Origin of the sequence: Streptomyces sp. NPDC096323, from assembly GCF_040302845.1 — a bacterium.
Lineage (GTDB): Bacteria > Actinomycetota > Actinomycetes > Streptomycetales > Streptomycetaceae > Streptomyces.
This window is the reverse complement of the sequence record NZ_JBEOSI010000011.1, coordinates 202,430-258,175: the sequence shown is the minus strand read 5'-3', so window position 1 is coordinate 258,175 and position 55,746 is coordinate 202,430. Positions and strand designations below refer to the sequence as shown.

Genomic DNA, 55,746 nt, shown 5'->3' with positions numbered 1-55,746 from the left:
CGCGGCCCGGCGGGCAGCACGACGAGCGACGGGCGGGTCCGGTGGCCGGCGCTCACCGGGGGATCGGCAGGGGCAGGGCCGGTACCGCGCCCCGCGTTCACCGGAGGCTCGGCGTGCGGCGGGCCGACGCGGCGTCCCCTGCTCACGCGAAGGCCCGCACCGCGACGCCCGCCTCTTCCAGGGCCGCCCGCACCCGTCGGGCGAGTGCGGCAGCCCCCGGGGTGTCGCCGTGGACGCACAGGGACCGGGCGACGACGGGTATCCGGCCCCCGTCGGTTCCGGTCACGCTCCGGTCCACGGCGAAGCCCACCCCTCGTCGTACGACCTCGTCCGCGTCGTGCACCACCGCACCCGGCTCCCCGCGCGGCACGAGCGTCCCCTGCGGGGTGTACGCCCGGTCCGCGAAGGCCTCCTCGACGGCGGTCAGGCCGGACTCCCGGGCCCGTACGAGCAGCCGGGACCCGGGCAGCCCGAGGACGGCCATACCCCCGCCCGCCAGCCGGACGCCCTCGATCACGGCGGCGGCCTGCTCGTCGTCCCGGACGGTGCGGTTGTAGAGGGCGCCGTGCGGTTTGACGTACGCGACCGACGCACCGGCCGCCTCCGCGAACACCCGCAACGCGCCGATCTGGTAAGCGACTTCCGCGGCCAGCTCGGCGGAAGGCACATCCATGGCGCGGCGCCCGAAGCCCGCCAGGTCGCGGTACGAGACCTGCGCGCCGATCCGCACGCCCCGGGCGGCCGCCGCGTCGCACACCCGCCGCATCACCGAGGCGTCCCCCGCGTGGAAGCCGCACGCCACATTGGCGCTGGTCACACACCCGAGGAGCGCGTCGTCGTCGGTGAGCGTCCAGCGCCCGAAACCCTCACCCAGGTCCGCGTTGAGGTCCATGACCGCGACCGGCTCACCCGACGGGTCCGGACCGTGCGCCCTGCCGGGCAGGTTCGTCAGATTCGTCACGGGCGGCACGGTAGCGCCCATGCCCTCATACCCGCCCCGCCGTCTCAGTCGAAGAGGCAGAGCTCGCGCTCCCGGACGCCCTCCAGCTCGTACCGCGTCCCCACCAGCGGGCGGCCCGCGCACAGCCGGATCAGCGTCGCCCCGTCGCCCCGGTACCGGCCTGGTGCCCGGCCCTCCTGCTCCGTACCGATGACGAGTTCCTGGCCGCTGTCCGTGAGCTCAGCGGTGAACAGCGGCGCCTCGCGGCGCAGGGCGCGCGGGACGAGGAGCCTGAGCGCATGCGGGAGCCCCGCGCCCTCGTACGCCCCGGGCAGCCCCCAGGCCGCCCGCACATCACCCGCGTGCACCCACTCCCCCAGGGCCACCGCGTCCAGCACCCCGCCCGCCGCGGCGATCACCGGACCCGCGTCGGTCATCCCCCGCTCCCGCTCGTCCACCACCTCCGTGTGCGACCAGCCGGCCCGCTCCGCGATGTCCCGGTCATTGGATTCGGGGCCGAACACATCCGGACCGAACCGGCTCTCGACCACACGGTTCAGCACGGACCCGCAGTGCGCGACCACGTCCCGCACCGTCCAGCCGGGACACGCGGTGCGCAGGGCGAAGGCGTCGTCCTCGGCGGCCCGCAGCACAGGGATCAGGGCATCCCGCTCGGTGCGCAGGAGGAGTCCGGGCAGCTCGGGGTCACGCTTTTCGTCAGCCATGATCACAGCCAACCACCCCGGCCGCGCGCGGACTTGGGTTTCGGTGCTCACGGTGAACAAGGACACAGGCCGCCGGACGCTCTAACCTCGGGGACATGGACGACCACGACCGGGCCCCGCGCAGTGCCGAAGCCGACGCCCTCCGCGGCCGCTGGCACGAGTGCCTCGTCGCCGCCCGGGGCGGGGGCGAGGGCCCCGACCCGTTGCCGTACGCCGACAACCTCCTGGCCCGGTGGGCCGAGCCCCAGCGGCGCTACCACACCACCGTCCACCTGGCGGCGGTCCTCGACCACGTGGACACGCTCGCCGGGCACGCGGCGGACCCGGACGCGGTACGGCTGGCGGCATGGTTCCACGACGCGGTCTACCGGCCCGACCGCTCCGAGAACGAGGAGCGCAGCGCCGTCCTCGCCGAGCGCGCGCTGCCCGAGGCGGGGGTCCCGGCCGCGACCACCGCCGAGGTCGCCCGCCTGGTCCGGCTGACCGTCTCGCACGACCCGGCCGACGGCGACAGCAATGGCGAGACCCTGTGCGACGCCGACCTCGCGATCCTCGCGGCGCCGCCCAAGGAGTACGCGGAGTACGCGGCCCGGGTGCGCGAGGAGTACGGCTTCGTCCCCGACGAGGCGTTCCGCGAGGGCCGGGCAGCGGTGCTGCGGCAGCTCCTGGAGCTGCCGCGCCTGTTCCGTACGCCGCACGGGGCGGCCGAGTGGGAGGCCAGGGCCCGGCACAACCTGAGCACGGAGCTGGAGCTGCTCACGCACTGATTGCCATCCGTGGCGGAGCAGTGCGGGGGAATGCCACGGGCCATCGCTCTGTTGGCACCTGTCATGCCCGACTCTGCCGCTCGCCGCTCCCGTATGCCTCTGGCCGTGTACATCTTGGGGCTCTCGGTTTTCGCCCTTGGCACGAGCGAGTTCATGCTCTCCGGGCTGCTGCCGCCCATCGCTGATGACATGAACGTGTCGATCCCGCGCGCCGGGCTCCTCATATCCGCCTTCGCGATCGGCATGGTCGTCGGCGCCCCGCTGCTCGCCGTGGCCACGCTCCGGCTGCCGCGCCGGACCACGCTCATCGCGCTGATCTCCGTCTTCGGCCTCGGCCAGGTCGCGGGTGCGCTCGCGCCGACGTACGAGGTGCTCTTCGCGTCCCGGGTGGTCAGCGCGTTCGCGTGCGCCGGGTTCTGGGCGGTCGGGGCTGCCGTCGCCATCGCGATGGTGCCGGTGAACTCACGGGCCCGCGCGATGGCCGTGATGATCGGCGGACTCTCCATCGCCAACGTACTGGGGGTGCCGCTGGGGGCCTTCCTGGGCGAGAACCTGGGATGGCGGTCGGCGTTCTGGGCGGTCGGGGCCGCGTCCGCCGTGGCCCTGGCCGGGGTGACCACGATGATTCCGCGGATCCCGCTGCCGGACGAGAAGCCGCAGCTCAAGCGGGAGCTGGGGATCTACCGCGACCGCCAGGTGTGGCTCTCCATCGTGCTGACCGCGCTCGCGGCGGGCGGGGTGTTCTGCGCGTTCAGTTACCTCGCGCCGCTGCTGACGGACGTCGCCGGTCTGAACTCGGGCTGGGTGCCGACCGTTCTCGCGCTGTTCGGGATCGGCGCGCTGGTCGGCACGATGATCGGCGGCCGGGTCGCGGACGCGCACCTCTTCGGGGTGCTGCTGAGCGGCATCGCGGCGTCGACCGTCTTCCTGGCCGCGCTGGCGCTGTTCGCGTCGAACCAGGCCGCCGTGATCGTGCTCTCGTTCCTGCTCGGCCTGTCGGCGTTCTATACGGCTCCGGCGCTGAACGCCCGGATGTTCAACGTGGCCGGTGCCGCCCCGACGCTTGCGGGGGCGACGACGACCGCCGCGTTCAACCTGGGCAACACGGGCGGGCCCTGGCTGGGCGGCACGGTGATCGATCTGGACTTCGGTTTCGAGGCCACCGCGTGGGCGGGGGCGGCGATGACCGTGCTGGCGCTGGTGACGGTGGTCTTCTCGCTGCGGTTGCAGCGCAGCCGCACCGCCTCGTCCCGGCTGGTGGCGGGCGCCCCGGCCGTGGCGGCGCGCGAGGCGGCGCCCGACGCCGCGCAGGTGTGCGCCCCCTCGTCGACCGCCTGAGCGGCGCCCGCCGCGGCACAGGCCTGCGTTCCCTCGTCGACTGCCTGAGCGCGCTCAGCCGGCCGCCGGCCGGCCCTTGGGGCGGCGCAGGCCGGCCTTGGTGATCCGGCGGACCAGTTCCTTGGAGCCGATCTGCCGGGCTCCGGCCCGTACGGCGTCCTCGTACCGCTCTTTCGGTACGTCGTAGTGGTCCCGCTCGAAGGCGCGGGGCGGGCAGCCGATGGAAGCCGCGAAGGTGTGCAGTTCGTCGAAGGACACGTCGCTGACCAGGTGCGACCAGAACCGCCCGTGACCCGGCCAGTCCGGCGGGTCGATGTACACGGTCATCGCCGCAGTATCCCGCCGAGCGCGCCGACCGGGGCGACGGAGACCGTCGCCTTCGTGCAGACCCAGTGCGGGTCCGGGCCCAGCTCCGGCTCGACGTCCAGCGCGTGCGGCTCGCCCTCGACGCAGACGGGACACACCGGCCAGCGGCCGTGCCGCTCCAGCAGTGCGTCCTGTACGTCCTGGGCGACGAGTCCGATGACGAACTCCACCCCCTCCGGCCACTGCTCGACCCACCAGCGCCGGTGCGTCACCGCGTCCTCGACCAGCGAGACGATCTGCGCCTCGGCGACGTCTCCGGCGGCGAGATCGGCCATGACCAGTGCGCGGGCCGTGTGCAGTGCCTGCTCCAGGGGGTTCAGCTCCATGCAGCCATTGTCCACCTGCGGGCCGGACCTCCCGCCCTCCTTCCGCCAAAGATGGGGATCAAAGGGGGGTTGACGGGCACTCGTCTTGAAAATATCTTTCAAAGGTGATCCATGACCTGAAGGAAAGTTTCAGCGCCGGTTCGCCGCCCGCCCCGGCGGCCCTCGCGGCGAAGGTGCGGACGCTCGCGCCCTCCATGACCCGCTCCATGCAGCGGGTCGCCGAGGCCGTCGCCGGCGACCCGGCGGGCTGCGCCGCCCTGACGGTCACCGGTCTCGCCGAGCTCACCGGCACCAGTGAGGCGACCGTGGTCCGCACCGCCCGCCTCCTCGGCTACCCCGGCTACCGGGACCTGCGCCTCGCGCTGGCCGGTCTCGCCGCTCACCAGGAGTCCGGCCGGGCGCCCGCCGTCACCGCGGACATAGCGGTCGACGACCCGATCGCCGACGTGGTCGCCAAGCTGGCCTACGACGAGCAGCAGACCCTCGCCGACACCGCCGCCGGCCTCGACACCGTGCAGCTCGGGGCTGCCGTGGCCGCGGCCGCGACCGCCCGCCGCATCGACATCTACGGCGTGGGCGCCTCATCCCTCGTCGGCCAGGACCTGGCCCAGAAGCTGTCCCGTATCGGCCTGATCGCGCACTCCCACATGGACCCGCACCTCGCGGTGACCAACGCGGTGCAGTTGCGCTCCGGCGACGTGGCCATCGCGATCACCCACTCCGGTTCCACGGGCGACGTCATCGAGCCGCTGCGGGTCGCCTTCGACCGGGGCGCCACGACGGTCGCGATCACCGGCCGCCCCGACGGCCCGGTCACGCAGTACGCCGACCACGTACTGACCACGTCCACGGCCCGCGAGAGCGAGCTGCGCCCGGCCGCCATGTCGAGCCGTACCAGCCAGCTCCTGGTCGTCGACTGCCTGTTCATAGGGGTCGCGCAGCGGACGTACGAGACGGCGGCTCCGGCCCTCGCCGCCTCCTACGAGGCGCTGGCCCACCGCCACAACCCCCGCACACGCTGACGCGATGACGCGAATGCCGACACCGACACCGACGCCGACGCCGTAACGAAGCACCCGCACCCGCACCCGCACCCGCACCCGCAGAACCGTACGAGTTCGAGAAAGCAGAGCCGCTCTCCATGACCTCCCACACCGAAGCCGACACCGACGCCACCACGTCCGGCGAATACGGCGAACTGCGCGCCCAGCTCGCCACGCTCACCACCGAGGCGTTCCGCCCCGAGCTCGCCGAGATCGATCAGCTGGCCACCGCGGAGATCGCCCGGATCATGAACGGCGAGGACCGGACCGTCCCGGACTCCGTCGCCGAGCGGCTCCCCGAGATCGCCGCCGCGATCGACGCCACGGCGGCGCGCATGGCCCGCGGTGGCCGGCTGATCTACGCGGGCGCGGGCACCGCGGGCCGGCTCGGCGTGCTGGACGCCAGCGAGTGCCCGCCCACCTTCAACACCGACCCGGCCGACGTGATCGGCCTGATCGCGGGCGGCCCGTCCGCCATGGTCACCGCCGTCGAGGGCGCCGAGGACAGCAAGGAGCTGGCCGCCGCCGACCTCGACGGACTGGGCCTCACCGCGGAAGACACGGTGGTCGGCATCTCCGCCTCCGGCCGTACGCCGTACGCGATCGGGGCCGTCGAGCACGCCCGCGCCAAGGGCGCCCTGACCCTCGGCCTCTCCTGCAACGCGGACTCCGCGCTGGGCGCTGCGGCCGAGCACCCCCTGGAGGTCGTCGTCGGCCCCGAGCTGCTCACCGGCTCCACCCGGCTGAAGGCGGGCACGGCGCAGAAGCTCGTCCTCAACATGATCTCGACGATCACGATGATCCGGCTCGGCAAGACGTACGGGAACCTCATGGTCGACGTGCGCGCGTCCAACGAGAAGCTGCGCGCCCGTTCCCGGCGGATCGTCTCGCTGGCCACCGGTGCGTCCGACGCCGAGATCGAGGCCGCGCTCACCGCCACCGACGGCGAGGTGAAGAACGCCATCCTGACCATCCTCGGCCAGGTCGACGGCCCCACCGCCGCCACCCTGCTCTCCGCCTCGGACGGCCACCTCCGCGCCGCGCTCGCAGCCGCCCCCCGTACGACCTGACCCTCCTCTCCCCCGCACAGCAAGGCACCACGCACATGGCTACTGAAGACAAGAACCGCGCCACTGCCGCCGCGATCCTTCCGCTCGTCGGTGGCGCCGCGAACGTCAGCTCCATCGCCCACTGCATGACCCGGCTCCGGCTCGGTCTGCACGATCGCCTCCTCGTCCAGGACGAGGCACTGAAGGCCGTGCCCGCCGTCATGGGTGTGGTGGAGGACGACACGTACCAGATCGTTCTCGGTCCCGGCACGGTCGCCCGCGTCACCCCGGAGTTCGAGAAGCTCGTCGAGGAGGGCAGGGCCTCGGCCCCGGCCTCCGTACCTCTCACCGCAGAGGAACTGGCCGCGCAGGGCGCCGAGATGAAGGCGGCCCGGAAGGCGAGGAACGCCACGCCGTTCAAGCTGTTGCTGCGCAGGATCGCCAACATCTTCGTGCCGCTGATCCCGGCCCTGATCGGCTGCGGCATCATCGCGGGCCTCAACGGCCTGCTGGTCAACCTCGGCCGGCTGACGTCGGTGACCCCGGCCCTCGCGGCGATGGCGTCCGGCTTCATGGCGCTGATCGCGGTCTTCGTCGGCTACAACACGGCGAAGGAGTTCGGCGGCACGCCGATCCTCGGCGGCGCGGTCGCGGCCATCATCGTCTTCCCGGGCGTCGCGAACATCGAGGCGTTCGGCCAGAAGCTCTCCCCCGGACAGGGCGGTGTCCTCGGCGCGCTGGGCGCGGCGGTGCTCGCGGTGTACGTGGAGAAGTGGTGCCGGCGCTGGGTGCCGGAGGCGCTGGACGTCCTGGTCACCCCGACGCTGACGGTCCTGGTCTCCGGTCTGGTGACGATCTTCGGCCTGATGTACGTGGCGGGCGAGGTCTCCACCGCGATCGGCACGTTCGCCGACTGGCTGCTGTCCAACGGCGGCGCGGGCGCGGGCCTCGTCCTCGGCGGCTTCTTCCTTCCGCTGGTCATGCTGGGCCTGCACCAGGCGCTGATCCCGATCCACACGACGCTGATCGAGCAGCAGGGCTACACGGTTCTGCTCCCGATCCTCGCGATGGCCGGTGCCGGCCAGGTCGGCGCGGCGATCGCGGTCTTCTTCCGCCTCCCGCGCAACGAGTCGATCCGCCGGACCATCAAGTCGGCCCTGCCGGCGGGCTTCCTGGGCGTCGGTGAGCCGCTGATCTACGGCGTCTCACTGCCGCTGGGCCGCCCGTTCATCACGGCGTGCGTGGGCGGTGCGTTCGGCGGCGCGTTCGTCGGGTTCTTCAACCAGCTCGGCGACGCGGTGGGCTCCACGGCGATCGGCCCGTCCGGCTGGGCGCTGTTCCCGCTGCTGGACGGCAACCACGGCCTGGGCGCGACGGTCGCGATCTACGCGGGCGGCCTGGTCGTCGGCTACCTGGCGGGCTTCGTCGCCACGTACTTCTTCGGCTTCAGCAAGGAGCTGCTGGCGGAGTTCAACATCTCCCAGGAACCGGCGGCCTCCCCGGTCACGGCGACGGGCCCGGCCACCGGCCCGGCGACTCCCGCGAAGGAACCTGCGGGGGTCTGACGGAACCAGGAGAACAACCAGGAGAGCGGCGGCACCCCGTGGGGGTGGCCGCCGTTCTCGCTGTCGGTCTCAGACCGGAAAGGCGTCCGTGGCCAACGTGACGTCGAAGGGCGCCGGCAGCGCGAGCGGCTTACCGAACGGCACCGGGTCGGAACGCTTGTACGTACCGTCCTCGTTGGGCTCCGTGAACAGCGTGGCCATGGCCCCGCGCGTGTCGAACCGGTCGATCAGCAGGTACATCGGCACACCGGCGCGGGCGTAGGCGCGGTACTTCTTCGTCCGGTCCTCGCGCGCGTTCCCCTTCGACGTGATCTCGACGATGAGGAGGGCCTCTGACGCGTCCAATGGATCGCTGGCCTCGGTGTCGGCAGTGACGATCAACTCGGTCGGCATGACCACGAGATCAGGCACGAACAGCTTTTCGAGAGGTGCCACATGCACGCCCAGGGTCTGGTAGATCCCCAGCTCGTCGGGCAGGTTCACGTAGAGGCGGCGCTGCACCATGTCGGCGATGCCGTTGTGATGCGCGTGCGGCGGCGGTACCAAGACGATCTGCCCTTCGTCGATCTCGGCGCGCCACCCCTCGGGCACGTCCAGTTCCTGCCAGGTGCGCAGCAGGTAGTCCCACGGGCGGCCTTCAGAGTCCTGCTGGTGCTCGACCATCGCGGCGGTCATCGCGGGTCCCTTCTCCTGAAGCCTGTCCGGGGAGCGTAGATCGACGGTGCGGCGGGGTGAGGCCGCTCCCCTCAGCGTCCCACGATCGTGTGACAGACGCACCGAACACGCTGCGTTCCAGGGCGAACCACTCAGCGCGTCGCGCGCTCGCACAGAGTGTTGCATGCGCTACTTTGCGTGACGAGACGACCATGATGATCATGGTCTCCCCCGTATCCCTGGAGACATCCCGTGCGACACCTCTTCACGAAGGCCGCGAGCCTCGCGGCCGTGGCCATGCTCGCCTTCACTGCCGCCCAGCCCGCCCAGGCCACCCAGGCCACCCAGAGCCGGGAGGGGGCGCGCGCCGCGGCGGTCGCGCCCGCGTACTTCGAGATGACCGACATCACGCGGAGCACGTTCATCGTGAAGCTGGTCGAGGAGGACCAGATCAACCACGCGCGGGACCTCGTGAGCGGTGCCACGACGAGCGAGCCGCACGTCGTCGGCCGCATTCTGAAGCGCCAGGCCGACTACAACCCGCGGTGGAGCTACCACCTCGACCCGCAGACGGTCCGGTTCTTCGACGTCGCCATCGAGGTCTGCGACGCGACGATTCCGTACGTCGAGGACCACCTCGACGAAGCGGGCGGCGCCTTCCTGCCCGGAGCCTACTTCTGCCCCTGGACCTCGACGCTCGTGAAGGAAGTCCCGGCCCCGTAAGGCCGGTCGCGCGACGGAAGGGCGGGCACCCTGGGAGGGTGGCCGCCCTTCCGTCGCGCGTCACCCTCCCGGAGAACTCATCAGCCGGCCGGAGCCTGGGCCCTCACCATCCCCAGCAGCGCCGCATGCGTCTCCCGGTCGGCCGCCGCGATCAGTCCGCCCCGCCCGGTGTGCGGCGGCAGGCCGCGCAGGTCCGTCACCACACAGCCGGCGGCTTCGCACAGCGCGATCCCGGCCGCGAAGTGCACGCTGTCGCGCAGGTCGCCGTCGGTGACGTACGCGGCCCTGCGCCCGGCGGCGACCCAGGCCACGGCCAGCGTGGTGGAGACGACGCGCGGTCGGAACCGCTCGCTGAACTCGGGGGCGGCGAGGAGGTGTACGGCCCGGAAGTCCGGTGCGTTCGGGAACGGTGCGTCAAGGTTGACGTCGACCAGGCAGGAGCCGGGCGACGGCGACAACTCCTCGTCCACGCCGTCCTTCCGGACGAAGGCGCCTACCCCGTCGGTCCAGAACACCTCGCCGCTGAACGGGTCGGCGGATGCGGCCGCCGTGACGCCGGACCCCACCCGCAGGGCGACGTTCACCGCGACCAGCATGTTCTGCACGGCGTAGTTCAACGTGCCGCACAACGGATCAACCAGCCACCTGCGCTCCGCACCGCCCGCGCCGGTCTCCCCGCTCTCCTCGCCCGTGACAGCGTCATCGGGCCGGGCCGTGCGCAGCACGCCGAGGATGGCGTCCTCGGCAGCGACGTCCGCGTCCGTCGCGAAGTCACCGCCGGCCTTCTCCGTACGCGACAGCACGGTCCCGTACATGCCACGAACCACCGCCGCTCCCGCCTGCGCCGCTTCGACGGCCAGTTGCACATCGCTTGCCATGCTCACGCTCACCATGCCCTGTAGGCGCCGCACGGCGGCGGCCCGCTCCCCGGAGCGCACTCGCAGCAGAGCAGCACACACCGCCCGGCCCGTACGCCCCCCTACCTAGCGGGCGCAGAGGCCATGAGCTTGAGAGCGCCCCCCACCGAACGGGCGCAGAGACCAAGGGCTCGAGGCCCCGTACCGAACGGGCGGAGGAACCCGGGGCTTGAGCCCCGGGCCCCTCCGCCGCCACTACCGCGCGGTGTCAGCCGCCCACGTACGCCGCCAAGTGCTCGCCCGTAAGGGTGGAGCGGGCTTCGACCAGGTCCGCGGGCGTGCCCTCGAAGACGACCTTGCCGCCGTCGTGACCGGCCCCGGGGCCCAGGTCGATGATCCAGTCGGCGTGCGCCATCACGGCCTGGTGGTGCTCGACGACGATGACGGACTTGCCGGAGTCCACGAGCCGGTCGAGCAGGCCGAGCAACTGCTCGACGTCGGCGAGGTGCAGTCCGGTGGTCGGCTCGTCGAGGACGTAGACGCCGCCCTTGTCGCCCATGTGCGTGGCCAGCTTGAGGCGTTGCCGCTCGCCGCCGGACAGCGTGGTGAGCGGCTGGCCGAGGCTGAGGTAGCCGAGGCCGACGTCGGCGAGCCGGTCGAGGATGCGGTGCGCGGCCGGCAGGGCCGCCTCGCCCGCGCCGAAGAACTCCTCCGCCTCGGCGACCGACATCGCGAGCACCTCGCTGATGTCCCGCCCGCCGAGCTTGTACTCCAGCACCGCCGGCTGGAACCGCTTGCCCTCGCAGTCCTCGCACGGGGTGGCGACCCCGGCCATCATCGCCAGGTCCATGTAGATGACGCCGGCCCCGTTGCAGGTGGGGCAGGCGCCCTCGGAGTTGGCGCTGAACAGCGCCGGCTTCACGCCGTTCGCCTTGGCGAACGCCTTGCGGATCGGCTCGAGCAGCCCGGTGTACGTCGCCGGGTTGCTGCGCCGCGAACCGCGGATCGGGCTCTGGTCGATCGACACCACGCCCTCGCCCGCCGGGATCGAGCCGTGTACGAGCGAGCTCTTGCCGGAACCGGCGACTCCGGTGACGACGACGAGGACCCCGAGAGGGACGTCGACGTCGACCTTCCGCAGGTTGTTCGCCGTGGCGCCGCGGATCTCCAGCGCGCCGGTGGGCTCGCGCACCGCGTCCTTGGCGGCGGCCCGGTCGTCGAAGTGGCGGCCGGTGATCGTGTCGCTCGCCCGCAGCCCGTCGACCGTGCCCTCGAAGCAGACGGTGCCGCCGCCCGAGCCCGCGCCGGGGCCGAGGTCGACGACATGGTCGGCGATCACGATCGTCTCCGGCTTGTGCTCGACGACGAGCACCGTGTTGCCCTTGTCGCGCAGCCGCAGCAGCAGGTTGTTCATCCGCTCGATGTCGTGCGGGTGCAGCCCGATAGTGGGCTCGTCGAAGACGTACGTGACGTCGGTGAGCGAGGAGCCGAGGTGGCGGATCATCTTCACGCGCTGCGCCTCGCCGCCGGACAGCGTGCCCGCGGGCCGCTCCAGCGAGAGGTAGCCGAGGCCGATCTCCACGAACGAGTCCAGGGTCTGCTGCAGCGCGTCGAGCAGCGGCGCCACCGACGGCTCCTCGATGCCGCGCACCCATTCGGCCAGGTCCCTGATCTCCATCGCACAGGCGTCGGCGATGCTGATCCGCTTGATCTTCGAGGACCGGGCGCCCTCGCTCAGGCGCGTACCGTCGCACTCCGGGCAGGTGGTGAAGGTGACCGCACGCTCCACGAACGCCCGGATGTGGGGCTGCATCGCCTCCTTGTCCTTGGACAGGAACGACTTCTGGATCTTGGGGATCAGACCCTCGTACGTGAGGTTGACGCCGTTGACCTTGACCTTGACCGGCTCCCCGTACAGGAAGTCCCGCAGTTCCTTCTTGGTGTACTTCGCGATCGGCTTGTCCGGGTCGACGAAGCCGGACTGGGCGTAGACCTGCACGGTCCACTGGCTGTCCGACTTCCAGCCGGGGATGGTGAACGCACCCTCGGAGAGCGACTTGGAGTCGTCGTAGAGCTGGGTGAGGTCGATGTCGGAGACCGAGCCCCGGCCCTCGCAGCGCACACACATCCCGCCGGTGCGCTGGAAGGTCGCCTTCTCCGCCTTGGTCCTGCCGCCGCGCTCGACCGTGATCGCGCCGCTCGCCCGGACCGACGCGGTGTTGAAGGAGTACGCGCTGGGCGGGCCGATGTGCGGCTTGGCGAGGCGGCTGAACAGGATGCGCAGCATCGCGTTGGCGTCGGTGGCGGTGCCGACCGTGGAGCGGGGGTCGGCGCCCATCCGCTGCTGGTCGACGCTGATCGCGGTGGTCAGCCCTTCGAGTACGTCGACCTCGGGCCGGGCGAGGGTGGGCATGAAGCCCTGGACGAACGCGCTGTAGGTCTCGTTGATCAGCCGCTGCGACTCCGCGGCGATCGTGCCGAACACCAGTGAGCTCTTGCCGGAGCCGGAGACGCCGGTGAACACGGTCAGCCGGCGCTTCGGGATGTCGACGCTGACGTCCTTGAGGTTGTTCACGCGCGCGCCGTGCACCCGGATCAGGTCGTGGCTGTCGCCCGCGTGCGGCGCGGACGACGCCGAGTCCGCCCTCTTGGCCCTGGTCATCGTGTCTCCATCCGTTGGCGGGACCGCCCGCGCGGTCCCGTCGGCTTGCTTCGTACGGCTTGCGGCTGTGGTCGTTTCCCGGGTCGGGTCAGTGCCGTTCCTGGACGCGGATCAGGTTGCCCGCGGGGTCCCGGACGGCGAAGTCGCGGACGCCGTAGGGCTGCTCGGTCGGCTCCTGGACGATCTCGCCGGTAGCGGCCTGCACCTTCTCGAACGTGCCGTCGAGGTCGGGCGTGGCCAGCAGGACGCGGGCGAACGTGCCCTTCTCCATCATCCCGACGACGGTGGCACGCTCCTCGTCGGTGACGGACGGATCGGCGTACGGCGGCTCCAGAACGATCGACGTGCCGGGCTGCCCGACGGGTCCGACCGTGATCCAGCGCATCGCGCCCTGGCCGACGTCGCCCCGTACCTCGAAGCCGAGGACGTCGCGGTAGAAGGCGACGGAGGCGTCCGGGTCGTTGTGCGGAAGGAACGTGGAGTGAATGTTGATGTCCATGTCCGTCACGCTATTCCGGCTTCCTGGCGGGCGCTTCTCGATTCCTGACCGGTCGTGTCACCTGCTTCTCCAGGCACGACGGCACCCCCGCGCCACCCTGCTCGGCCTGCTGCGCCTCCGTCTGACGCCGGTAGACGCTGGGCGGAACCCCGACCAGTTCGGTGAAGCGGGTGCTGAACGTCCCCAGGGACGAGCAGCCGACCTCGAAGCAGATCTCGGTGACGCTGAGGTCGCCGCGGCGCAGCAGCGCCATCGCCCGTTCGATGCGCCGGGTCATGAGGTAGCCGTACGGGGGCTCGCCGTAGGCCCGCCGGAACTCCCGGCTGAGATGCCCCGCAGACATGTGCACGCCACGGGCGAGCGCTTCGACGTCCAGCGGCTGCGCGTACTGCCTGTCGATGCGGTCCCGGACGCGGCGGAGCCGCGCGAGGTCGCTCAGGTGCTGTGCCGGATCGGTTCTGCTGGTCACCGTGGAATCGTGCCACGCCGGGTCGGGCGATACCCGGTGTTGGCGCAATACCGGCACCGGACCGGCTGGCCATTACGGGCTCTCCCGCCACGTTTCTCCTGGTGAGCGAGGTTTGCCGACTGCTATCTTCCTCAAGATCTCGGACACGGATGCCATGGGGTGGGGAATCCTGGCCTGCCGTCCGCGAGGGAGGCGCCGCTCGCAACGGGTGGCCCGTCAGAGGGAGGGCGAGCTTGATCCACTCACGCATGTCAAAGGTACTGTCTTCGGCGGCCGGCATTGCCGCGATGATCGCGTTCGCGGCCCCCGTGACAGGCGTGGCTGCCGCGGCTCCCGCCGCTGCCCTGGAGCCTCGGTACGACACCGACGGAGATGGAATCACCGACCGCGTCGAGCTCAGGACGGACGGCACGACCACCATCGCGCTCAGCGGGGGTACAACCGGCTCGGCCTTCACCATCGGGACAAGGGCCGACGCCGAGAATCGCCCCAAGGACATCATTCCGGTGGGAAACATCTACGGAACAGCGGCGCCCGACCTGCTGGCTCTGTGGCCGAACGGTGAACTGGCCGCCTACGAGGCCGCGGGCACGAACGGCACCACCTACCGCACGGTCATCGGTTACGGCTGGCAGATGTTCAACAAGATCCTCTCGCCGGGCGATGTGACCCGCGACGGCCAGTCGGATCTCCTCGGCCGTACGCCCTCGGGCGACCTCTACCTCTACCGGAGCACCCCCGGCGCGCCTGCGCCGTTCGCCACCCGTATCCGTGTGGGCGGCGGGTGGCAGGTGTACGACCAACTCGTGGGGACCGGCGATGTGGACGGCGATCGCATCGGCGACATCATCGCCAGGACGCCCATGGGAGAGCTCTACTTCTACAAGGGCACCGGTGCTTCAACCGGTGCTCCGTTCAAGGCACGGGTCAAAGTCGGTCATGGCTATCAGATGTACAACCAACTGATAGCCGCGGACGACCTGAACGCTGACGGCCGTGCAGACTTCGTCGCACGCACGCCGGACGGCACCATGTACCGGTACCTGGCCTCCGGCGGAGGTGGCTTCGCCGCACGCCAGAAATCCGGCGCCGGCGGGCAGCACATCTCGCTGTACGCCGGAGGCGGCGGCCTACCGCTGTACGGCAAGGGCGAGCTCCTGACGATCGACCGCTCGTACGACCACTATCTGCGGCCCGCTCTGGCCAACGGGCGGTTCGGCGCTCCCGTACTGAACGACTCGTTCTTCCAAGATTCCTTCGAAGGCACGCTCAGCTCCGCACTCGACGCGAGCGGCAGGGCCCAGAAGGTCGAAGTGGAACCGGGCTATCTGTACGCCGATGGGCCGGGATGGATCAGCGATAGCCCGGTGTGGGCCGGTTACACGTCCATCGTCGGCCCTGGTGACCTCACCGGTGACGGCAAGGGCGACCTGCTGGGTCTCGGATTCGACGGCGTCCTGTATCTGCACCGGAACAGGAGCGACGAAGTCGTGGGGACCTCTGCCCTGAGCACCCGGGTCCGGGTCGGCGGTGGCTGGAACGTGTACAGCAAACTGGTCAGTGGCGGCGACCACAGCGGCGACGGCCGCCCCGACCTGATCGCGCGGAGGTACGACGGCAACCTGTACCTCTACATGGGCACCGGATCCGTGTCCTCGCCCTTCACGGCGCCCGTCCTGATAGGCGGCGGCTGGAAGTCATACACGCAACTGGCCTCGCCCGGCGACCTGACTGGCGACGGCCGCGCCGACCTCGTCGCTGTCGACGCGACCGGAGCGGTCTACCGGTACGACGCCACGGGTCGCACCGGCACACAGGCCTTCGCCCCTCGCGTGAAGATCGCCTCCGGCTGGCAGAACTACACGCTCATCTACTGACTCCCCGGCGACGGGACTGCGCGGACGGCATGGGGCCGGGGGGCTCCCCTCGGCCCCCGGACAGCGCCGACCGGTGAGTGTCGACTGCCCCGTCCCCGGGCCGCGCCCTTCCGCGACCGAAGACGGGGACCGTCAGGCCGCGATCACCACGCCCCCGGCGCCGGCGGCGGGACGACCGGCGGCCGGTCGTCGCAGGTGATCGTGTTGGGCAGCAGCCAGGGGGCGAGCCAGTCGCCGTCGTTGCCGCCCAGGTCCGCGAGGGAGAACTCCGAACCGGTCGCCGCGAAGTGGAAGGACCCGCAGTTGTTGACGCCGACCGCGCCGACGTGGCGCGCGTCCACGTTCTCGAAGCTCGCCCCGCCCGCCGCGCGGGCGCTCAGCACCGAGGTGCCGGTGCCGTCGACCCGGATGTCCTTGAAGTGGACGCCCTCGATGTCGTACTGGTCCTTCACCGCCCAGTCGGAGACGAGCATGATCGCGTTGTACGTGCTGTCGAGGTAGTGGTCGCCGGTGACCCGGATGTCGGCCGCGTCGATGCTCTTGTCCAGGGCGAAGACCCACAGCGCGCCGAGCCCGATCTTCCAGTTCAGCTCGTACGTACCGGCGCGCACCGTCGTGTTGTCGCGAAGGGTCAGCTTTCCGGTGAACGGCTCGGCGCCGAAGCGGGCGCCGATGTGCAGGGCGCTGCCCTCGCGGACCGGGTCGGCGACCAGGTTGTCCGACACGGTGTTGTCGGTGCCGCCGTAGACGGCGATGCCGTTGGCGAGGACCGGCGTCTGGACGGTGTTGTGGTCGAAGGTGTTGCGGGCGTTCGCCGTCTTCTCGGACCACATCGCGAGGCCGTCGTCGCCCGAGTTGCGTACGAAGGTGTGCGACACCCGTGAATCGGTCACGCCGGTGTGGAAGTTGATGGCGTCGGCGATCTGGTCGACGATCGTGTTGCCGCTGATCCGCAGGTTCCTCATCGGCCCGTCGAACCACATGCCGACCTTGGTGTGGCTGATGTGCAGCCCCTCGACGGTCGAGTCGCTCAGTGCGCCACCGATCGCGTTGACCTGGTCGGTGTCGATCCGTTCCCGTACGTCGCCCTCGATGGCGAAGCCGGACAGATGGACGTTGCGACTGCCGCCGTCGGCCGCGGACTTCCCGTAGAAACCGACTCCGGTGTGGGTCGAGCCGTCTGTGGCGGGCTCGTCGAGCGCGACCTCCCGCCCCTTGATCTTCGTGTACCAGTTGCCCGCTCCGGTGATCGTGACGTCGTCGACGACGATGTGCCGGTCGACCCGGTACGTGCCCGGCGGGACGTACACCTTGAGGTGCGCGCGCCGTGCGAAGGCGATGGCCTTCTCGATGGCGCCCGCCGCATCGCGCCGGCCGGTCGGATCGGCCCCGAAGGCGAGGGCGTTGGCGGCGAGGAGTTCGACGTGCGGACGGCCGACGAGCTCCGAGTCCAGCAGGTCGACGACCGTCCACGCGGCCCGGCTCCCGGCGGGGACGGTGAGCCGTACGGTGTCGCCCGCGCGGTACGTCCGGCCGAGCAGCAGGCGCTGTTCGTCGTAGAAGTGGCTGGGCCGGAAGGGCTTCGCGATCTCCGGTACGGGGGTGGTCGCGGCCGGCACGCAGGAGCACTCGGTGATCCACCAGTCGGGGTGGAGCAGCCCCGCGCCCGGGTCGTTGGAGAACGGGTACTGGTTGTACAGCCACGAGTACTGCGAGGTCAGCGTCATCGTGGAACGCTTCTTGCCGTTCACCGCGACGTCCAGCGGCGCCGTCATCCCGCCGCCGCCCGGCGCGTCCGGGATGCTGTAGCGGACGGTGATCGCGTTGGCCGCGCTCGGCAGCGTGAACTCGACGTGCTCCCCCGCCTCCAGGCGGACCGCCTGCCGGCCGGACGCCTCGGACGGGAGCGTGTACGCGGTGCGGTCGGGGCCGATGACCGTGCCGTCGGTGACCGCGTTCTCGGCCTCCTGCTCGGCGAACGCCACCTTCGCGCCCCGGCCGGTGACGAGCGCCGGGTCGAGGGCGGCCCGGGTGACGACGGGGGCCGGGGCGGCGGGTGCCGGGGCGGCGGCAGGTCGGGCGCCCGCGGGCGTACCGGCCAGCACCCCGAGGCCGACGGCGGCCGCGGTCATCGAGGCGACGGCGGCGGCGTACAGCCCTGCCCGCCGCGGTCTTCGCGTGCTCGTCGCTCCGTAACCGCTGATCTTCCGTGACATCGCAGGCCCGTTTCTCTGAGGCGGTCTGAAGAAATCCGTGGAGCTCTGGGGAGAGGTGAACGACCCGGGCGCCGGGTGGGGCGGCGGCCGAGAAGGTGAGCCGACAGTAGGACCCGCACGACCCGGCCCACAAGACTCCTGCGAGCAGATTTCGAGAGCTTGACGATTAACTGCGTTGACTTATCGTCTTTTTGCGCACGGCGGCAGCATCATTGCGGGAGCCCACACGGAGGCACCGCATGGAACGGCGTGATGTGGACAGGGATCTGCCAGCGAGGGACTTGCCGGGCGCGATCGACTACCGCTGAACCGGGGCCGGCCCCGAAGCGCCCTCGCCGGCCGGGGCGTCGCGCAGGCCGAGTCGCAGGTGTTCGACGTGGAAGAGGGCCTGCCCCAGAAGCTCGGCGACGTGGTTGTCGTAGAGGGCGTAGACGATGGAGCGGCCCCGGCGTTCCCCCGTGACAAGCCCGAGGTTGCGCAGCAGGCGGAGCTGGTGGGAGCAGGCCGAGGCCTCCATGCCCACGGCCTCGGCGAGGTCGCCGACCGCGCAGGGGCCTTCCTGGAGCCGGGCCAGGATGTACAGCCGCGAAGGGGTGGCCAGGGCCTGAAGGGTGGCGGCGACATCGCTCGCGCCCGCCGCGTCCAGGCGCTCGCGGGGCGTGGCGTGGTTCCTGTCGTCGACTTTGTGACCCATAGAGCCCATCCTACCGGCGACACCTGAAAACCTGTTCAGGTATTCCTGTACGGTGGACGCGTTGCCGCCCTCCGCCCCGAAGAGGTTGTCCCGCCATGCCTTCCGACCTGCTCCAGCGGCCCGAAAGGGCTGCTCCGGCCACCGCGCATACGGCCCCGAGGCGGCGCACCCGGGTATTCGCCCTCCCCGAGACCCGCTGGGCCGCCGCCGCGCTGGTGCTGTTCCTGCTCGCGCTGCCGCTCCAGCCGGCCGGCGCACCCGCATGGGTCTGGGGCCCGCTCTACGCCGCCGCCTACGTCACCGGCGGGTGGGAGCCCGCCTGGGCAGGGCTCGGGGCGCTGCGGAAGAAGACCCTGGATGTGGACCTGCTGATGATCGTGGCCGCGCTCGGGGCGGCCTCGATCGGGCAGGTGATGGACGGCGCGCTGCTGATCGTCATCTTCGCCACCTCCGGAGCCCTGGAGGCGCTGGCCACCGCCCGCACCCAGGACGCGGTACGCGGTCTGCTCGACCTCGCTCCCGCCACGGCCACCCTGGTGGCCGACGACGGGAGCGAGTCGACGGTGCCCACCGAGGACCTGACGGTCGGCGACACCGTCCTTGTCCGCCCCGGCGAGCGGATCGGCGCGGACGGCCACGTCCTCTCCGGAGCCGGCGAGGTGGACCAGGCCACCATCACCGGGGAGCCGCTGCCGGTCGCGAAGGAGACCGGGGACGCGGTCTTCGCCGGCACGCTCAACGGCACGGGCGCGCTGCGGGTGAAAGTCGGGCGGGACCCCTCCGACTCGGTGATCGCCCGGATCGTGGCCATGGTCGAGGAGGCTTCAGAAACGAAGGCGCCCACCCAGCTGTTCATCGAGAAGGTCGAGCAGCGGTACAGCCTGGGCATGGTCGTCGCGACCCTGGCGGTCTTCCTGGTCCCCCTCGCGTACGGCGCCGACCTGACCGGTTCGCTGCTGCGGGCGATGACCTTCATGATCGTGGCCTCGCCGTGCGCGGTGGTCCTGGCGACCATGCCGCCGCTGCTCTCGGCGATCGCCAACGCCGGACGGCACGGCGTCCTGGTGAAGTCGGCCGTGGTCATGGAGCGGCTCGGGCAGGTCGACGCGGTCGCCCTGGACAAGACGGGCACCCTGACCGAGGGCACCCCGCGCGTCACGGACATCCGCCCCCTGGACAGCGACGGCTCCGGGCCGACCGCGGACGCGTTGCTGGCACTGGCCGCCGGTGCCGAGCACCCCAGCGAACACCCGTTGGCGCGTGCCGTCGTGGAGGCCGCCCGCGCCCGGGGCCTCGCCATCGCCGACGCGCTCGACTTCACCTCCGCCCCCGGCGTCGGCGTCACCGCGACGGTCGACGGCCACCGGGTAGCGGTCGGCGCCCCCTCCCGCCTGCTCGTCGGCGGGGAAACGAACGGCACCCCCGCCGCCCGCATCGCGGCGGAGCTGGAGGACGGCGGCCGCACGGCCGTCCTGGTCCTGCGCGACGGCGCCCCCGTCGGCGTCCTCGGCATCGCCGACCGGCTGCGGCCCGACGCCGCCGCGACCACCGCCGCCCTGACCACCCTCACCGGCAGCACCCCGATCCTGGTGACAGGCGACAACCCCCGCGCCGCCGCCCGCCTGGCCGCCGAGGCCGGCATCACCGGCGAGAACGTCCACGCCGGCCTGCTGCCCGAGGACAAGGTCGACGCCGTACGCCGCCTGGAGGCCCGAGGACGCAAAGTGCTGTTCATCGGTGACGGCGTCAACGACGCCCCCGCCCTGGCCGCCGCCCACACCGGCATCGCTCTGGGCAGGGCCGGCTCCGACCTCGCCCTGGAGACCGCGGACGCCGTCATCGTCCGCGACGAACTCGCCACCGTCCCCACCGTGATCGCCCTCTCGCGGGCGGCCCGCCGCCTGGTGGTGCAGAACCTGGTCATCGCCGCGGTCTTCATCTCCGGCCTGGTCGTCTGGGACCTGGTGGGCCACCTGCCGCTGCCCCTCGGCGTGCTCGGCCACGAGGGCTCGACCGTCATCGTCGGCCTCAACGGGCTGCGCCTGTTGCGGGACGCCGCCTGGAACCGCGCCGCGCAGGACATCCGATGAGCCGCCGCACCAGGAAGGCCGCGCCCGGGAAGACAGCCGGCCGCAAGGCCGCCCCCACGCCGGAAGCCACCCGGCCCACCGTCACCGTCTGCCGCGGCTGCTGCTGCGGCACCCCGGAGAAGGTGCCGCATCTGGACCACGAAGCCCAGCTCAGCGACCTGCGCACCCAGTTGGCCGCAGTCGCGATGGTCCGGCGGACCGACTGCCTGGACGCGTGCGAGCGCGCCAACGTCATCGTCATCCAGCCATCCGCCGAAGGCCGCAGGGCCGGTGGCCGCCCGGTCTGGCTCGGGCAGGTCAACGACCCCGGCGCCGCCGCCGACATCGCCGCCTGGGTCCGCGAAGGCGGCCCCGGCCTTGCCGAGCCACCCGACATCCTCGACCTGTACACCTTCGCCCCCTCCCGCCGCGTCCGCCACGAACTCGAAGACTGACCGCGCCCTCACCGAGTCACCGAGGCAGCTGCCCCTCCCGGTTGACCTCCGTCACCCGCGCCCGCAGCACGAGCCCCGGCGGCGCCGGCCGGACCCGGTCGGGCGGGCAGTCCCACTCCGCGCCGCCCCCGGGCGGCCGCAGCTGCACATACGGGCCGACCCGCCCCATCACCCGTCCCACCCGCCCGTCCCGCTCATCGACCGCGAAGGACCCGGGCTCCGGCGTACACGCCTCCAGCCCATCGGCGTCAGCCGCCATGACCCGCGCCCTTGCCCTCCAGCACCTGCGACAGCCGCAACGCCGTATCGAGGTTGCAGCGGCCCAGGTCAAGGAGCACCACGGGATCGTCGCCCGCGAAGGAGACCGGGTCGATCCGCAGCGAGGGCAGCACGACCCCCACCCCCGCGAACCCTCCCCGCAACCGCGCCACCAGCTCCTCGGCCTCCCGCACTCTGCCCGCTGCCGCTTTGCGCCGCTCCGTAGTCGTCATGATCCATTCCTTCCACTCTGCGTAGTGTCAATGCATACCCAGCGTGGCCAATCTCTCGTTAGCCTGGAAGAGGTGCCGTTCCAACAACCGCACATGTGCCACAGGGAGTTGTCATGCCAGGTCCCAGAAAGCTCGACCCCTCCTCCTCGCCGCGCGCCCTTCTCGGCGCGGAACTGCGCCACAGAAGAGAGGACGCGGGCCTCTCCCAGGCCGAACTCGGCGCCCCGCTCTTCGTCAGCGGCTCGTTCATCGGACAGCTGGAATCCGGAGTCCGGCGGATGCAGATGGACCAGGCGGAGAAGTTCGACGAGGTGCTGGGCGCGGACGGCTTCTTCGTACGGAACTGCACGGCGCTGAAGACGTCGAAGTACCCGGAACACTTCGCGGAGGCAGCGGAGGCGGAGGCCCGCGCGACGGCGATCCGGGAGTACGCACCTCAGCTCATCCCGGGGCTGTTGCAGACGGAGGCGTATGCGCGGGCAGTGTTCCGGGAGGGACTCCCTACCGCCACCGAGAGCGCGATCGACGAGTTGGTGGCGGCGAGGCTGGAGCGCGCGCAGATCCTCACCGATCCAACACTCCCCATGTTGTGGGTCGTACTGGATGAGGCAGTGCTGCGGCGAAAGGTCGGCGGCCCCGGGACCATGGCACAGGAGCTAAGACACCTCGCCACTCTGGCCAGGGCGCACCGCATCATTCTTCAAGTGCTGCCCTTCTCCGAAGGCGGCCACGCCGCAATGGGTGGCGGCCTCAAACTGATGGCCTTCTCTGATGCGCCACCACTCGCCTACCTGGACAGTCTGGGCTCCGGTCAACTTCTCGATGAGCCGTCAAAGGTCAGAAGATACGAACTGACCTACGATCTACTGGTAGCCAGCGCGTGCTCCCCGGCAGCATCCCTGGCCTTGATCGAATCGGTGGCGGAGGATTACGACCATGAAGCTGAGCGATCCTGACTACGACCTGTCCACGGTGATCTGGCGCAAGTCCTCCTACAGCGACGCAAGCGGCGGCAACTGCCTGGAGATGGGCACCTGGCGCAAGTCCACGTACAGCGGCGGAGACGGCGGCAACTGCCTCGAAGTGCTCGACGGTGTCCCCGAGATCGTCCCCGTCCGCGACTCCAAGATGACGGACGGCCCGGCGCTGGTGTTCCGGGCGGCGGCCTGGTCGACGTTCGTAGCCGGGCTGAAGAGGTCGTAGACGCGCGCCAACCCCGGAGCGCAAGCGCCAACACCCTCGGGTGTTCAATCAGCGGATGACCGAAACCGATGTCGACCTAGGCACTGTCACCGCGCCCTCAGGGATGCTCGTGCTGGGCATGGCGGGCTGGATCGACTACTGGCCGCAACTGGGAAGCCCTCTGTCCGAGCGGGCCCGTACCGCGATAGCCACGGGTGCCGGCCACCTCTACGGTCCCGAGGCCACCGAGCCGTCTGCATGGATGTGTGAGGCGATCGCTGTCGCAGCCGCCGCAGACCGGCCTCTTCCGGTGCGGGCACGGACATCGGCCTCGCCCTTCGACGGGGAACCGGCCATCGCGGTTCTCGAGGTCGGCCTCGGGCTGCCCTGGCCCGGCCCCGAAGACGGCGAACCCGTGCAGCTCGGGGACCTGCCGGTCGACCGGTGCGGCATGGTTCTGGGCGACGCCCAGGCGCTGGACGGCTTCATCGGCCTGGGCGGCGAGTCCACCGACGGCCTGGCGGACGTCACGTACTGGGGGAAGTACGAAGACGCCGTCCATGCCCAGTTCGGCGGCGACCGAATCCCGCAGGAGCCCGGCGGGCACGGCCCGCGTGGATGGCTCGACCTCCCCATGGCCGAGGCCGAAGCGGTCGCCGAACGGCTCGAAACCTGGGCCCGCGAAGGACCCGGCAACGGCCTGATGGTCTCCGTCGACGCACACACCGACTTCCACCGGTTCACCCGGGCCGGATGGAATCACCCCCTGCTGGCCGGCACCATCGACCTCGACGCCTGCCAAGTCCTCGGTCTCGGCTGGGACCCCGGAGATCACTCCATGCGCCACCGCGGGGAGCGGGCCTACGAGCAGGTCTATCCCGCCACCCTCGAACCCCGCGCCGGCGAAGCGGTCCTGCGCTGGACGATCCCGCCGTACGACCCTGACCGGTGAACCGCCCCCGCAGCACGCAGCCGGGCTGCGGGGATGGGCCGGTCGGGTACCGCAAATCCCGCTCCCGGCGGCCGCAGGTGCGCGGGCTCGGGCTCACCTTTCGTGCAGGCGGACTGAGTGTGATGTCAGAGGCGTGTGGTGGGGTGGCCGGATTCTGCCGTCGCGATCCGCTGGGAGACCGCCTTCATGCCCGTGTACTCGTCGCTCACCCAAGCCCTGGCCGAGGCCTTGGTCGATGTCCTGTGGTTCATCGACAGCAGTGAGGACGAGCAGATGGATCCGGACGACGCCGTCAAGCTCCTGGAGGGTGTCGCCCACGTGGTCAGCAAGCTGTCGATCCATCAACGGACCGAGTTGTCCGACCTGCTCGCGACGATGGCCGAAGCCGAGAACGACCCCGCGCGACGGAAGTTCCTGGAGGAAATCCCGGAAGACTTCGGGCTCCTTGAGCCGGCCAACGGCCCAGTCGGCCCGCTCCTCAAAAGTTGAGATCGAAGTAGGCGATAGCGACCGCCCCTGAGATGGCGTTTCATCCATGCCCGAGCGCCCACATCTATCTCAACTTCGCGTTGCGCGAGGGTCCGTCCTGACCGAGTGCGGAACGGCCTGGCCGCCGGACTGTGCGGGCAAGCTGGTCGACGTCCGTGGCCGGACGTGAAGAGCGGAGTCGCCCCTGCCGTGCCCGCGAAAGGCAGAGTCGAACTTCCATGTCCCAGCGGCAAGCCCGGCATACTGAGCGTCATCCAACGGCCGGAAGCAGACGCTCTAATCCTGGCCTCAGGTTGACCGGCGACAATGAGCGGCAAAAGCATCGACGGGAAGGGGACGGGCCAGCGTGCGGATCATGATCGCGGATGATGAAGCGGCCATCCGTGAGTCGCTGGAGCGGGTCCTCCAGGTCGAGGGTTACGACACCAGCACCGTCGCCAACGGTCTCGCCGTACTCGACGGGGTCGGTGGGGCCGGCGGTGACACACTGGATCTGCTGATCCTCGACGTGATGATGCCCCGCCTCGGCGGGTTGGAGACCTGCCGGCGGTTGCGGGCCGCGGGTCGTGATTTGCCGGTGCTGATGCTGACCGCCCGTGACCAGGTCTCCGACCGGGTCACGGGGCTGGACGCGGGCGCCGATGACTACCTGCCCAAGCCGTTCGCCACCGAGGAGTTGCTGGCCCGGGTGCGGGCCCTGCTGCGCCGGCGCACGCCGACCGACGAGGAGTCGCAGATCCTGGCGTTCGCCGATGTCCGGCTCGATCCCGACAGGTTCGAGGCGTGGCGGGGCGGGCGGCCGCTGCGCCTGACCCGGACCGAGTTCTCCCTCCTGCAGGTCCTCCTGCGCAACGCGACCCGGGTCTTGACCCGCGACGCGCTGTTCGAGGCGATCTGGGGCTTCGACATGAGCGCCACCGCCAACAACCTCCAGGTTTACGTGAGCTACCTGCGCCGCAAGATGGAGGCCGAGGGAGAGCCGCGATTGATCTACACGCTGCGCGGCCTGGGATACACGTTGCGGGAGACTCCTCCGTGAACAGGCCCGCCGGCCGGGAACCACGTCGGCTGACCCGATGGTGGCGCCGGCGGTCCCTGCGGACCAGGCTGACGGTGATCGCGGCGACGGCCATCGCGGTCAGCGTGTTCGCGGCCTTCCAGGTGGCCAGCGAGCTACTGGACCGGGAGCTGCAGGACACCGCCGAGAATCAGCTACGCGCCGACTCCCGCGTCCTGGCGACGAACGCGGAGCGCGCCGGTCTGGCGCAGGTCCAGCTACCGCCGTATCCCGGATCCGGTCGGCTGGTGCGGGTCATCCTGCCCGACGGCTCGATCCGGACGCCGGTCGGCCAACCCGCGCTGCCCCCCGTCAGCGAGCACGCCGGGCGCGTGGCGCAGGGCGCGTCGGCCGACCTGATGGAGTCGGACGACAGCGACGACGACGGCTACCTCATCTACACGCTGCGGGCCGGCGACGGCGCGGTCCAGGTGGCCCGCGTCACCGACGACAGCCCGGTCAACCGGTTCGGGTTGGGCATGCTGCTGATCGGGCTGCTCTGCGTGGTCGGCGGCGCCCTTGTCGGGCGGACCGTGGCGCGGACCGGGCTGGCACCGATCGACCGGCTGACCGCCGCCGCGGTACGTGTCGCGCACACCCGGGATCTCGACGCCGACATCCCGGATGAGGGCGGTGGGGAGATCCGGCGGCTGATCCAGTCGATCAACGACATGCTCGCCGCGCTCCGGGACTCCCGTCGGGCCCAGCGGTTGCTCGCCGAGGACGCCGCCCACGAGCTCAAGACCCCGCTCACCAGCCTGCGCCTCAACGCCGAGCTGCTGATCCGGCTCGATCGGCGCGGTGCGCTGGACAGCGCGTTGCCGGCGGAGAGCCGGACCCGGCTGCTCAATGATCTCGGCGCCCAGGTGGCCGAGTTGAGCACGCTTGCCGCCGAGCTGACCGACCTGGCGCGCGGTGACGTCAGCGACGAGAGCACCGAGGTGCTCGACCTCGCCGACGTGGTGGTGGCCGCCGCGACCCGGGCGCGTTCCCGCATGCCCGACATCGAGGTCGCGCTCGACGTGACTTCTGTGTGGGTGAGCGGGCGTCCCGCTGCGCTCCAGCGGGCGGTGCTCAATCTCATCGACAACGCCGGCAAGTGGTCCCCCTCGGACCAACCGGTCCAGGTCCGGCTCCGTGCCGAGGGCGCGTCGGCGGTGTTCGAAGTCGACGACGCCGGGCCGGGCATCGACGCCGCCGACGTACCGCGGGTGTTCGACCGCTTCTACCGTGCCGACAGCGCCCGGGCGTTGCCGGGATCCGGTCTGGGGCTGTCGATCGTGCAGCGGGTCGTCGACGCCCACGGCGGCCGGGCCACCGTCGCCCGCTCCGCACGCGGTGGCGCGCTGCTTCGGGTCGGCCTTCCAGCCGCTGCCCCGCCCGCCCCTGTCGCGCGGCTCACCGTCGGGGAGGACACCGCGGCGCGCTGACCCGCCCCGGCGGCGCAGGACAAGGCACGGCGGCCCTCGGACATGGCCCCGCGCGGCTCACCGTCGGGGCAGGCCACCGCGATGCGCCGACCCCGGCCCCGGCGCGTGGCGCAGGACCAAAGGGCGGCGACCGTCGGGCCCGTGAAGAAATGATCCGGGACGGGGCCTGGGTCCCCGTCCCGGATCTCGTCCGTGCCGCCGCGCTCACCGCCGCAGCGCGGGCTCCTCGTCGTCAGCGAGCGACCGTTGACCGTCCGGCAGCTCCGCCGCTGGACGGGACAGCCGGCTCGGCCACCAGATCCGCCGGCCGATCAGCAAGGTCAGGGCGGGCACCAGGACCGACCGCACCAGCAGGGCGTCGAGCAGCACGCCGAAGGCGACCAGGAACCCGACCTCGATCAGCATCACCAGCGGAAGTGTGGCGAGGACCGCGAACGTGGCCGCCAGGACCATGCCCGCCGAGGTGATGACGCCCCCGGTGGCCGAGAGGGCTTTGAGCATGCCTTCTCCGGTGCCGAGACGCACGGTCTCCTCCCGGGCCCTGCTGGCCAGGAAGATGTTGTAGTCGACGCCGAGCGCCACCAGGAACAGGAATGCCAGCAGCGGCACCGAATAGTCGATCCCCTTGAACCCGAGGATCGTGTCGAAGACGAACACGCTGCCGCCGAAGGCCGCGGCGAACGAGACGATCACGGTGGCCATCAGGACCAGCGGGGCCAGGATCGCGCGCAGCAGCAGCCCGAGGACGATCAGGACGACGGCGAGCACCAGCGGGATCACCAGCTTCTCGTCGCGCTTGGTGGTCACTTCGGTGTCGAGGTTCTCCGCACTCGGCCCGCCGACGATCGCCTCCGCCCCGCTCACCGCGTGCACGGCGGTGCGCAGCCGCTTGATCGTGTCGTACTCTGCGACGGTGTCCGGCGCGTCCTTCGGGAACACGGAGATGTTGGCCCAGCCACCGCTGGTCTGCTCCGGAATGGCCAGAGCCACACCGCGAGTGTCCTTGACGATGTCGAGCACCCGCTCCTGGTGCGCCGGCCGCGTGAAGATCGTCATCGGCTGGCCGCCGAGCTCCGGGAAGTGCTGGCGGAGAACGGTGAAGCCGGTGACCGACTCCGGCGCGGACAGGAACTGGTCCTGCTCCCGCAGGGCGCCGGTGTTGCCCGCCAGCCCGAGGGCGAGCACGCCGAGAACTCCGAGCGAGCCGAGCGTCGCCACCCACCGGCGGCGGCTGATGGCGGCGCCAAGCCGTCCCCACAGCCCCGGCTTCTCCTCAACGGCCGTACTGAACCGCGGGATGGCCGGCCAGAAGATCCGCCTGCCGAGCACCACGAGCACCGCCGGGAACAGCGTCAGCATGGCCACCAGCGCGCACAGGATGCCGACCGCACCGATCGGGCCCAACCCGCTGGTGCTGTTCAGGTCGGCGACGAGCAGGCAGAGCAGGCCGGCGACCACGGTGGCCGCGGACGCGACGATGGCCGGCGCCGCGCCGCGTAGCGCGTGGACCATCGCGACCCGGACGTTCTCATGGTGGTGCAGTGCCTCCCGATATCGAGCGATGAGCAACAGCGCGTAGTCCGTGCCGACGCCGAATACCAGGATCGTCAGCAGCGCCGAGTTCTGGTCGTTGACCACGATGCCGAAGCCCTTGACGAGCAGGTAGACCGTCCCCATCGAGGTCAGTGCGGCCGCCCCGACGGCTACCAGCGGGATGATCCACAACACCGGGCTGCGGTAGGTGAGGATGAGCAGGAGCGTGACGACGACGATGGTCGTGAGGAGGACCTGCACGTCGATGCCGTCGAAGACGGCATCCATGTCGCCGTCGATCGCGCCCGGGCCGGTCACGTCGAGTTCCAGGCCGGAGGGGCGGTCCTTCGCGGCGTCACGCAACGGGCCGACGATGTCCTCCGGTGCGCCGTAGGTCGTGCTCACCTCGAGGGTGAACATCATCGCCTTGCGGTCGGCGGAGGGGCTCGTCGGTGAGCCCTCGTCGTCCTCGCCGGCCGCCGCCTTCGACTTCGGCGGGTACCGCTTGGCGAGGGTGTCGTAGTGGCGCTCGACCGTCGCGCGGTCGGCGTCGGTCATGCCGTCGGCGCGGTGGTACACGAAGACGAACGTGTTGTCGTCACCGCCGGGGAGACTGTCGTCCAGCACCGCCACCTTGGTGGACTCGGCACTGGCCGGCAGGGTGTCTACGGCGCTGTCGGTGGTGACCGAGCTCAACTTTCCGCTCAGCGGCACCATGCCCGCCGCCAGCACCAGCCACAAGCCAATCACCAACCATGGCACCCACCGGCCTGCCAACCGACCGGCCGGCGCTTCCCCGGACGGCGCTGCGTTGACTGCCATCACTAGCCTCCTACATACGGGTTGCATCGCTTATCTGGATGCCTACTTCGTACGGAGCGAACCTGAGACGACTGTTAATACGGTGCTCAGGCCGGTTGGCCGAACCCTGTGCCCAGCGACCGCGCCGGCGTGGTGGCGTCGAGGTCCTGCCCGGTAGGCAAGGCCCGGGCAGCCGTCGGGCCGGATGAGCGACGCGTCGACGTCCACCCGGTCCGTGCGGGCGGTGACGGCGTTGACCCGTCCGTCCACGCGGCCACGGCGTCGCGGGCCTCCGCTCGGTCGACGAGGTCGAGCAGGAGCCCACGCCTCTCACGCAGCAGACCCGCCGACCGGGTCACCGCGGTGATGACGTCCGGGTCGCGCCGCTCCAGCGTCAACTTCATGTCCGGGCACAGGGTGCCGACGAACCGGTGGTCGTCGCCCAGGTCGTACCGGACGTCCATGCCGGCGAGCCAGTCGGCGACGTACCGGTGGGCGTCGTCGAGGGCGCGGGCGCAAGGTCCCCTCTCCGTGGCGCCGGCTGCCGGTCGTCGCACTGCCCCAGCCCTTACCCTCCCCGCCCCGGACCTGGCGGGAGTGAAGATCCGATGCAGGATGAGTGCCTGGGCATATCGGCACCGGCGGCGGGCCACTACCCTCAATCACCTTCCACCAGCGCCCACTTCAGCCTGGGCGCTCACACTCCCTGGGGGACCGGGATGGCTTCCGTACTTCCGACGATCATCGTCGTGTTCTTCCTTGTCGTGCTCGTCGCCTGGATAGTCTCAGCGTTCACCGGCGGGCGGAGGGGTGGCGGCGGCAACCGTCGATGAGGGTGCGAATGCGCCCACCCCCGTGACGCCGCCATCGCCGCGTCCATCACGGGCTGTGCGACGGCGCCGAGATGTCACGCCCCGCACCGCTGCCCACCGTCCGTCCGTGAACCCGCCCCCTGTCGACCCTCAGTCCCCCACGGGTTGACCGCCACGATGCCGCCAGCGCCGACCTCGAGCCGGACCCTGAGAATCGCCCACCAGAAGAACAACGCCACGGCCATCCATGCCCCCATGGTGAGCCACACAGCTTGCCCCCACAGATAGGGGCGACGCCTCCAGAAAGTTGAGATCGAAGTAGGCAATAGCGACCGCCCATGACGTGGCCTTTCTCCGCACTCGAGCGCCCACATCGATCTCAACTTTCCTCGGGGTCCGGATGACGAGCCAAGTCGTCGACGAGACACAGCTGTTGCCCGCATGACGCCAACCGGGAGAGACTGGACGCGAGCCGAAAGCAGGTGCGCCCGTGCCAGCAGCCGAACCGGAGAACGTCGCCTGGTTGACCGAGAGGAAGCTGGCCCGAGCCTGGCCGACCATCCGGTCGACCTGCCTGCAGGCCACCGCGAACGCCAACGGAGTCCGCAGCAGCCACCACGTGTCGCACTCCACGTGGGGCCAGACCAGTTGGAGCGCCTACCACCCCGCAGACGTTGCCCGGGTGGCCGCTGCCATCACCGACGGCACCGCAGTGCTCCAGCCGCACTGGCGGAACGACACCCCCGAGGCGAAGGAACTCGATCGGCGCCTCCGTCGGAAGAACCTGCCCGGTGCCATCGGGTGCGCCCTGCTCATCGCGATCGGGGTGGCGATCGTCGTCGCCTTCCTGGTTCTCACCTGGAACGCCTCCGGATCTGGATCATCTTCGCCCTCCTACTGGCACTGACCGGCACAGAGCCCACCGGCCCCCGAAATCCCTCGGAGCTCAAGCCCCGAGATCCGAGCGCTCTTTCAGCGGAATGGGTGGCGGGATTGATTCCCACCCGCCCTCCCTGCCCGCCGGGTTGACTTTTCGCGACCGACTTGCGACGGAGGGTAATGACGCTCTAGCGTCAGCCTCGACACGACGGCCCCCGCCGGTGCGCAAACACCGAGCAGGGGCCTGACCAGGACGATCGTGAAAGGCGATCCCATGGCTGCCAGTCAGTTTAGTGGTGCCCCTGTTCCCGCACCCTGCCCCGCGCCCACGCTCGACCATCCGATGGCCAATCCCGGATACGGCAAGCGTTCGGCCCCGGGCCAACGGCCCGTTACGGGCCACGATTTCGCGCACCTTCTGCCCCGCGACGCCGCCATCGCCTCGTACATCGACGGGCTGTGCGAGGGTGCCGACATCTCCGTGAAGACCCTCGCCAAGGTGCTGCCGTACGGGCAGTGCGCGCTGCGGACCTCGCTGAACCGGCTCCAGGAGGAGGGGCATCTGCGGCGGGGCAGTGAGTGCGTAGCGACCGAGGAGGCACTGATCTGGGTCACCCGCACGTTCTTCTCCCGCACCACGCGCGACGACGAGTGGTGGGCGGCGTACACCCGGGGCGACGTACCGCAGGAGCAGCAGCAACGGGCCACCCGCTCGCGGTCGTTCATCCTGCTGGCCGCGCTGGGAAGGACCGCGCCCTCCTTGTCGCTGTCGGAGGCGCACTGCGTGCGGCTGGAACCGCAGGTCAGCGAGTGGTTCGAGCGGGGGGCGACCGAGGCGGAGATCATGTGCGCGCTGACGCAGGGGCTCCCGGCCCAGGTATACAGCCCTGTCGCGTTCGTCGGCCGCAGGCTGCTCGACAAACTGCCGCCCGCGCGCATCACCCCCGTACGCGAGGTCGTCCTGCGGACCCTGGAATGCAGTGAGTGCCGGGCCCCCGGCAGCCCCGAGGCGATGCGGGGCGGCGTGTGCGGAGCCTGCCGCGGCAAGCCCGGCGACGCACCCCGGGGCCCGGCGGGTGCCGTGCCCGTGGAGGGCGTACGGGCCCGGATGAGCGCGGTCCGGGCGGGGCTGGCGTCCCGGGAGGCGGCGGGGAACACGGCTGTCCCCCGCACCCGGACCTACTGAGGAACGGGGGCGGGGGACAGGACAGCGTCCGCGCGGGAAGGGTCAGCTGCCCGCGGTCCTCCTGCGTCGCATCCACCACGTCAGCGCGCCGCCCACGACGGCGAGCGCCGCAGCGGCCGCGATGATCGGGCCGACCGGCAGGTCGCTGCCGGTGTGGGCGAGGTCGCCGCTCGGGTCCTTGGCCGGCGGGGTGGTGTGGTCCCCACCGGGCGCGGAGTGGGTGGGCGTCGGCGACGACGGAGTGTCCGTCGGCTTCGGACCGCCCGTACCGGTCGGCGTGGGCGTCGGCTTCGGCGTCGGCTTCGGATTCTCCGGACTCGTCGGCTGATCGGCCGTGCTCCCGCCGAGATAGGCGGTCTCACTGTCCTGGTAGGTCACCTGGGCCTGCACGGACGTCTTGGTGGTCTTGTCCAGGCCCTTGTGCTCGGTGTTGAACTGGACACGGGTGATGTTCTTCTTCGGCGCCTTGGAGAAGTCGACCCCGCCCATGGACAGGATCCACACCTTGCCGTCGTAGACGCGCTCGAACTTGTAGTCACCGTTCCGGAACGAGTCGACGTAACTGTCGTAGACGGTCTTCTTGTCCCAGTCCTTGTTCTCGCCCCTGAGCGGCCACCGCTTGACGTCATTGCTGTCGATGATCTTGCGGAAGTCGGTCGCCTGCACGGCGTCCTTGCGGCGGATGTACTCCGCGGCCACCCGCGAGGAGTAGACACGACGCAGGTCGCCGTAGGACTTGTCCTCGTTCACCCGGCGCTCGAGCTCCGGCCGGATCATGGTGCGGATCAGGGTCTCGGCCTGCTTGGTCTGCGCCTCGGTGAGCTTGCACCCGCCCTGCGGCACGTCGGGACCGGTGGGAACCTCCATGTTGACCTGCAGCGGCGCGTCGAGGATGTAGATCCCGCCGTCCTGCTCGCGGACCTTCGCGGGCTTCGGGGTGATCCACTGGCGGATGACGGGCAGGCAGGGCATGCCCTCCGGGGTACGGGGCGCCGCCTTCCAGAAGGCCTCCCCGCGCTCGTACTTGTCCGGGTTCATCGCGTCCGCGTAGTCGTGCTTGAGCGTCAGGTCGGACTCCAGCAGGACCCGGCCGGCATCCGTCTTCGCGAACTCCTTGTCCATGATCACGTCGGGGCGGATCGGGTTGAGGTTGACCCAGAACTTGTCCGGGGTCAGGGCGAGCCAGGTGAAGAAGGCGTCCGACGCGAGCTGGAGCTTGGCGTCACCGCCGTATCCCGGCTCCGTGTCCGGGTCCTTCACGTAGTCGGCCTTCATCGAGTAGTCGAGACCCTTGCCCTTGACCGGCGTACCGACGTAGTTGATCTCCATGGTGGAGAAGTCGATGCCGCCCGGCCCCCGGCCGAAGTAGCCGCCACGGTTGTTCTGGTTGTACTGCGCCTGGAGCCGGCGCGCCTCCTCGACCGTCTTGCCCGAGCGCAGGGCCTCGTCGATGATCGGCCCCCTGCCGCCCTTGAGCGGATCGGGGTTGAAGCGCTTGTCGTAGTTCGTGTACACGTTCGGCTTCTGGGTGCGCTCGATCGCGTTGGACCGGCGCTCGTTGACCCCGGCCTGGGTGCGGCTGGTGCCACGGTCACGCTTGAGGTCGTCGTCGAACTGCTTGATCAGGTCCTTCGTCGATCCCTCGGTCTTCGCGCCGGTCAGATACCGGAACGTCGACTTCGGCCGCTCCTTGGCGATCTGCCGGTCGGCGACCAGCTGGTCCTTCTCGATCTTGCCGTTGGACTTGGCCTCGACCTTGACCTCGGTACGCCGCTGGTGCATGTCGACGACACGGGTGCGCTTCTCCCCGGTGACGGGGTCCTTGTACTCGATGGGGTCCTGGCACCACCAGTCCGGGCCGACCATGTTGTACTTCTTCACCATGCGGGACTCGAACGCCTCGCCCCGGCGCGGGTTGCCGTGGTTGCCGATGTAGCGCACGTCGAGGAAGCGGGCGAAGTCCTTGTAGCCCTTGGCCGAGTCGTACTGCTTGTTGTAGCGGGCGTAGATCTCCATGACCTTGTCCGCGGGGTTCTTCGACTTGTTGTACGCGCGCTGCCACTTGCGGTAGTTCTTCCCCGCCTTGTCGCGCTGGGCCTGGGTCGGCGGCTGCACCCCGTCGTACGCCTTGGCCGGGTTGTCGTACGTGTAGTTCTCGTCGTTCGGCCACGCGTCGTACGGGAGGTTCGCGGGCGGCCCCGAGTCGGCCGGGGTGGACGGGAACTTCTTGCCGAGATACTTCTCGTCACACCTCACGGCCTTGACGTTGGGCGCCTTCGCAGCCTCGGCCTGGTCAAGGTCCGGAAGGCCGGTCAGCGTCAGGGCCGCCGCCGCGGTGACGGCGAGCGCGAGACGCGGCCACACACGCCGATGGCGCGTTGGATGATGTATGTGGATACTCACTGACTTCTCCCCGTGGAGCGGCGCCGTTGGTACTGAGGCCAACTGATCTGTGAGCGCCGTCCGTTGAACAATCTAGGGGCGAGCCCCTTGAAAGCCAGGGGTTAAGTGGCCATGTCCCCGCCAAATCTTCGCATTTCCGTATCGCTACCTTCAGAACTCACTGCCGCTCCCCGTTCCGGCCCGGTATCCGGCGGCCCCCGGCTACTCGCCGTCGAACCCGTCCGGCTCCCCGATCCAGGTGTCCTCCAGATCACCGGCGACCTCTTCGGTGCGCCGGACCCGGAACACCGACAGCACCCGCCCGGCACGCGCCATCGGGGCCACCCGCCCCAGGGCCAGCCGCGTCAGCCCCTCCCAGGCGAACTCTTCTGGGTCGTCGTCGAGTTCAATGCCCGCCTCCGCCCGCTCCTGCCCACCGATCCCGAAAACCTCGACGACCTCCCGCACGGAACCCTCACGGTCCCAGTCCCCCTCGCCGCTCCACCCGGCGGCAAACAGCCGCACGCCGTCGGGGTGAAGGATCACGTGGGCGCCGTAGGACGCGGAGTGGTCGATCCGCGCCGAGCCGATGACGACCGCGCCGGGGAAGCGTGCGGCCAGCGCGTCAGCCTGCTCGGCAAGAGGGAAGGAGCCGTCGGTGGACGCCAGCGCCGGATCGTTGACCTCGGTCACCGGCCCCCAGCAGCCGACGCCGACCAGATCGAGATCCGCCCGCGTGCCGAACGGCGCCCGCTCGACCGCCTCGATCCGCCCGGACTCCCCCACCACCGCGTCGACCGTCCCGAGCGACGCGGTCAACTCCCGTGCCCGCACGGGGTCGTGGGCGGGTAGTACGCCGCTCCCGCCCGGAAAGGGGGCCTCGACGACGGTGAGCCGGAACTCCCCGTGCTGCGCGATGCCCCGGTCCGGCGGGTACTCCCAGAAGTCGTCGTAGCTCATGCGCACATCTCCGCGTTCGGGAACAGCAACAGGAACGAGAGACCCTAGGCGGGGCCGTCCTGCCGGGCAACCACGCCGGGCCCACGCCGGCCCCACGCCGGGGCAGATCCGGTTCACCCTCTTGGGCGGGCATCGCCTGGGGGCAGGCATCGCCTGAGGGCAGGCGTCGCCTCGGGGCTGGCATCGCCGCAGCCTTGACGGCGGCCACCGCCTGCGAGCCTCCGGGGGGACGACAAGTCCGCCGCACCGGCACCGGCCGGGCAACGCTCTCTGCCCCCGGGGACCCTGGCCGCGCCCGTACAACCCGGATATACAGGGAAGGTTCACCCTGCCCAGCCCGGAAGGTCACCCGGATGCGCCCGCACGCCTCCAAGCCCGCCCATGACGGCGCCGAGACCGAGCGTTCGGCGGCGCGCAAGCCTCCTCAGGCGTCGGAGCGAGAGGGGAGCGCCGCCCCGCACGGGTTGCTCCCGCTCCCTCACGCTGCGGGGAACGCGGCCCTGGTGCAGCTGCTGCGGCAGGCGGGCCACCCCGGGGCCGAGGACGGGCATCGGCACGAGGGCGGGCAGGCGGCCGTGCAGCGTTCCGCCGTGCACGACGTGCTGCGCTCCGCCGGGCAGCCCCTGGACAGCGGGACCCGTACGGACATGGAGGCCCGGTTCGGCGCGGACTTCGCCGACGTACGCGTCCACGACGACGGCGCCGCCCGTACCTCCGCCGCCGAGATCGGCGCTCGGGCGTACACCTCGGGGAACCACATCGTGCTGGGCGACGGCGGGGGCGACCGGCACACCCTGGCGCACGAGCTGACCCACGTCATCCAGCAGCGCCAGGGACCGGTGAGCGGCACCGACAACGGCGGCGGCCTCCGGGTCTCCGACCCCTCCGACCGGTACGAACGCGAGGCCGAGGCGCAGGCGAGGCGCGTCCTGTCAGGCAGCGCCCCGGCCCGTGACTCGGCGGAGGCCATGGCCGGCTCGCCCGGCTCCGGCGACCCGTCCGTGCAGCGGATGCGCAGTGACAACCCCCACGCCTCCGGCGGCGCACACAACGGGTGGGAACTGACCGCGCACCACGTCGTCGCGCACTCCCAGCTGTCGACCGCACTCGAGTCCGTGGACGCCGGGACGCGGGCGATCCTGCTGCGCGAAGCCGTACCCGAGCAGATCACCGACGCGATGCTGGAGAACCTGAAGGTCAAGATTCCGCCGAACTCGAACCGGGACGACTTCAAGACGAAGTTCCGCGCCGCGCTGGTCAAGCCGGGCGGGGGCGACACTGCCGAATTCCGGGGAAACAACCTCAACGCCATCCGCCACGCCTTCTACGAGTGGCAGGGCGGCAATCAGTTCCTCGGACCCAACACCAGCATTCGCGCGGAACCGACCAGTCGCGGGGAGGACACGGACTACGACGGCCGGGCCTTCTCTCCGCTCGGCGACCGGTTCACGGATCTCACCGCTCTGGGAGACGAGTTGAAGGCCGCGAACGCCGCCCGGGACAGGAGGAAGCAGGCTCGGCTTCTGCACGCCATCCTGCGCATCACGGTGAACGCCGCCCCGCGCCCGTTCGACTCCTCGGCCTGGACCGAGGTGACGACGGTGCAGGAAGTGGACCGGCTGGCCGGCGCCCTGGACCGGGACCACATGCGGGACTACACGTACTTCATGATGCGGATGGACGAGATCGAGAGGGGAAGGTACACCGGGATCTCCCAGAACGAGGAGAAGACGAAGTTCTACTACTTCGGTGAGCCGATCAGCCCCTTGGAGATCAAGGGTTCGTTCCTCTACATCAAGATGAACACCCCTCAGGAAACCGTCGTGACGAAGGACAAGGTGCTGTTCTCCGATCTCGTGCCCGGCCACCAGGACGCGGGCACGCACACGGAGTTCGATCTGCCCCCGGGCGGGCATTTCGCCAACGGGAACCTCACCCTGGCCGGATACGCCGGATCGGTCCCCGCCGAGGCGACCCCGGACGGCCGGTACCGGGTGCTGAAGGGCATCTTCAGCAAGCGGTCGCTCGAAACGGACGCCCCCGGAATGAAGCTGTCCGACTACTGCGAACAGGTCGGGGTCCCGACGTCCACCTTCCTGCCCCGCGTGGTGGTCGAGGCGCTGGGCTAGGGCCTGGTTCCGTCGGCGTCCACGTGTTCCCCTTGCGGCAGCACGAGCGCGGAATCCGCGTGAACGGTGACGCGCACCGGTATGGATTTCATCGCGTCGGCCCTGAGCTCGCCCGTGCCGGGGTTCGCCGCATAGCGCGGGTGCGCGCCCGCGCTGATCTGCCAGCGGATGCGGTGGCCCGCGCCGAAGCGGTACGCGGTGACGCTCATCGGGACGGTGACGTGGGCCGGTTCCCCGCCTGACGTACGCACTTGGGCGAGCCCGTCGCAGACGTTGGTGGAGCTGCCCTCGGCGTCCACGTCGCACAGCCGGGTGAACACGTCCCCGAACCCGGTGTCCGTGGACGCGCTGATTCTCGCGGAGACGGCACCCAGCACCGTGACCGGTTCGGTCAGGACAGGGCCCGTGAAGGTGAGCACGTCGTCGCGGGACTCCAGCGGGCCGTTGTCCCGGGCGCCCGCCGTGCCGGACAGCAGCGGGCCGCCGAGGGACGGCGTGGGGGCGGCGGGGTCGTTGCGGAAGGACGTCAGGGGGGCGGTGTCCGTGGGCGGCTGTCGGGTGAGGTGGCCGTCGGCGGTCGGGAACCACGCGGTGGTGGCCGGGGCGAGCGGCCACGCGTCGAGGTCCTGCCACGCCGCCTCCGCGCCGCCGATGTGGACGCGCACGGGGGTGGGGCGCAGCTCCGAGGGGTCGTCGCACAGGTGCGCGCGGAGCCAGGCCAGGCTCTCGGCGAACACCTGGGGCCAGCCCTTCTGCAGGGCGGAGGTGTGGGTCCAGGGCCCGACGAGCAGGGCGGCCTCGGCGCCGGCCCGGCGCAGCCGCGCGTACTGCGCGATGCTCTGGTCGACGAGGGCGTCGTGCCAGCCGGTGACGAGGGCGGTGGGGATGCCGGGGCGGTCGGCCGCCTCGCCCGCCGACGCGCCCTGCCAGTACGGGTCGTCCGGGTCCGGGTGTGTCATCACGTCGTCCAGCCAGGGCACTTCCTGTCCCAGTGCCGCTGCGTATGCCCCCCGGATCGGGCGGGCGGCGACGATGTCCTTGAGGTGGCGTTGGAGCCGCAGGGTCGCCTTGATGAACGGCAGCATGCCGCGGTGCTGGTGCGTCATTCCTGTGCCGACGAGGAGCGCGTTCTCCAGGTGGAGCGCGCCGTCGGTGTGGAAGAGGGCGTACGGGTCGTGCAGGCCGACCTGGACGACCATGGCCTTCAGCTCCGGCGGCGGGTCCAGGGCCAGTGCCCACTGGACGTAGCCGAGGTAGCTGGGTCCGACCGTGCCGAGGGTCCCGTTGAACCAGGGCTGTTCGCGCAGCCAGTCGAGCGTGGCGAGGCCGTCGGCGGCCTCGTTGCGCCAGAGGTCGAACGCGCCGCCCGATCCGCCGGTGCCGCGGCAGCTCTGCAGGACGACGTGGAAGCCCTGTTCGGCGAAGAGCATCCCGTACTGAGGGGACCAGGGGACGCCGCGTCCGTAGGGCGAGCGTACGAGGAGGGTGGGGAAGTCGCCCTGACCGCGGGGGAAGTAGTGGTCCGTGATGAGGGGGCTGCCGTCCGCGGCGGGAACGGTCAGGCCCGGTTCCCAGGCGATCCGGTGGCGCCTCGCCGGAAGCCCGCGCCAGGTGGCCCGCATCAACCGGGCGGACAGCGGGGGCTTCGCGGACGCCGGCGTCCGGGCGGGCCTCGGCCGGGCGTCGTGCGTGGGTGATGTCATCGTTCGCCTCCATCGCTCGATGTATTCTCGTACTGCGTACGAGAATAGTCGATGCTTGGATGAGTCACACAGGAGCCTCAGCCCGAGGAAGGGAACAGCAGGATCGTGACCCGTGCCGACGCGCCCGGCGCCACCGGCGTCGACCCCCGAGAACTCTGGCTGACCCCCGACCGGCCCCGCCGGGGGCGCAGGCCGGCCTTCAGCCGCGAGGCGATCACGGTGGCGGCCGTCGCCCTGGCCGACGCGGAGGGAATCGACGCGGTCACCATGCGGCGGGTCGCCGCGGAGGTGGGCGCCGGCGTCATGTCGCTCTACAGCTACGCCCCCGACAAGGAGACGCTGCTGGACCTGATGATCGACCACGTCAACGGCGAGCTCCCCGCATCCGGGCCGCTCACCGGAGACTGGCGGGCCGACCTCAAGGGCATCGGGCATCTCCAGCGCGACCACATGCTCCGCCACCCCTGGCTGGCCACCGCCGTGCCCGCCCGCCGTACCCTCGGCCCCCGCACCCTCGCCTTCCTGGAGCACGCTCTGGCAGCCCTGCGCCCCAGCGGTCTCGACGGCGGAGCCCGCTTGGAGGTCTTCGCCCAGCTCACCGCGTTCGTGGCCGGGCACGTGGCCCACGAGATCGCCCAGGCCGATGCCGCCCGGTCAGCCGGCCGGGCCGCGGCCGAGGCGCTCTACCTCGCCGCCGTCGCAGCGGACGGCCACCACCCGGAACTGGCCGAGGCCCTCGCCTCCGCCGGACGTCCCGTCACCCCCGACGCCACGTTCGCCCGCTTCCTCAACCGGCTGGTCGACGGGCTCGACGCCGGCTGAAGCGGAAACGGAAGACCGTGACCGCGGTGTGCCGTCTGTGGGAGAGTTCCGCACCGTGACGACAGCCTGCGACGACATACGGATCACCTCGCTCGCCGAGCGGCCCGCGCTGATCCCCCGGGTGTACGAGATCGCCGACACCTGGCCGCCCTTCATCCCGCACGACCTCGTCGGCAGCGCCCTGCTGGGCCGGGTCGTGGAGGACTTCCCCGACTACTGCGTGGTGGCGACCGACGGGGACCGCGTCGTGGCGCGCGGTCTCGCCGTGCCCTTCGACGGCTCGGCGGACGGCCGCGAGGCGACGCCCGATCAGGGCTGGGACCGAGTGCTGACCTGGGCGTACCAGGACCGGCGGCGCGGGCGGGCGGCCACGGCCGCGAGCGCGCTGGAGATCACCGTGGACACCGCGTACCTGGGCCGGGGGCTGTCGTACCGGATGCTGGAGGCGATGCGGGGCGCCGCCGCCCGGCGCGGCCACGACGCGCTGTTCGCCCCGGTCCGCCCGACGGCCAAGCACCTGCACCCGCACGTCCCGATGGCCGAGTACATCGGCCGGCGGCGCGGCGACGGGCTGCCGGAGGACCCGTGGCTGCGGGTGCACGTCAGGAACGGCGGGACCATCGTGAAGGTCGCTCCGGCGTCGATGACCGTCAGCGGATCGCTCGCCCAGTGGCGCGGCTGGACGGGCCTGCCGTTCGACCTGGACGGCGAGGTCGAGGTGCCGGGCGCGCTCGTCCCCGTACGGTGCGACCTCGCGCTCGACCGTGCGGTCTACGTCGAGCCGAACGTGTGGATCCGGCACCGGACGGCCGGTGACGGCACATCGGAGTAGCGGACGGCGGCGGGCGCCGTCCGGGCATGACACCGGCCCCCGGGGACGCATCCCCGGGGGCCGGTGTCGTGTACTGCTGTGCAGGAACTACCGATCCGTGAGGATCAGAAGTCCATGTCACCGCCCGGCATGCCGCCCGGAGCGCCGCCGGCAGCGGCCTTCTCCGGCTTGTCGGCGATGACGGCCTCGGTGGTGAGGAAGAGCGCGGCGATGGACGCGGCGTTCTGCAGGGCGGAGCGCGTGACCTTCGCCGGGTCGATAATGCCCTCGGCGATCATGTCGACGTACTCGCCGGTCGCGGCGTTGAGGCCGTGACCGATCGGCAGGTTGCGCACCTTCTCGACGACGACGCCACCCTCGAGACCACCGTTGACGGCGATCTGCTTGAGCGGGGCCTCCAGCGCCAGCCTGACGGCGTTGGCGCCGGTCGCCTCGTCACCCGAGAGCTCGAGCTTCTCGAAGACGGCCGAGGCCTGGAGCAGAGCCACGCCACCACCGGCGACGATGCCCTCCTCGACAGCGGCCTTGGCGTTGCGCACCGCGTCCTCGATGCGGTGCTTGCGCTCCTTGAGCTCGACCTCGGTCGCGGCACCGGCCTTGATGACGGCCACGCCGCCGGCCAGCTTCGCGAGGCGCTCCTGGAGCTTCTCGCGGTCGTAGTCCGAGTCGGAGTTCTCGATCTCGGCACGGATCTGGTTGACGCGGCCCTGGACCTGGTCGCTGTCACCGGCGCCGTCGACGATCGTCGTCTCGTCCTTGGTGATGACGACCTTGCGGGCGCGGCCGAGCAGGTCGAGACCGGCGTTCTCCAGCTTGAGGCCGACCTCTTCGGAGATGACGGTGCCACCGGTGAGGATGGCGATGTCGCCGAGCATGGCCTTGCGGCGGTCACCGAAGCCCGGGGCCTTGACGGCGACGGACTTGAAGGTGCCACGGATCTTGTTGACGACCAGGGTCGACAGGGCCTCGCCCTCGACGTCCTCGGCGATGATCAGCAGCGGCTTGCCGGACTGCATGACCTTCTCGAGCAGCGGAAGGAGGTCCTTCACGTTGCTGATCTTCGAGTTCACGATCAGGATGTACGGGTCGTCCAGGGACGACTCCATGCGCTCCATGTCCGTGGCGAAGTACGCCGAGATGTAGCCCTTGTCGAAGCGCATGCCCTCCGTGAGCTCGAGCTCCAGACCGAAGGTCTGGGACTCCTCGACGGTGATGACGCCTTCCTTGCCGACCTTGTCCATGGCCTCGGCGATGAGCTCGCCGATCTGGGTGTCAGCGGCGGAGATGGAGGCCGTCGAAGCGATCTGCTCCTTGGTCTCCACGTCCTTGGCCTGCTCCAGGAGGGCGGCGGAGACGGCCTCGACGGCCTTCTCGATGCCCCGCTTGAGAGCCATCGGGTTGGCACCGGCGGCCACGTTGCGAAGGCCCTCGCGGACGAGCGCCTGAGCGAGAACGGTGGCGGTGGTCGTACCGTCGCCGGCGACGTCGTCCGTCTTCTTGGCGACCTCCTTGACGAGCTCCGCACCGATCTTCTCGTACGGGTCCTCCAGCTCGATCTCCTTGGCGATGGAAACACCATCGTTGGTGATCGTGGGGGCGCCCCACTTCTTCTCAAGGACGACGTTGCGGCCCTTGGGGCCGAGGGTGACCTTGACGGCGTCGGCGAGCTGGTTCATGCCGCGCTCAAGACCGCGCCGGGCCTCCTCGTCGAAGGCGATGATCTTGGCCATATGAAGTGGTCCTCCCGGACAGGGGTGGATTCTCCGGACCGAGAGGCGCCCGCGACGGACGGCCTGCGTGTCTGCCGGTTCCTTGCCCCGGAGACCTGCGGGCCTCACCGGCCCGGTCCAAGTTTCTGTCACTCTCACCCAGAGAGTGCTAAGCCAATAATTAGCACTCGACCCCCGAGAGTGCAAGCGTCCCCCTCGGAGTGTGGACAGCGGCCGGGGGAGACTCACGAGCCTCCTGGGACGCGCGAAGGGTCCGTACCCCTGGGGTACGGACCCTTCGTGCGTGAGTAGTGACGTCGGCCGGTTGCGCGACGGCTGGCCGGGCTCAGCCGACGGCGAGCTTGACCATGTCGGCCTGGGGCCCCTTCTGGCCCTGCGAGATCTCGAATTCAACTCGCTGACCCTCTTCGAGGGTGCGGTATCCGTCCATCTGGATCGCGCTGTAGTGGACGAAAACATCCGCACCACCGTCGACCGCGATGAAGCCGTACCCCTTCTCCGCGTTGAACCACTTGACGGTGCCCTGAGCCATGCCTAACTCCCCTATTACTGGCCCTTGCACAGGACCGCACTTCGCGGGCCCGGGTCAGAACTCACCCTCCGACAGGAGAGGGCTCGTAGCGCCGGAACGCGTCGACCGCGGCCGAATGTATCTGCCCAACTGCCCTCTGCAACAGGTCAATCGGACGAGAATTCTGAGCAGCACCGATCGCCCGAATGCGGGGAAGTGAGGGGATTCCTGGGCAAGTCGGGCCAGGCAAAGGCGACTTATGGCGCAAGGAGCTCGGGCACTTTGGCTGCTTCTAGTCGTGGCCAGGCGCATTCTCATATGCGGGCGGCACGGGCAGCGGAGGGGGCTTCCCACACTCTACCGCGCTCAACCATGCAGAATTGCCCCCTCCGCTTCTCTCGCAGAGGGGGCAACTCCGGTGACACGGTGAAGTCGGGCCGGCCCTGAGAGGGCCTACGCCCGCGGCTCAGCAGCCGCCGGCGACGGCCGGGATGATCGAGATGCCGGCACCGTCCGGCGTGACCGTGTCAAGGCCGCCCTCGAAGCGCACGTCGTCGTCGTTGACGTACACGTTCACGAAGCGCCGCAGCTTGCCCTGGTCGTCCAGGACGCGGGCGGCGATGCCCGGGTGGTCCTTCTCCAGGGACTCGATGACCTGGGAGAGGGTCGCGCCCTCGGCCGGGACCTCGGCCTGGCCGCCCGTGTAGGCGCGAAGGATGGTGGGGATACGGACCTTGACGCTCATGGTGGGTGCCCTTCCTGGTGTCGGGTGGTCAGCTGTTGGCGAGGCCGGCGGCGCGGAAGGACTCCAGGCTCGGGCGGATCGTGGCGCTCGCCTGGGCGGTGGCGGCCACGGCTTCCAGCGTCTTGAGGCCGTCACCGGTGTTCAGGACGACGGTGGTGAGCGTCGGGTCGAGCACGCCGGCGTCGATCAGCTTCTTCGTCACGCCGACCGTCACCCCACCGGCCGTCTCGGCGAAGATGCCCTCGGTGCGCGCCAGCAGCTTGATCGCGTCGACGACCTGCTCGTCGTTGACGTCCTCGACTGCGCCGCCGGTGCGGCGGGCGATGTCCAGGACGTACGGGCCGTCGGCCGGATTGCCGATCGCCAGGGACTTGGCGATCGTGTTCGGCTTCTGGGGCCGGACGACGTCGTGACCGGCCTTGAAGGCCGCGGAGACCGGGGAGCAGCCCTCGGCCTGGGCGCCGAAGATCTTGTACGGCTTGTCCTCGACCAGGCCCAGCTTGATCAGTTCCTGGAGGCCCTTTTCGATCTTCGTGAGCTGCGAGCCGGACGCGACCGGGATGACGATCTGGTCGGGCAGCCGCCAGCCGAGCTGCTCGCAGATCTCGTACGCGAGGGTCTTGGAGCCTTCGCCGTAGTACGGGCGCAGGTTGACGTTGACGAAGCCCCAGCCCTCGCCGAGCGGGTCGCCGATGAGCTCGGAGCAGAAGCGGTTGACGTCGTCGTAGTTGCCCTCGATGCCGACCAGCTCACCGCCGTACACCGCGGCCATGACGACCTTGCCCTGCTCCAGGTCGTGCGGGATGAACACGCAACTGCGCAGTCCGGCCCGGGCGGCGGCGGCACCGACGGCGCCGGCGAGGTTGCCGGTGGAGGAGCAGGAAAGGGTGGTGAATCCGAAGGCACGGGCGGCCTCGACGGCGATCGCGACGACACGGTCCTTGAAGGAGTGCGTCGGATTCCCGGAGTCGTCCTTGACGTACAGAGCGCCGGTGACGCCCAGCTCGCGGGCGAGGTTGTCGGCCTTGACCAGCTTGGTGAAGCCGGGGTTGAGGTTGGGCTTGTCGGCGACGTCGGAGGGGACCGGCAGCAGCGGCGCGTAACGCCAGATGTTGTCGGGTCCTGCCTCGATGCGCTTCTTCAGCTCGTCCGGGGAGCCGCTCGGCAGGTCGTACGCCACTTCGAGCGGCCCGAAACAGGACGCGCAGGCGAAAATGGGGCCGAGTGCGAACCGCTCTCCGCATTCGCGGCAGGAAAGTGCCGCGGCGGGACCGAGGTCCACAGAAGATTCAGTGTGTGCTGCAACAGTCTCAACAGCCATGATGGCGAGGCCCTTTCTCCTCATCTTCCTCGCGACGCGTTTCGTCACGAGACGGAATTGGCACCTTCCCCACCTGACCTCGCGGTCGGCGGGAGGGTTGCCGGGACTTCAACGGGCCGTTCCCTCTGTCCCTCTGGATGAGCGCTATGGCACTGGACCATGGATCCAGGCGTTTATCGGCGGGCGGACCCCGGCATGCGAGGGTCGTCCGCGTTGTTCAGACTGTAACCGAAGCACCGGACTGTTGAGATAGCCGTCCGTACCGCGAGATGGATCACATGCAGGGAGTACCGACCGTGCTCGAAGAGGTCGAACGCTGGCTGACCAGGCGTTCCTGGTCCGCCGACGACCGTCCGCTGGACCGTCTGCTGGACGCCAGGAACGAGGCGCACGGCACGCGCGTGAGCGTGGTGCTGCCCGCGCTGAACGAGGCGGAGACGGTCGGGGACATCGTCACCACGATCCGGCGTGAGCTCATGGAGAAGGTGCAGCTGGTCGACGAGCTCGTGGTCATCGATTCCGGTTCCACGGACGCCACCGGAGAGGTCGCCCGCCGGGCGGGGGCCCGGGTGGTCCACCGGGACGCGATCCTGCCCCGCATACCGGCCGTCCCCGGCAAGGGCGAGGTGCTGTGGCGGTCACTCCTGGTGACCAGCGGGGACATCGTCTGCTTCATCGACGCGGACCTGAAGGACTTCTCGGCGGACTTCGTCTCCGGCACCGTGGGCCCGCTGCTGACCGACCCCTCGGTCCAGTTCGTCAAGGCGATGTACGACCGCCCGCTCGGCGGAACCACTGCTCAGGGCGGCCGGGTCACCGAAATGGTGGCACGCCCGCTGCTCAATCTGCACTGGCCCCAGCTGGCCGGTTTCGTCCAGCCGCTCGGCGGCGAGTACGCCGTGCGCCGCTCGCTGCTGGAGCGCCTGCCGTTCCCGGTCGGTTACGGAGTGGAGCTGGGCCTGCTCGTCGACTCCCTGCACACGGTCGGTCTGGACGCACTCGCCCAGGTGGACGTCGGCGTCAGGAAGCACCGTCACCAGGACGGCCAGGCGCTCGGCCGGATGGCGGCCACGATCTACCGGACCGCCCAACTCCGCCTGACTCGCGGACCTCTGGTCCGTCCGTCGATCACCCAGTTCGAGCGCGGCGAGCACGGTTTCGTCGCGCACACCTATCCGGTGGACACCGAGGAGCGGCCGCCGATGTGCGAGATCGAGGAGTACGTTTCACGCCGCGCGGCCTGAAACGGTCTGACTTCGCACGTTTGGGCGGTTCGTGATCGGGCTAGATTCCGCCCATGGTCTCCGAGCACGCCCACACACCTCAGCCCGCTGCCCAGGTACTCGTCGCGTCCAACCGCGGCCCCGTCTCGTACGCGCTGCGCGAGGACGGCTCCCTCGACGCCAAGCGCGGCGGGGGCGGACTCGTCTCCGGTCTGAGCGCCGTGGACGACAAGATGTGGGTCTGCGCCGCCCTCGGGGACGGCGACCGGGAGGCGGTGCGGCGCGGGGTCGGAGAGCCGGGCGTCCGGATGCTCGACATCGACGCGCGGGTGCACGCCGACGCGTACAACGGCATCGCCAACTCGGTGCTGTGGTTCGTGCACCACCTGCTCTACCAGACGCCCGTCGAACCCGTCTTCGACGCGGAGTTCCGCCGGCAGTGGGCCTCCTTCGAGACGTACAACCGGGCCTTCGCCGAGGCGCTCGCCGAGGAGGCGGGCGAGGGCGCGGCGGTCCTCGTGCAGGACTACCACCTGTCGCTGGTGCCCGGCATACTCCGCGAGCTCCGCCCGGACCTCAGGATCGGCCACTTCTCCCACACCCCGTGGGCGCCCGTCGACTACTTCCGGCTGTTGCCCGACGACATCGCCGAACAGCTGCTCCACGGCATCCTCGGCGCCGACCGCGCGGCCTTCCTGACCCGCCGCTGGGCGGACGCGTTCATCGGCTGCTGTACGGAGATCCTCGGCGGCACCGGCCGCACGAGGATCGGGGTGCACGGCCTCGGCGCCGACGCGGACTTCCTGCGCCGCCGCGCCCATGAGCCGGATGTGGACGAGCGGATGGCGGCGCTGCGGGAGCAGGTGGGCCCCGGCCGGAAGGCCATCGTGCGGGTGGACCGTACGGAACTCTCCAAGAACATCGTCCGCGGCCTGCACGCCTACCGCGCCCTGCTCGACGAGCGGCCCGAATGGCGCGGGCGCGTCGCCCACATCGCGTTCGCCTACCCCTCGCGGCAGGACCTGGCGGTCTACCGGGAGTACACGGCCGAGGTGCAGCGCGTCGCCGATGAGATCAACAAGGCGTACGGGACGGCGGACTGGACCCCGGTCGTCCTCCACGTCAAGGACGACTTCGCCCGCTCGCTGGCGGCGTACCGGCTGGCGGACGTGGCGCTCGTCAACCCGATCCGGGACGGGATGAACCTGGTCGCCAAGGAGGTCCCGGTCGTCTCCGACGCCGGCTGCGCGCTGGTGCTGTCGCGGGAGGCGGGGGCGTACGAGGAGCTGGGCGCCGACGCGATCACGGTGAACCCGTACGACGTGTCCGCCACCGCCGCCGCCCTCCACGAGGCGCTGACGATGGCGGACGACGAGCGGGCGGCCCGCACGGAGCGGCTGGCCGCGGCGGCCACCGCGCTGCCGCCGCAGCAGTGGTTCCTGGACCAGCTAGAGGCGCTGCGCCAGGGCTGACAGGAACGCGACGACGGCCCCCGGGCCGGGCAGCGACAGGTCGGCGCGCTCGGCCAGTTCGGGTACCTCCGCGCCGCTGCAGACCAGCAGGCCGGGGGTGCCGTCGGGGCCCTCGGTGCGGAGTTTGTCGACGGCGGCGTACGCGGCGAGGTCGCCCAGGTCGTCGCCCGCGTACAGCACGGACGCGGCGCCGGTCTCGTGCACGTACCGGGTGAGGGCGACGCCCTTGTCCATGCCGGGGGGCCGCAACTCCAGAACGAGGCGGCCCGGTTCGACGATCAGCCCGTGGCGGGCGGCGAGGTCGCCCAAGGGGCCACGCAGTGCGTCGAAGGCGGCCTGCGGGTCGGCGGCGCGGCGGGTGTGGACGGCGAGCGCCTGCCCCTTCTCCTCTATCCAGGTCCCGTGCCAGGAGTCGAACCTGTCGAGCACGCCGGGGAGTTCGGCCCGCGCGGCGGCGACGCCGGGGTGCGGGTCGGGGGCCTGGACGGTGCCGGAGACGGCGTCCCAGCGCTCGGCGCCGTAGTGGCCGAGGACGACGAGCCGGTCCAGCCCCTCGACCCCGGCGAAGCCGCCGTAGCGGACCGCGACGCCGGCCGGGCGGCCGGTGATCACGGCGATCGAAGCGACCTTGGGGGCGAGCGCGGCCAGCGCCTCGACGGTGCCGGGGTGGGCGCGGGCCTGTTCGGGGTCCGGAACGATGTCGGCGAGCGTGCCGTCGAAATCGAGCGCGATGACGGCGCGGTCGGGCCGGGCGAGAAGCGCGGCGAGGCCCTCCTGGCCGGCGGGGGTGGTCGGGGCCGGCAGGGGCGGGGTGTGCGGAGTGCTGCCCATGGCCAGAGCTTAAAGCTTTCCTCCCGCCCCCGCCGTGAAGCCGGTGTGATGCCGAGGCGATACGTCTCCTGGCTAGCGTCCCCGCAGATGTCCAACAGGGAGGCACGCATGTCCGGCGACCGGATGTCCCAGGCCTGGGACTGGCTGAGCACGTACCCGATCCAACCGCATCCCGAACTCGGGCGGGACGGAGTCGTCTGCCCCTACATGGTCAAGGCGATCCGCCGGCGCTACGTCACCATGACCGAGTTCGACGCGTCCGAGGGCGACCAGGCGTTCATGGCGCTGGCCCGGAAGCTGCGCGACGGCGTTCTGGAGCGGGCCGGGGAGCTGGGCTCCGACCGGCTCTACCTCGTGGGTATGGCCGTGCCGTACGGGCTGCCCGACGCGGAACTCAAGGCCATGGTCGCGCGGGTGCACGCGGCGCTCAAGCCGGAGTTCGTCGCGCGGGGACTGATGATCGGTGACTTCTGGCCCGAGCACGAGACGATCGGTCTGCACAATGACGACTTCCGGCCTTTCACCAGCCCGATTCCGCTGCTGGGAATGCGCCATATCACCCCTGCCGATCTTCCGTTCTTCGTGAAGCACGAACCCGTGCCGGCCGAACGGCTGCGGCTCCTCGGCAATTTCCGGAGGCTTTTCGACGGCAGGCTCAACGCCTATTGGTCGGAGCGGCTGCTCGAGGCCGAACTCACGGCCGAACAGGAACTCTCGCTTTCACGCGCGGCGGCCTGAGGAACGAGCGGTCCGAAGCACATGCCCCATCCGTCGCTTCGGGAAGGGAGGTGAAGCAGGCCATGTACCGGGATGCCATGTACCGGGACATCGAGTGTCACGTCTGGTTGCAGCGGCCGCTGACCCGTCCGGCGTCCTGGTTCGGTCTGCTGGAGGCGGCGGAACTCACCCGCTGCTCCTCGTACGTGCACGAGCTCGATCTGTCCCGCTTCGTCACCGGGCGGGTGCTGGCCAGGACCGCGCTCGGCGCCCTGATGGGCGTGGCACCCGAGTCGGTGCGGCTGCATACGCGATGCGCGGAGTGCGGCGGGAGCCACGGCAAGCCGCGGGCGGTCGGTGCGGCCGCCGGCTGGGAGCTGTCGATCTCGCACTCGGGCCAGGTGGTGGCCGTCGCCGTGGTCCGGGGCAACCCCGTCGGCGTGGACGTCGAGGAGTTTCCCGGCCCGGTGGACACGGGCGAGCGGCCGGGACCGGGCGGCGGGAGGTCCGCGGGCGGGCTCGCGGGGGTACCCGCGGAATTCGAACTCGTGCTGGCCGACGACGAGCGCGCCGCCGTGGCGGAGCTGCCGCCCCGGGACCGGGCGCGTGCCTGTCTGACGTACTGGACCCGCAAGGAAGCGGTGCTGAAGGCGACCGGTGAGGGGCTGTACACGGCCATGACCGATCTCAGCGTCTCGGCACCGCACGAGCCCGCCGCGCTGCTGCGCCGCCACGCGCCGGGGGGCGGCACGCAACCGCTGCCCGCGCTCGCCGATCTCCCGACGGGCGAGACCTGTCACGGCTCGGTGGCCGTCCTGGGCGCGCGGTCCGTCGCCGTCCGGATGCACAGCGGCGCGGAAATGCTCACCCAGCGGTTCCGGTAAATCCCATCGATAACAGAAGGAAAACGCGCCCGGATACCTTCCGTGCATGGATCACCTCCCGGCGGCACCGCCCGGGCAACGGGCTCGGTCCAGCTCTCTTCCCCTCTATTTCTTTCAGTTCTTTCAGTTCCGGAACAAGGAGATGCTCAGTGATCAAGTCAGTCGTCATCGTCGGCGGAGGCACCGCGGGATGGATGAGCGCGACCTACCTCAAGGCGGCATTCGGTGACCGTATCGCCGTCACCGTCGTCGAGTCCGACCGGGTATCGAGCATCGGGGTCGGCGAGGCCACGTTCAGCACAGTCCGGCACTTCTTCGACTATCTCGGTCTCGACGAGACCGATTGGCTCCCGCACGTCGCCGGCTCGTACAAGATGGGCATCCGGTTCGAGAACTGGCGCAAGGCCGGGGAGCACTTCTACCACCCCTTCGAGCGGCTTCGCACCTCCGACGGGTTCTCCCTCGCCGACTGGTGGCTCAAGGAGGGCGACCGCAGCAAGCCCTTCGACCACGGGGTCTACCTCACCCCGCACCTGTGCGAGGCGCAGCGCTCGCCGCGGATGCTCGACGGGTCGCTGTTCGCCGGCGGGCTGGACGATTCGCTGGGCCGCTCGACTCTGCAGGAGCAGCGCACCCAGTTCCCGTACGCCTATCACTTCGACGCCGGGCTGCTGGCGAAGTTCCTCACCACGTACGGCACCGACCGCGGGGTGCGGCATGTCGTGGACGACGTGGTCGACGTGGCCCGTGACGAGCGCGGCTGGATCAGCCACGTCACCACACGTGAGCACGGCGACCTGGCCGGCGACCTGTTCATCGACTGCACGGGCTTCCGCGGGCTGCTGATCAACAAGACGCTGGAGGAGAAGTTCCTCTCCTTCGAGGACGTGCTGCCGAACAACCGGGCCGTCGCCCTGCGTGTCCCCAAGCCGAACCAGGCAACGGAGGGCATGAACCCGTACACGACGGCGACCGCGATGGACGCGGGCTGGATCTGGACGATTCCGCTCTTCGGCCGGAACGGCAACGGCTATGTGTACTCCGACCAGTTCTGTTCCCCCGAGGAGGCCGAGCGCACTCTCCGCGAGTTCGCCGCCCCCGGCCAGGACGACCTCGAGGCCAACCACATCCGTATGCGTATCGGCCGCAACGAGCGTTCGTGGGTCAACAACTGCGTGGCCATCGGCCTGTCCAGCGCGTTCGTCGAGCCGCTCGAGTCGACGGGCATCTTCTTCATCCAGCACGGCATAGAGCAGCTGGTGAAGAACTTCCCCGACGAGCACTGGGACCCGCAGTTGCGCAACGACTACAACGGCCGGGTCGCCGAGGTCCTCGACGGGGTCAAGGAGCTGCTGGTCCTGCACTACGTGGCGGCGGCACGCGAGGACACCCCGTACTGGAAGGAGGCCAAGGCGCGCACTCTGCCGGACGGTCTCGCCGAGCGGCTCGACATCGCCTCGTCGCACCTGCTGGACGACCGCAACATCTACCAGCCCTACCACGGCTTCGAGCAGTACTCCTGGATCACGCTGCTGATGGGTCTCGGCCACGAGCCGGCCCGGCCGCGGCCCGCGCTCTCGCACATCGACCCCAGGGCCGCGCGCGCCGAACTGGCCGCGGTGCAGAACGACGCGAAGCGCCTGGTCGACGCGCTTCCCAGCTGCTACGAGTACCTCGCCTCGATCCACTGAGCGCGGGCGTACCTCCCTGCCGCCGGTGCCCGCACCCCCCTTCGTGCGGGCACCGGCGCCCCCTGCCGGCCAACTTCCGTATACGCGCCTGGAGGCGAGTGAGAATGCCAGCCCAGCCCGCACCACGGACCACGGACGTCCGTCCGGGTCTGCGCTCCGTGAGATCGTGGGAATGCCCACCGCAGCATGCTTCCGCCGTGCGGCCCCCGGTGGCCGTGGACGAGTTCCGTTCCCTCATGAGCGCCTTCCCCACCGGCGTCGCCGTGATCACCACCTATGGCCCGGACGGTCTGCCGCGCGGGCTCACCTGTTCGTCCCTGGCGAGCGTGACCTCCGAGCCGCCGACCCTCTCGGTGTGCCTGAACAGCCGCGGCGAGACACTTCGGGCGCTGCGGACCCATGGCGCCTTCGCGGTGAACCTGCTGCACGACGGCGGCCGGGGCGCCGCCGAGGTGTTCGCCAAGCCCGTCTCGAACCGGTTCGGGCAGGTCGAATGGCGGCCGTCGCCCGGTGCGGGTCTGCCCTGGCTCGTCCAGGACGCGTTCACAACGGCCGATTGCCGCGTGTCCGAGCTGATCGAAGTGGGCGATCATACGATGGTGCTGGGCGAAGTGACCGGAGTTGTCCAGGAGTCGGGTACTCCTCTGCTGTACGGGGTGCGCCGTTTCGCGCACTGGCCCGGCGGCGCGGTCGCGGGCACCCGGCCCTCTCCGGAGGGGGTGGCCTCATGACGCTGTCGTCGACGCGCCCGATGGGCCCGGGCCCGCTGAGGTCCGGGCGCCCCACGGTCGGCATGGCCGCCGGCCTGGTCGTGCTGGTGAGCGCGTCCGTCGTGTGGGGGCCCGGTCTGGTGCGTGGCGGAGGTGAGCATTCCGGGATCGATCCGACGGCCCGCTTCCTGCTGGCCGTCGCGGTCATCGTGCTGCTGAGCCACCTACTGGGCACGCTGCTGCGCCGGTTCGGCCAGCCCGCGGTGATCGGGGAGATCGTGGGGGGCCTGCTTCTCGGGCCCTCCGCGCTCGGCTGGGTGTGGCCGTCCGCCCAGGCGTGGCTCCTGCCCACCGAGGTGAAGTCGACCATATCCATGGCGGCGCAGCTGGGACTGGTCACCTTCATGTTCCTGCTCGGCTGCGAGCTGCGCATGGAACGGGTCCGGGCGGGGAGCACCGCGCTCGCCGCCACGGTCGTCGGGGGGATGGGGCTCCCCTTCCTGGCCGGTCTCGGTATCGCGGTGGCCGCTCCGGATGTGCTGCGCGGTACGAGCGGCCACCACACGAGCTATGCCCTGTTCTTCGGTCTGGCACTGTCGGTCACCGCGCTGCCGGTGCTCGCCCGGGTCCTGGTCGATCTGCGGATGGACCGTTCCGGACTGGGGACGTTCGCCCTGGCCGGCGCGGCCGTCGGGGACGGCGTGGCCTGGCTGGCGCTCACGGTCGTCCTGGCGATGACGAGCGCCACGGGGAGTGTCGCCGCCACGGTCGGCATGACGCTCGCCCTGGTCACGGCGACCGTGCTGGTCGTGCGACCCCTGCTGGCGTCCGCCGTGCACGCCGCGGAGAAGCGACAGGGTGGCGCCAAGCTCCTGTTGCCCATGATGCTGCTGGTCGGAGCCGTCGCCTATGCGGCGGTGACCCAGATGATCGGGCTGCACCCGGTGATCGGCGCCTTCCTGTTCGGCACGGTCGTGCCGCGCGGGTCCCGGGCGGCGGAGCGGATGAACGAGCAGTTGCAGGGGTTCACCCTGGCTGTGCTGCTGCCCCTGTTCTTCGCCGGGGTCGGGCTCAACGTCTCGGTACGCGGGCTGGGTCTCGACCCGTGGCACTGGTTCGTCCTCGTCGGTGTCGTGACGGCCGCGACGGTGGCCAAGTTCGCCGGCGCCGGGGGCGCGGCCATGGTCGTGGGCATGCCCCGCAACGAGGCCATGCGGCTCGGCGCGCTGATGAACTGCCGTGGAGTGACCGAGGTCGTCGTCGCCGGTATCGGCTGGGAGGCCGGACTGATCAGTACGAACGGTCTGACGGTCCTGGTCCTGATGGCGCTGGTCACCACGGCCCTGACCGGACCGCTGCTCAAGGCCTTCGGGTTCCGTCCACCGGCCGCGACCGGCGCGGTCGCGCCGCCCCCCGTTCTCAAGAGCCCCGGCCGGGGCGGTTCGCCGGTCCCCGCCTCGGCCGTACGCCTTCCGTCGCCACCCGCCAAGCGAGCACCGCACACCCTGGAGGTCTGAGATGTCCCCGGTCAACTCCGCCCGGCTCATGGAGCGTCAGGCGCACCTCGCCTCGCTCGACCGCTCGATCATCTCCCTGATCGAGGAACGCGCCACCACCGACTCCCAGCTCAGGGCGCTGCGGCGGCTGGCCGGTCTGCACGAGTTCCAGCTGACGCGGGAGAACGAGATCCTGAGCCAGTACCAGGAGGCGCTCGGGCGCCAGGGCACCTCCATCGCGCTCCAACTGCTGGCGATCGCGCGCAGCGAGGGCCGGCGCACGGTGGGCTCCGAGGAGACCGCCACCGCAGCCTGATCGCTGTGCCCGGTGGGGGCCCGTCCCCCCACCGGGCACATTTCCGCGTCCGCGTCCAAGGAAGGAAACCCCCCATGCCGAACACCGTCCGTCCCCGCGCTCCGCTCACCGTCCAGGACGAGCCCGCCGGTCTGCGCGGGCTGCTGCGCCTGCCGTTTCGGCGGCAGACCTGGAGGTACGTGCTGTACACCCTTCTGCTGCCGCTCGCGCTGAGCCTGATCCTGGTCCTGCAGTACGCCATGAAGGCGGCGCAGGACAACGGCCACCAGGAACTGGGCCCCTTGATCCTGCTGGTCGTCCTGGTCGTGGTCGCCGTGTTCGGCCCCGGCTTCGAGCGGGTGCGTGCCCGGTTCTGGCTGGGTGAGGAGATCGGCCGCCGATCCGGGGACAACCGCTTCGTCCGCCATGCCGCCTTCTACGTGCTCAACATGCTCGCGGGCGCGTTGGGATTCCTCGCGGTGGCCGGCTGGCTGATCGTCTCCGCGCGCAACCTCACGTACCCGGTCTGGGGCTGGCGCCCCTACCCGGATCCGGCGTGGGGCGGGCCCCACCCGGCCGGTGTGGTGGGGCTGCACTTCGCGGCGGGCGTGGTGACCTTCTTCGTCGGGCCGTGGATCATCCTCCGGCTGGCGAAGCTCCAGGTCCGGCTGGCCCGCGGGTTCATCGGGTCGGGTCAGCCCGGCTGACCGGTCCGCACCAGGCGGACATGGCCGCGTGGTCCCCGACGGCCGGGCGGGCTCGGTATTCCGAGCCCGCCCGGCCGTCGGGGTTTCAGGCTGCCGTCGCCAGTTCCCGCCGCTCCGCCGCCGCCCCGTCCGGGTCCTGTGCGCCGAGGTAGCGCAGGACGGCCAGGACCCGCCGGTTGTCCCCGCTGTCGCCGGGGACACCGAGCTTGCCGAAGACGGCGGCGACCCGCTTCTCCACGGTGCCCTCCGAGACGCACAGTCTCAGCGCGATGGCGGTGTTGGTCCGGCCCTGCGCCATGAGGGCCAGCACCTCCGACTCCCGGTCGCTGAGGACCCCGAGCCCGGGCGCCGCGGCGCCCCCCGCCGGCCGGGGCGAAGCTGGGGCCCCCCCCCCCAAGCGGGGGAAGGGGGTGGCGGGCCCCGACAACGGCCAGGACGACCCCCGCCCCAGGGGGCCCACGGCCCCGCCCCCACCCGGC

General features: G+C 70.7%; 54 protein-coding genes and 1 riboswitch (1 of these 55 running past the window's edge). Of the genes, 29 read left to right on the top strand and 25 right to left on the bottom strand.

Annotated features, from left to right (window positions below):
• From ABTX18_RS29355 to ABTX18_RS29345, 3 genes are all read right to left on the bottom strand, one after another.
• Positions 1–56: the start of a 5-oxoprolinase subunit B family protein gene (locus ABTX18_RS29355; RefSeq protein WP_352125790.1), read on the bottom strand. The gene continues 601 nt to the left of window position 1, outside the view; 56 of the gene's 657 nt are visible here — the first part of the coding sequence; it begins with the start codon at positions 54–56; its stop codon lies beyond the left edge, outside the window.
• A gap of 86 nt (positions 57–142) precedes the next feature.
• Entirely contained in the window at positions 143–892 is a 750-nt protein-coding gene (locus ABTX18_RS29350) for a LamB/YcsF family protein (protein ID WP_352125871.1), read from the bottom strand.
• 113 nt (positions 893–1,005) lie between these two features.
• The gene (locus ABTX18_RS29345) at positions 1,006–1,665 is read right to left on the bottom strand and encodes a maleylpyruvate isomerase family mycothiol-dependent enzyme (protein WP_352125789.1); all 660 of its coding nucleotides are present in this window, start codon (positions 1,663–1,665) and stop codon (positions 1,006–1,008) included.
• A gap of 95 nt (positions 1,666–1,760) precedes the next feature.
• On the opposite strand from ABTX18_RS29345, the gene ABTX18_RS29340 reads away from it, so the two are divergent.
• A complete protein-coding gene (locus tag ABTX18_RS29340) occupies positions 1,761–2,432 on the top strand; it encodes an HD domain-containing protein (protein ID WP_352125788.1) in 672 nt (223 codons plus the stop codon).
• A gap of 93 nt (positions 2,433–2,525) precedes the next feature.
• Positions 2,526–3,770 carry a Cmx/CmrA family chloramphenicol efflux MFS transporter gene (locus ABTX18_RS29335; protein WP_352125870.1) on the top strand — a complete coding sequence of 415 codons (1,245 nt, stop codon included), beginning with the start codon at positions 2,526–2,528 and terminating at the stop codon, positions 3,768–3,770.
• Positions 3,771–3,824: 54 nt separating this feature from the next.
• Here ABTX18_RS29335 and ABTX18_RS29330 read toward each other — a convergent pair whose 3' ends face one another.
• The gene (locus ABTX18_RS29330) at positions 3,825–4,097 is read right to left on the bottom strand and encodes a DUF4031 domain-containing protein (RefSeq protein WP_352125787.1); all 273 of its coding nucleotides are present in this window, start codon (positions 4,095–4,097) and stop codon (positions 3,825–3,827) included.
• Entirely contained in the window at positions 4,094–4,462 is a 369-nt protein-coding gene (locus tag ABTX18_RS29325; protein ID WP_352125786.1) for a DUF8819 family protein, read from the bottom strand. The genes ABTX18_RS29330 and ABTX18_RS29325 overlap by 4 nt, the downstream gene beginning before the upstream one ends.
• Before the next feature lie 104 nt (positions 4,463–4,566).
• On the opposite strand from ABTX18_RS29325, the gene ABTX18_RS29320 reads away from it, so the two are divergent.
• From ABTX18_RS29320 to ABTX18_RS29310, 3 genes are all read left to right on the top strand, one after another.
• Positions 4,567–5,484 (top strand): MurR/RpiR family transcriptional regulator, encoded by a 918-nt coding sequence (locus tag ABTX18_RS29320; RefSeq protein WP_352125785.1) that lies wholly within the window; start codon positions 4,567–4,569, stop codon positions 5,482–5,484.
• 119 nt (positions 5,485–5,603) lie between these two features.
• Positions 5,604–6,575: an N-acetylmuramic acid 6-phosphate etherase gene (murQ, locus tag ABTX18_RS29315; RefSeq protein ID WP_352125784.1), complete on the top strand. Its 972-nt coding sequence runs from the start codon at positions 5,604–5,606 to the stop codon at positions 6,573–6,575.
• Positions 6,576–6,610: 35 nt separating this feature from the next.
• Positions 6,611–8,119 (top strand): PTS transporter subunit EIIC, encoded by a 1,509-nt coding sequence (locus tag ABTX18_RS29310; RefSeq protein ID WP_352125783.1) that lies wholly within the window; start codon positions 6,611–6,613, stop codon positions 8,117–8,119.
• A gap of 69 nt (positions 8,120–8,188) precedes the next feature.
• Here ABTX18_RS29310 and ABTX18_RS29305 read toward each other — a convergent pair whose 3' ends face one another.
• Positions 8,189–8,794 (bottom strand): Uma2 family endonuclease, encoded by a 606-nt coding sequence (locus tag ABTX18_RS29305; protein ID WP_352125782.1) that lies wholly within the window; start codon positions 8,792–8,794, stop codon positions 8,189–8,191.
• Between the two features lie 231 nt (positions 8,795–9,025).
• Between ABTX18_RS29305 and ABTX18_RS29300 the strand changes: the two genes are divergently transcribed.
• Positions 9,026–9,496, top strand: a complete 471-nt coding sequence (locus ABTX18_RS29300) for a BP74-related protein (RefSeq protein WP_352125781.1) — start codon at positions 9,026–9,028, stop codon at positions 9,494–9,496.
• An 80-nt stretch (positions 9,497–9,576) separates the two neighbouring features.
• Here ABTX18_RS29300 and ABTX18_RS29295 read toward each other — a convergent pair whose 3' ends face one another.
• The 4 genes from ABTX18_RS29295 to ABTX18_RS29280 all read right to left on the bottom strand — a co-directional run bounded on the left by ABTX18_RS29295 (position 9,577) and on the right by ABTX18_RS29280 (position 13,983).
• Positions 9,577–10,389: an inositol monophosphatase family protein gene (locus ABTX18_RS29295; RefSeq protein ID WP_352125780.1), complete on the bottom strand. Its 813-nt coding sequence runs from the start codon at positions 10,387–10,389 to the stop codon at positions 9,577–9,579.
• Between the two features lie 232 nt (positions 10,390–10,621).
• The gene (locus ABTX18_RS29290; protein ID WP_352125779.1) at positions 10,622–13,015 is read right to left on the bottom strand and encodes an ATP-binding cassette domain-containing protein; all 2,394 of its coding nucleotides are present in this window, start codon (positions 13,013–13,015) and stop codon (positions 10,622–10,624) included.
• A gap of 88 nt (positions 13,016–13,103) precedes the next feature.
• Complete coding sequence (locus ABTX18_RS29285) at positions 13,104–13,514, bottom strand: VOC family protein (protein WP_352125778.1); 411 nt, start codon at positions 13,512–13,514, stop codon at positions 13,104–13,106.
• Positions 13,515–13,524: 10 nt separating this feature from the next.
• Positions 13,525–13,983: a helix-turn-helix transcriptional regulator gene (locus tag ABTX18_RS29280; RefSeq protein WP_352125777.1), complete on the bottom strand. Its 459-nt coding sequence runs from the start codon at positions 13,981–13,983 to the stop codon at positions 13,525–13,527.
• Positions 13,984–14,231: 248 nt separating this feature from the next.
• On the opposite strand from ABTX18_RS29280, the gene ABTX18_RS29275 reads away from it, so the two are divergent.
• Positions 14,232–15,860, top strand: a complete 1,629-nt coding sequence (locus ABTX18_RS29275; protein WP_352125776.1) for an FG-GAP-like repeat-containing protein — start codon at positions 14,232–14,234, stop codon at positions 15,858–15,860.
• 143 nt (positions 15,861–16,003) lie between these two features.
• Here ABTX18_RS29275 and ABTX18_RS29270 read toward each other — a convergent pair whose 3' ends face one another.
• Positions 16,004–18,076 (bottom strand): glycosyl hydrolase family 28-related protein, encoded by a 2,073-nt coding sequence (locus ABTX18_RS29270; RefSeq protein WP_352125775.1) that lies wholly within the window; start codon positions 18,074–18,076, stop codon positions 16,004–16,006.
• Between the two features lie 298 nt (positions 18,077–18,374).
• The gene (locus ABTX18_RS29265; RefSeq protein WP_352125774.1) at positions 18,375–18,770 is read right to left on the bottom strand and encodes an ArsR/SmtB family transcription factor; all 396 of its coding nucleotides are present in this window, start codon (positions 18,768–18,770) and stop codon (positions 18,375–18,377) included.
• 95 nt (positions 18,771–18,865) lie between these two features.
• Here ABTX18_RS29265 and ABTX18_RS29260 point away from each other — a divergent pair, with 95 nt between their 5' ends.
• Entirely contained in the window at positions 18,866–20,860 is a 1,995-nt protein-coding gene (locus ABTX18_RS29260; RefSeq protein ID WP_352125773.1) for a heavy metal translocating P-type ATPase, read from the top strand.
• Positions 20,857–21,294 carry a (2Fe-2S) ferredoxin domain-containing protein gene (locus tag ABTX18_RS29255; RefSeq protein WP_352125772.1) on the top strand — a complete coding sequence of 146 codons (438 nt, stop codon included), beginning with the start codon at positions 20,857–20,859 and terminating at the stop codon, positions 21,292–21,294. The genes ABTX18_RS29260 and ABTX18_RS29255 overlap by 4 nt, the downstream gene beginning before the upstream one ends.
• Positions 21,295–21,310: 16 nt before the next feature.
• Here the strand turns inward: ABTX18_RS29255 and ABTX18_RS29250 are convergent, their stop codons facing one another.
• Both ABTX18_RS29250 and ABTX18_RS29245 read right to left on the bottom strand, forming a co-directional pair.
• Positions 21,311–21,553 carry a hypothetical protein gene (locus ABTX18_RS29250; protein WP_352125771.1) on the bottom strand — a complete coding sequence of 81 codons (243 nt, stop codon included), beginning with the start codon at positions 21,551–21,553 and terminating at the stop codon, positions 21,311–21,313.
• Positions 21,543–21,785 carry a hypothetical protein gene (locus ABTX18_RS29245; protein ID WP_352125770.1) on the bottom strand — a complete coding sequence of 81 codons (243 nt, stop codon included), beginning with the start codon at positions 21,783–21,785 and terminating at the stop codon, positions 21,543–21,545. Before ABTX18_RS29245 ends, ABTX18_RS29250 begins: the two co-directional genes overlap by 11 nt.
• A 113-nt stretch (positions 21,786–21,898) precedes the next feature.
• On the opposite strand from ABTX18_RS29245, the gene ABTX18_RS29240 reads away from it, so the two are divergent.
• From ABTX18_RS29240 to ABTX18_RS29215, 6 genes are all read left to right on the top strand, one after another.
• A complete protein-coding gene (locus tag ABTX18_RS29240; RefSeq protein WP_352125769.1) occupies positions 21,899–22,741 on the top strand; it encodes a helix-turn-helix domain-containing protein in 843 nt (280 codons plus the stop codon).
• Entirely contained in the window at positions 22,722–22,988 is a 267-nt protein-coding gene (locus tag ABTX18_RS29235) for a DUF397 domain-containing protein (RefSeq protein WP_352125768.1), read from the top strand. Before ABTX18_RS29240 ends, ABTX18_RS29235 begins: the two co-directional genes overlap by 20 nt.
• Before the next feature lie 55 nt (positions 22,989–23,043).
• Complete coding sequence (locus ABTX18_RS29230; protein WP_352125767.1) at positions 23,044–23,919, top strand: hypothetical protein; 876 nt, start codon at positions 23,044–23,046, stop codon at positions 23,917–23,919.
• 186 nt (positions 23,920–24,105) lie between these two features.
• A complete protein-coding gene (locus tag ABTX18_RS29225; RefSeq protein WP_352125766.1) occupies positions 24,106–24,408 on the top strand; it encodes a hypothetical protein in 303 nt (100 codons plus the stop codon).
• Between the two features lie 346 nt (positions 24,409–24,754).
• Positions 24,755–25,447, top strand: coding sequence for a response regulator transcription factor (locus ABTX18_RS29220; protein ID WP_352125765.1), 693 nt, complete (start codon positions 24,755–24,757; stop codon positions 25,445–25,447).
• Complete coding sequence (locus ABTX18_RS29215) at positions 25,444–26,895, top strand: HAMP domain-containing sensor histidine kinase (RefSeq protein WP_352125764.1); 1,452 nt, start codon at positions 25,444–25,446, stop codon at positions 26,893–26,895. The genes ABTX18_RS29220 and ABTX18_RS29215 overlap by 4 nt, the downstream gene beginning before the upstream one ends.
• A gap of 204 nt (positions 26,896–27,099) precedes the next feature.
• Here the strand turns inward: ABTX18_RS29215 and ABTX18_RS29210 are convergent, their stop codons facing one another.
• Together ABTX18_RS29210 and ABTX18_RS29205 are read right to left on the bottom strand one after the other, a co-directional pair.
• Positions 27,100–29,250, bottom strand: a complete 2,151-nt coding sequence (locus ABTX18_RS29210; protein ID WP_352125763.1) for an MMPL family transporter — start codon at positions 29,248–29,250, stop codon at positions 27,100–27,102.
• 86 nt (positions 29,251–29,336) lie between these two features.
• Complete coding sequence (locus ABTX18_RS29205) at positions 29,337–29,786, bottom strand: hypothetical protein (protein WP_352125762.1); 450 nt, start codon at positions 29,784–29,786, stop codon at positions 29,337–29,339.
• Positions 29,787–30,531: 745 nt separating this feature from the next.
• On the opposite strand from ABTX18_RS29205, the gene ABTX18_RS29200 reads away from it, so the two are divergent.
• Both ABTX18_RS29200 and ABTX18_RS29195 read left to right on the top strand, forming a co-directional pair.
• Positions 30,532–30,948 (top strand): hypothetical protein, encoded by a 417-nt coding sequence (locus ABTX18_RS29200; RefSeq protein WP_352125761.1) that lies wholly within the window; start codon positions 30,532–30,534, stop codon positions 30,946–30,948.
• A 315-nt stretch (positions 30,949–31,263) separates the two neighbouring features.
• Complete coding sequence (locus ABTX18_RS29195) at positions 31,264–32,106, top strand: hypothetical protein (RefSeq protein ID WP_352125760.1); 843 nt, start codon at positions 31,264–31,266, stop codon at positions 32,104–32,106.
• 42 nt (positions 32,107–32,148) lie between these two features.
• Here the strand turns inward: ABTX18_RS29195 and ABTX18_RS29190 are convergent, their stop codons facing one another.
• Entirely contained in the window at positions 32,149–34,470 is a 2,322-nt protein-coding gene (locus ABTX18_RS29190) for a hypothetical protein (RefSeq protein WP_352125759.1), read from the bottom strand.
• Positions 34,471–34,710: 240 nt separating this feature from the next.
• Positions 34,711–35,448 carry a DUF6333 family protein gene (locus tag ABTX18_RS29185; protein WP_352125758.1) on the bottom strand — a complete coding sequence of 246 codons (738 nt, stop codon included), beginning with the start codon at positions 35,446–35,448 and terminating at the stop codon, positions 34,711–34,713.
• A gap of 353 nt (positions 35,449–35,801) precedes the next feature.
• Between ABTX18_RS29185 and ABTX18_RS29180 the strand changes: the two genes are divergently transcribed.
• A complete protein-coding gene (locus ABTX18_RS29180; RefSeq protein ID WP_352125757.1) occupies positions 35,802–37,577 on the top strand; it encodes an eCIS core domain-containing protein in 1,776 nt (591 codons plus the stop codon).
• Here the strand turns inward: ABTX18_RS29180 and ABTX18_RS29175 are convergent.
• Positions 37,574–39,280, bottom strand: coding sequence for a CocE/NonD family hydrolase (locus tag ABTX18_RS29175; RefSeq protein WP_352125756.1), 1,707 nt, complete (start codon positions 39,278–39,280; stop codon positions 37,574–37,576). The genes ABTX18_RS29180 and ABTX18_RS29175 overlap by 4 nt on opposite strands.
• A 105-nt stretch (positions 39,281–39,385) precedes the next feature.
• Between ABTX18_RS29175 and ABTX18_RS29170 the strand changes: the two genes are divergently transcribed.
• Both ABTX18_RS29170 and ABTX18_RS29165 read left to right on the top strand, forming a co-directional pair.
• Positions 39,386–40,102, top strand: a complete 717-nt coding sequence (locus ABTX18_RS29170; RefSeq protein ID WP_352125755.1) for a TetR/AcrR family transcriptional regulator — start codon at positions 39,386–39,388, stop codon at positions 40,100–40,102.
• Between the two features lie 55 nt (positions 40,103–40,157).
• Positions 40,158–40,934, top strand: a complete 777-nt coding sequence (locus tag ABTX18_RS29165) for an N-acetyltransferase (protein WP_352125754.1) — start codon at positions 40,158–40,160, stop codon at positions 40,932–40,934.
• Between the two features lie 104 nt (positions 40,935–41,038).
• Here ABTX18_RS29165 and groL read toward each other — a convergent pair whose 3' ends face one another.
• From groL to thrC, 4 genes are all read right to left on the bottom strand, one after another.
• A complete protein-coding gene (groL, locus tag ABTX18_RS29160; RefSeq protein ID WP_352125753.1) occupies positions 41,039–42,664 on the bottom strand; it encodes a chaperonin GroEL in 1,626 nt (541 codons plus the stop codon).
• Between the two features lie 325 nt (positions 42,665–42,989).
• Complete coding sequence (locus tag ABTX18_RS29155) at positions 42,990–43,196, bottom strand: cold-shock protein (RefSeq protein ID WP_003967346.1); 207 nt, start codon at positions 43,194–43,196, stop codon at positions 42,990–42,992.
• Positions 43,197–43,641: 445 nt separating this feature from the next.
• Entirely contained in the window at positions 43,642–43,920 is a 279-nt protein-coding gene (locus ABTX18_RS29150) for a MoaD/ThiS family protein (RefSeq protein ID WP_352125752.1), read from the bottom strand.
• Positions 43,921–43,948: 28 nt separating this feature from the next.
• Positions 43,949–45,241 carry a threonine synthase gene (gene thrC / locus ABTX18_RS29145; RefSeq protein ID WP_352125869.1) on the bottom strand — a complete coding sequence of 431 codons (1,293 nt, stop codon included), beginning with the start codon at positions 45,239–45,241 and terminating at the stop codon, positions 43,949–43,951.
• A gap of 17 nt (positions 45,242–45,258) precedes the next feature.
• Positions 45,259–45,385, bottom strand: a riboswitch (SAM riboswitch).
• A gap of 152 nt (positions 45,386–45,537) precedes the next feature.
• Between thrC and ABTX18_RS29140 the strand changes: the two genes are divergently transcribed.
• Both ABTX18_RS29140 and ABTX18_RS29135 read left to right on the top strand, forming a co-directional pair.
• Positions 45,538–46,485: a glucosyl-3-phosphoglycerate synthase gene (locus tag ABTX18_RS29140; protein WP_352125868.1), complete on the top strand. Its 948-nt coding sequence runs from the start codon at positions 45,538–45,540 to the stop codon at positions 46,483–46,485.
• 53 nt (positions 46,486–46,538) lie between these two features.
• Positions 46,539–47,936: an alpha,alpha-trehalose-phosphate synthase (UDP-forming) gene (locus ABTX18_RS29135; RefSeq protein WP_352125751.1), complete on the top strand. Its 1,398-nt coding sequence runs from the start codon at positions 46,539–46,541 to the stop codon at positions 47,934–47,936.
• Here ABTX18_RS29135 and otsB read toward each other — a convergent pair.
• On the bottom strand, positions 47,913–48,767 hold the full coding sequence (otsB, locus tag ABTX18_RS29130; RefSeq protein ID WP_352125750.1) for a trehalose-phosphatase: 855 nt from the start codon (positions 48,765–48,767) through the stop codon (positions 47,913–47,915). The genes ABTX18_RS29135 and otsB overlap by 24 nt on opposite strands.
• A gap of 87 nt (positions 48,768–48,854) precedes the next feature.
• Between otsB and ABTX18_RS29125 the strand changes: the two genes are divergently transcribed.
• The 7 genes from ABTX18_RS29125 to ABTX18_RS29095 all read left to right on the top strand — a co-directional run bounded on the left by ABTX18_RS29125 (position 48,855) and on the right by ABTX18_RS29095 (position 55,267).
• Positions 48,855–49,505 (top strand): DUF6875 domain-containing protein, encoded by a 651-nt coding sequence (locus ABTX18_RS29125; protein WP_352125749.1) that lies wholly within the window; start codon positions 48,855–48,857, stop codon positions 49,503–49,505.
• 50 nt (positions 49,506–49,555) lie between these two features.
• Positions 49,556–50,368 (top strand): 4'-phosphopantetheinyl transferase family protein, encoded by an 813-nt coding sequence (locus tag ABTX18_RS29120; protein ID WP_352125748.1) that lies wholly within the window; start codon positions 49,556–49,558, stop codon positions 50,366–50,368.
• 149 nt (positions 50,369–50,517) lie between these two features.
• Positions 50,518–52,059, top strand: a complete 1,542-nt coding sequence (locus tag ABTX18_RS29115) for a tryptophan halogenase family protein (RefSeq protein WP_352125747.1) — start codon at positions 50,518–50,520, stop codon at positions 52,057–52,059.
• 236 nt (positions 52,060–52,295) lie between these two features.
• Entirely contained in the window at positions 52,296–52,790 is a 495-nt protein-coding gene (locus ABTX18_RS29110; protein ID WP_352125746.1) for a flavin reductase family protein, read from the top strand.
• Entirely contained in the window at positions 52,787–54,286 is a 1,500-nt protein-coding gene (locus ABTX18_RS29105) for a cation:proton antiporter (RefSeq protein ID WP_352125745.1), read from the top strand. The genes ABTX18_RS29110 and ABTX18_RS29105 overlap by 4 nt, the downstream gene beginning before the upstream one ends.
• Before the next feature lies 1 nt (position 54,287).
• Positions 54,288–54,581: a chorismate mutase family protein gene (locus ABTX18_RS29100; RefSeq protein WP_352125744.1), complete on the top strand. Its 294-nt coding sequence runs from the start codon at positions 54,288–54,290 to the stop codon at positions 54,579–54,581.
• A 74-nt stretch (positions 54,582–54,655) separates the two neighbouring features.
• Positions 54,656–55,267 (top strand): sensor domain-containing protein, encoded by a 612-nt coding sequence (locus tag ABTX18_RS29095; RefSeq protein WP_352125743.1) that lies wholly within the window; start codon positions 54,656–54,658, stop codon positions 55,265–55,267.
• 85 nt (positions 55,268–55,352) lie between these two features.
• Here ABTX18_RS29095 and ABTX18_RS29090 read toward each other — a convergent pair whose 3' ends face one another.
• Positions 55,353–55,727 carry a response regulator transcription factor gene (locus ABTX18_RS29090; protein ID WP_352125867.1) on the bottom strand — a complete coding sequence of 125 codons (375 nt, stop codon included), beginning with the start codon at positions 55,725–55,727 and terminating at the stop codon, positions 55,353–55,355.
• Positions 55,728–55,746 lie beyond the last annotated feature (19 nt).

What these genes read in the sequence shown, in the direction of transcription:
- ABTX18_RS29295 (WP_352125780.1), bottom strand. Translation starts at nt 10,389, where the DNA reads ATGGTGAGCGTGAGCATGGCAAGCGATGTGCAACTGGCCGTCGAAGCG.
- ABTX18_RS29270 (WP_352125775.1), bottom strand. Translation starts at nt 18,076, where the DNA reads ATGTCACGGAAGATCAGCGGTTACGGAGCGACGAGCACGCGAAGACCG.
- ABTX18_RS29150 (WP_352125752.1), bottom strand. Translation starts at nt 43,920, where the DNA reads ATGAGCGTCAAGGTCCGTATCCCCACCATCCTTCGCGCCTACACGGGC.
- ABTX18_RS29290 (WP_352125779.1), bottom strand. Translation starts at nt 13,015, where the DNA reads ATGACCAGGGCCAAGAGGGCGGACTCGGCGTCGTCCGCGCCGCACGCG.
- ABTX18_RS29195 (WP_352125760.1), top strand. Translation starts at nt 31,264, where the DNA reads ATGGCCAATCCCGGATACGGCAAGCGTTCGGCCCCGGGCCAACGGCCC.
- ABTX18_RS29175 (WP_352125756.1), bottom strand. Translation starts at nt 39,280, where the DNA reads ATGACATCACCCACGCACGACGCCCGGCCGAGGCCCGCCCGGACGCCG.
- ABTX18_RS29125 (WP_352125749.1), top strand. Translation starts at nt 48,855, where the DNA reads ATGTCCAACAGGGAGGCACGCATGTCCGGCGACCGGATGTCCCAGGCC.
- ABTX18_RS29275 (WP_352125776.1), top strand. Translation starts at nt 14,232, where the DNA reads ATGTCAAAGGTACTGTCTTCGGCGGCCGGCATTGCCGCGATGATCGCG.
- ABTX18_RS29330 (WP_352125787.1), bottom strand. Translation starts at nt 4,097, where the DNA reads ATGACCGTGTACATCGACCCGCCGGACTGGCCGGGTCACGGGCGGTTC.
- ABTX18_RS29105 (WP_352125745.1), top strand. Translation starts at nt 52,787, where the DNA reads ATGACGCTGTCGTCGACGCGCCCGATGGGCCCGGGCCCGCTGAGGTCC.
- ABTX18_RS29255 (WP_352125772.1), top strand. Translation starts at nt 20,857, where the DNA reads ATGAGCCGCCGCACCAGGAAGGCCGCGCCCGGGAAGACAGCCGGCCGC.
- ABTX18_RS29210 (WP_352125763.1), bottom strand. Translation starts at nt 29,250, where the DNA reads ATGGCAGTCAACGCAGCGCCGTCCGGGGAAGCGCCGGCCGGTCGGTTG.
- ABTX18_RS29240 (WP_352125769.1), top strand. Translation starts at nt 21,899, where the DNA reads ATGCCAGGTCCCAGAAAGCTCGACCCCTCCTCCTCGCCGCGCGCCCTT.
- ABTX18_RS29250 (WP_352125771.1), bottom strand. Translation starts at nt 21,553, where the DNA reads ATGGCGGCTGACGCCGATGGGCTGGAGGCGTGTACGCCGGAGCCCGGG.
- ABTX18_RS29100 (WP_352125744.1), top strand. Translation starts at nt 54,288, where the DNA reads ATGTCCCCGGTCAACTCCGCCCGGCTCATGGAGCGTCAGGCGCACCTC.
- groL (WP_352125753.1), bottom strand. Translation starts at nt 42,664, where the DNA reads ATGGCCAAGATCATCGCCTTCGACGAGGAGGCCCGGCGCGGTCTTGAG.
- ABTX18_RS29265 (WP_352125774.1), bottom strand. Translation starts at nt 18,770, where the DNA reads ATGGGTCACAAAGTCGACGACAGGAACCACGCCACGCCCCGCGAGCGC.
- ABTX18_RS29285 (WP_352125778.1), bottom strand. Translation starts at nt 13,514, where the DNA reads ATGGACATCAACATTCACTCCACGTTCCTTCCGCACAACGACCCGGAC.
- ABTX18_RS29095 (WP_352125743.1), top strand. Translation starts at nt 54,656, where the DNA reads ATGCCGAACACCGTCCGTCCCCGCGCTCCGCTCACCGTCCAGGACGAG.
- ABTX18_RS29305 (WP_352125782.1), bottom strand. Translation starts at nt 8,794, where the DNA reads ATGACCGCCGCGATGGTCGAGCACCAGCAGGACTCTGAAGGCCGCCCG.
- ABTX18_RS29325 (WP_352125786.1), bottom strand. Translation starts at nt 4,462, where the DNA reads ATGGAGCTGAACCCCCTGGAGCAGGCACTGCACACGGCCCGCGCACTG.
- ABTX18_RS29135 (WP_352125751.1), top strand. Translation starts at nt 46,539, where the DNA reads ATGGTCTCCGAGCACGCCCACACACCTCAGCCCGCTGCCCAGGTACTC.
- ABTX18_RS29245 (WP_352125770.1), bottom strand. Translation starts at nt 21,785, where the DNA reads ATGACGACTACGGAGCGGCGCAAAGCGGCAGCGGGCAGAGTGCGGGAG.
- ABTX18_RS29180 (WP_352125757.1), top strand. Translation starts at nt 35,802, where the DNA reads ATGCGCCCGCACGCCTCCAAGCCCGCCCATGACGGCGCCGAGACCGAG.
- ABTX18_RS29310 (WP_352125783.1), top strand. Translation starts at nt 6,611, where the DNA reads ATGGCTACTGAAGACAAGAACCGCGCCACTGCCGCCGCGATCCTTCCG.
- ABTX18_RS29230 (WP_352125767.1), top strand. Translation starts at nt 23,044, where the DNA reads ATGACCGAAACCGATGTCGACCTAGGCACTGTCACCGCGCCCTCAGGG.
- thrC (WP_352125869.1), bottom strand. Translation starts at nt 45,241, where the DNA reads ATGGCTGTTGAGACTGTTGCAGCACACACTGAATCTTCTGTGGACCTC.
- ABTX18_RS29335 (WP_352125870.1), top strand. Translation starts at nt 2,526, where the DNA reads ATGCCTCTGGCCGTGTACATCTTGGGGCTCTCGGTTTTCGCCCTTGGC.
- ABTX18_RS29340 (WP_352125788.1), top strand. Translation starts at nt 1,761, where the DNA reads ATGGACGACCACGACCGGGCCCCGCGCAGTGCCGAAGCCGACGCCCTC.
- murQ (WP_352125784.1), top strand. Translation starts at nt 5,604, where the DNA reads ATGACCTCCCACACCGAAGCCGACACCGACGCCACCACGTCCGGCGAA.
- ABTX18_RS29350 (WP_352125871.1), bottom strand. Translation starts at nt 892, where the DNA reads ATGGACCTCAACGCGGACCTGGGTGAGGGTTTCGGGCGCTGGACGCTC.
- ABTX18_RS29235 (WP_352125768.1), top strand. Translation starts at nt 22,722, where the DNA reads ATGAAGCTGAGCGATCCTGACTACGACCTGTCCACGGTGATCTGGCGC.
- ABTX18_RS29260 (WP_352125773.1), top strand. Translation starts at nt 18,866, where the DNA reads ATGCCTTCCGACCTGCTCCAGCGGCCCGAAAGGGCTGCTCCGGCCACC.
- ABTX18_RS29225 (WP_352125766.1), top strand. Translation starts at nt 24,106, where the DNA reads ATGCCCGTGTACTCGTCGCTCACCCAAGCCCTGGCCGAGGCCTTGGTC.
- ABTX18_RS29185 (WP_352125758.1), bottom strand. Translation starts at nt 35,448, where the DNA reads ATGAGCTACGACGACTTCTGGGAGTACCCGCCGGACCGGGGCATCGCG.
- otsB (WP_352125750.1), bottom strand. Translation starts at nt 48,767, where the DNA reads ATGGGCAGCACTCCGCACACCCCGCCCCTGCCGGCCCCGACCACCCCC.
- ABTX18_RS29110 (WP_352125746.1), top strand. Translation starts at nt 52,296, where the DNA reads ATGAGCGCCTTCCCCACCGGCGTCGCCGTGATCACCACCTATGGCCCG.
- ABTX18_RS29155 (WP_003967346.1), bottom strand. Translation starts at nt 43,196, where the DNA reads ATGGCTCAGGGCACCGTCAAGTGGTTCAACGCGGAGAAGGGGTACGGC.
- ABTX18_RS29345 (WP_352125789.1), bottom strand. Translation starts at nt 1,665, where the DNA reads ATGGCTGACGAAAAGCGTGACCCCGAGCTGCCCGGACTCCTCCTGCGC.